This is a genomic window from Sporolactobacillus pectinivorans (genome assembly GCF_002802965.1).
In the GTDB taxonomy this organism is placed as follows: Bacteria; Bacillota; Bacilli; order Bacillales; family Sporolactobacillaceae; genus Sporolactobacillus; species Sporolactobacillus pectinivorans.
Genome location: NZ_NXGA01000001.1, coordinates 2,368,136 through 2,425,322 on the forward strand (window position 1 = coordinate 2,368,136; position 57,187 = coordinate 2,425,322).

At 43.8% G+C, this 57,187-nt stretch carries 62 protein-coding genes, 3 pseudogenes and 1 riboswitch (1 of these 66 only partly in view); of the genes and pseudogenes, 14 read left to right on the top strand and 51 right to left on the bottom strand.

Annotation, left to right across the window (positions count from 1 at the left end; translation table 11 throughout):
- Positions 1–628 carry the 5' end (the start) of a RecQ family ATP-dependent DNA helicase gene (locus COP04_RS11355; protein ID WP_100488127.1) on the bottom strand. 911 nt of this gene lie to the left of the window's left edge, so 628 of the gene's 1,539 nt are visible here — the first part of the coding sequence; the start codon lies at positions 626–628; its stop codon lies beyond the left edge, outside the window.
- On the bottom strand, positions 625–1,695 hold the full coding sequence (locus COP04_RS11360) for a YpbB family protein (RefSeq protein ID WP_157800267.1): 1,071 nt from the start codon (positions 1,693–1,695) through the stop codon (positions 625–627). Before COP04_RS11360 ends, COP04_RS11355 begins: the two co-directional genes overlap by 4 nt.
- Before the next feature lie 226 nt (positions 1,696–1,921).
- On the opposite strand from COP04_RS11360, the gene COP04_RS11365 reads away from it, so the two are divergent.
- A complete protein-coding gene (locus tag COP04_RS11365; protein ID WP_100488129.1) occupies positions 1,922–2,176 on the top strand; it encodes a ferredoxin in 255 nt (84 codons plus the stop codon).
- A gap of 45 nt (positions 2,177–2,221) precedes the next feature.
- On the opposite strand, the gene COP04_RS11370 is transcribed toward COP04_RS11365, so the two are convergent.
- From COP04_RS11370 to COP04_RS11455, 18 genes are all read right to left on the bottom strand, one after another.
- Positions 2,222–4,000: an ATP-binding protein gene (locus COP04_RS11370; RefSeq protein WP_100488130.1), complete on the bottom strand. Its 1,779-nt coding sequence runs from the start codon at positions 3,998–4,000 to the stop codon at positions 2,222–2,224.
- A complete protein-coding gene (locus COP04_RS11375) occupies positions 3,997–4,719 on the bottom strand; it encodes a response regulator transcription factor (protein WP_100488131.1) in 723 nt (240 codons plus the stop codon). Before COP04_RS11375 ends, COP04_RS11370 begins: the two co-directional genes overlap by 4 nt.
- Positions 4,720–4,939: 220 nt before the next feature.
- Positions 4,940–5,668: a pseudouridine synthase gene (locus tag COP04_RS11380; protein ID WP_100488132.1), complete on the bottom strand. Its 729-nt coding sequence runs from the start codon at positions 5,666–5,668 to the stop codon at positions 4,940–4,942.
- Between the two features lie 121 nt (positions 5,669–5,789).
- Complete coding sequence (locus COP04_RS11385) at positions 5,790–6,323, bottom strand: spore maturation protein (protein WP_100488133.1); 534 nt, start codon at positions 6,321–6,323, stop codon at positions 5,790–5,792.
- A 1-nt stretch (position 6,324) separates the two neighbouring features.
- The gene (locus COP04_RS11390) at positions 6,325–6,918 is read right to left on the bottom strand and encodes a nucleoside recognition domain-containing protein (protein ID WP_100488134.1); all 594 of its coding nucleotides are present in this window, start codon (positions 6,916–6,918) and stop codon (positions 6,325–6,327) included.
- Positions 6,915–8,066 carry a D-alanyl-D-alanine carboxypeptidase family protein gene (locus COP04_RS11395; RefSeq protein ID WP_100488135.1) on the bottom strand — a complete coding sequence of 384 codons (1,152 nt, stop codon included), beginning with the start codon at positions 8,064–8,066 and terminating at the stop codon, positions 6,915–6,917. The genes COP04_RS11390 and COP04_RS11395 overlap by 4 nt, the downstream gene beginning before the upstream one ends.
- Before the next feature lie 217 nt (positions 8,067–8,283).
- Entirely contained in the window at positions 8,284–8,880 is a 597-nt protein-coding gene (gene scpB, locus COP04_RS11400) for an SMC-Scp complex subunit ScpB (RefSeq protein WP_100488136.1), read from the bottom strand.
- A complete protein-coding gene (locus COP04_RS11405; RefSeq protein ID WP_100488137.1) occupies positions 8,849–9,637 on the bottom strand; it encodes a segregation/condensation protein A in 789 nt (262 codons plus the stop codon). The genes scpB and COP04_RS11405 overlap by 32 nt, the downstream gene beginning before the upstream one ends.
- A 117-nt stretch (positions 9,638–9,754) precedes the next feature.
- Positions 9,755–10,132 (bottom strand): GNAT family N-acetyltransferase, encoded by a 378-nt coding sequence (locus COP04_RS11410; protein WP_100488138.1) that lies wholly within the window; start codon positions 10,130–10,132, stop codon positions 9,755–9,757.
- Between the two features lie 146 nt (positions 10,133–10,278).
- A complete protein-coding gene (lysA, locus tag COP04_RS11415; RefSeq protein WP_100489650.1) occupies positions 10,279–11,652 on the bottom strand; it encodes a diaminopimelate decarboxylase in 1,374 nt (457 codons plus the stop codon).
- Between the two features lie 84 nt (positions 11,653–11,736).
- A riboswitch (Lysine riboswitch) is annotated at positions 11,737–11,914 on the bottom strand.
- A gap of 52 nt (positions 11,915–11,966) precedes the next feature.
- The gene (locus tag COP04_RS11420) at positions 11,967–13,457 is read right to left on the bottom strand and encodes a spore germination protein (RefSeq protein ID WP_100488139.1); all 1,491 of its coding nucleotides are present in this window, start codon (positions 13,455–13,457) and stop codon (positions 11,967–11,969) included.
- Between the two features lie 22 nt (positions 13,458–13,479).
- Positions 13,480–13,830, bottom strand: coding sequence for a stage V sporulation protein AE (gene spoVAE, locus COP04_RS11425; protein ID WP_100488140.1), 351 nt, complete (start codon positions 13,828–13,830; stop codon positions 13,480–13,482).
- Positions 13,827–14,822: a stage V sporulation protein AD gene (spoVAD, locus tag COP04_RS11430; RefSeq protein WP_100488141.1), complete on the bottom strand. Its 996-nt coding sequence runs from the start codon at positions 14,820–14,822 to the stop codon at positions 13,827–13,829. Before spoVAD ends, spoVAE begins: the two co-directional genes overlap by 4 nt.
- Positions 14,823–14,920: 98 nt before the next feature.
- Positions 14,921–15,370 carry a stage V sporulation protein AC gene (spoVAC, locus tag COP04_RS11435; RefSeq protein ID WP_100488142.1) on the bottom strand — a complete coding sequence of 150 codons (450 nt, stop codon included), beginning with the start codon at positions 15,368–15,370 and terminating at the stop codon, positions 14,921–14,923.
- A 187-nt stretch (positions 15,371–15,557) separates the two neighbouring features.
- Positions 15,558–16,316 carry an RNA polymerase sporulation sigma factor SigF gene (gene sigF / locus COP04_RS11440; RefSeq protein ID WP_100488143.1) on the bottom strand — a complete coding sequence of 253 codons (759 nt, stop codon included), beginning with the start codon at positions 16,314–16,316 and terminating at the stop codon, positions 15,558–15,560.
- A gap of 12 nt (positions 16,317–16,328) precedes the next feature.
- Positions 16,329–16,769 (bottom strand): anti-sigma F factor, encoded by a 441-nt coding sequence (gene spoIIAB / locus COP04_RS11445; RefSeq protein WP_100488144.1) that lies wholly within the window; start codon positions 16,767–16,769, stop codon positions 16,329–16,331.
- The gene (gene spoIIAA, locus COP04_RS11450) at positions 16,770–17,120 is read right to left on the bottom strand and encodes an anti-sigma F factor antagonist (protein WP_100488145.1); all 351 of its coding nucleotides are present in this window, start codon (positions 17,118–17,120) and stop codon (positions 16,770–16,772) included.
- A gap of 206 nt (positions 17,121–17,326) precedes the next feature.
- Positions 17,327–18,499, bottom strand: coding sequence for a D-alanyl-D-alanine carboxypeptidase family protein (locus COP04_RS11455; RefSeq protein WP_100488146.1), 1,173 nt, complete (start codon positions 18,497–18,499; stop codon positions 17,327–17,329).
- A gap of 376 nt (positions 18,500–18,875) precedes the next feature.
- On the opposite strand from COP04_RS11455, the gene COP04_RS11460 reads away from it, so the two are divergent.
- A complete protein-coding gene (locus COP04_RS11460; RefSeq protein WP_100488147.1) occupies positions 18,876–19,676 on the top strand; it encodes a Cof-type HAD-IIB family hydrolase in 801 nt (266 codons plus the stop codon).
- 81 nt (positions 19,677–19,757) lie between these two features.
- On the opposite strand, the gene COP04_RS11465 is transcribed toward COP04_RS11460, so the two are convergent.
- The 6 genes from COP04_RS11465 to COP04_RS11490 form a co-directional block, all read right to left on the bottom strand.
- Complete coding sequence (locus COP04_RS11465; protein ID WP_100488148.1) at positions 19,758–20,573, bottom strand: purine-nucleoside phosphorylase; 816 nt, start codon at positions 20,571–20,573, stop codon at positions 19,758–19,760.
- Positions 20,574–20,603: 30 nt separating this feature from the next.
- Positions 20,604–21,500, bottom strand: coding sequence for a tyrosine-type recombinase/integrase (locus tag COP04_RS11470; RefSeq protein ID WP_239984843.1), 897 nt, complete (start codon positions 21,498–21,500; stop codon positions 20,604–20,606).
- 5 nt (positions 21,501–21,505) lie between these two features.
- Complete coding sequence (locus COP04_RS11475) at positions 21,506–21,757, bottom strand: DUF4227 family protein (protein WP_100488150.1); 252 nt, start codon at positions 21,755–21,757, stop codon at positions 21,506–21,508.
- A 285-nt stretch (positions 21,758–22,042) separates the two neighbouring features.
- Positions 22,043–22,543: a ferric iron uptake transcriptional regulator gene (gene fur, locus COP04_RS11480; protein WP_100488151.1), complete on the bottom strand. Its 501-nt coding sequence runs from the start codon at positions 22,541–22,543 to the stop codon at positions 22,043–22,045.
- A 282-nt stretch (positions 22,544–22,825) separates the two neighbouring features.
- Positions 22,826–23,458: a stage II sporulation protein M gene (spoIIM, locus tag COP04_RS11485; RefSeq protein WP_100488152.1), complete on the bottom strand. Its 633-nt coding sequence runs from the start codon at positions 23,456–23,458 to the stop codon at positions 22,826–22,828.
- A 108-nt stretch (positions 23,459–23,566) separates the two neighbouring features.
- Positions 23,567–24,109, bottom strand: a complete 543-nt coding sequence (locus COP04_RS11490) for an NUDIX hydrolase (protein WP_100488153.1) — start codon at positions 24,107–24,109, stop codon at positions 23,567–23,569.
- 182 nt (positions 24,110–24,291) lie between these two features.
- On the opposite strand from COP04_RS11490, the gene COP04_RS11495 reads away from it, so the two are divergent.
- Complete coding sequence (locus tag COP04_RS11495) at positions 24,292–25,551, top strand: MFS transporter (protein WP_100488154.1); 1,260 nt, start codon at positions 24,292–24,294, stop codon at positions 25,549–25,551.
- Between the two features lie 20 nt (positions 25,552–25,571).
- On the opposite strand, the gene COP04_RS11500 is transcribed toward COP04_RS11495, so the two are convergent.
- From COP04_RS11500 to COP04_RS11510, 3 genes are all read right to left on the bottom strand, one after another.
- Positions 25,572–26,165 carry a DNA-3-methyladenine glycosylase I gene (locus COP04_RS11500; RefSeq protein WP_100488155.1) on the bottom strand — a complete coding sequence of 198 codons (594 nt, stop codon included), beginning with the start codon at positions 26,163–26,165 and terminating at the stop codon, positions 25,572–25,574.
- Between the two features lie 184 nt (positions 26,166–26,349).
- Complete coding sequence (locus tag COP04_RS11505; RefSeq protein WP_100489651.1) at positions 26,350–26,847, bottom strand: AAA family ATPase; 498 nt, start codon at positions 26,845–26,847, stop codon at positions 26,350–26,352.
- 218 nt (positions 26,848–27,065) lie between these two features.
- The gene (locus tag COP04_RS11510; RefSeq protein WP_100488156.1) at positions 27,066–27,608 is read right to left on the bottom strand and encodes a cysteine hydrolase family protein; all 543 of its coding nucleotides are present in this window, start codon (positions 27,606–27,608) and stop codon (positions 27,066–27,068) included.
- 171 nt (positions 27,609–27,779) lie between these two features.
- On the opposite strand from COP04_RS11510, the gene COP04_RS11515 reads away from it, so the two are divergent.
- Positions 27,780–28,094, top strand: a complete 315-nt coding sequence (locus tag COP04_RS11515; RefSeq protein WP_100488157.1) for a thioredoxin family protein — start codon at positions 27,780–27,782, stop codon at positions 28,092–28,094.
- A 63-nt stretch (positions 28,095–28,157) separates the two neighbouring features.
- Here the strand turns inward: COP04_RS11515 and COP04_RS11520 are convergent, their stop codons facing one another.
- Entirely contained in the window at positions 28,158–29,108 is a 951-nt protein-coding gene (locus COP04_RS11520) for a cation diffusion facilitator family transporter (protein ID WP_420852753.1), read from the bottom strand.
- A gap of 197 nt (positions 29,109–29,305) precedes the next feature.
- Between COP04_RS11520 and gloA2 the strand changes: the two genes are divergently transcribed.
- Positions 29,306–29,695 carry an SMU1112c/YaeR family gloxylase I-like metalloprotein gene (gloA2, locus tag COP04_RS11525; RefSeq protein WP_100488158.1) on the top strand — a complete coding sequence of 130 codons (390 nt, stop codon included), beginning with the start codon at positions 29,306–29,308 and terminating at the stop codon, positions 29,693–29,695.
- A gap of 82 nt (positions 29,696–29,777) precedes the next feature.
- Entirely contained in the window at positions 29,778–30,482 is a 705-nt protein-coding gene (deoD, locus tag COP04_RS11530) for a purine-nucleoside phosphorylase (RefSeq protein WP_100488159.1), read from the top strand.
- A gap of 61 nt (positions 30,483–30,543) precedes the next feature.
- Here the strand turns inward: deoD and COP04_RS11535 are convergent, their stop codons facing one another.
- The 6 genes from COP04_RS11535 to COP04_RS11560 all read right to left on the bottom strand — a co-directional run bounded on the left by COP04_RS11535 (position 30,544) and on the right by COP04_RS11560 (position 35,724).
- The gene (locus COP04_RS11535) at positions 30,544–31,011 is read right to left on the bottom strand and encodes an NUDIX hydrolase (protein WP_100488160.1); all 468 of its coding nucleotides are present in this window, start codon (positions 31,009–31,011) and stop codon (positions 30,544–30,546) included.
- A 75-nt stretch (positions 31,012–31,086) separates the two neighbouring features.
- Positions 31,087–31,980: an RnfABCDGE type electron transport complex subunit D gene (locus tag COP04_RS11540; RefSeq protein ID WP_100488161.1), complete on the bottom strand. Its 894-nt coding sequence runs from the start codon at positions 31,978–31,980 to the stop codon at positions 31,087–31,089.
- Positions 31,968–32,891 (bottom strand): FAD:protein FMN transferase, encoded by a 924-nt coding sequence (locus COP04_RS11545; protein ID WP_100488162.1) that lies wholly within the window; start codon positions 32,889–32,891, stop codon positions 31,968–31,970. The genes COP04_RS11540 and COP04_RS11545 overlap by 13 nt, the downstream gene beginning before the upstream one ends.
- Positions 32,892–32,936: 45 nt before the next feature.
- Positions 32,937–33,434 (bottom strand): FMN-binding protein, encoded by a 498-nt coding sequence (locus COP04_RS11550; protein WP_100488163.1) that lies wholly within the window; start codon positions 33,432–33,434, stop codon positions 32,937–32,939.
- Between the two features lie 139 nt (positions 33,435–33,573).
- On the bottom strand, positions 33,574–34,650 hold the full coding sequence (locus COP04_RS11555) for an AI-2E family transporter (RefSeq protein WP_100488164.1): 1,077 nt from the start codon (positions 34,648–34,650) through the stop codon (positions 33,574–33,576).
- A 291-nt stretch (positions 34,651–34,941) separates the two neighbouring features.
- Positions 34,942–35,724, bottom strand: coding sequence for an SDR family NAD(P)-dependent oxidoreductase (locus COP04_RS11560; protein WP_100488165.1), 783 nt, complete (start codon positions 35,722–35,724; stop codon positions 34,942–34,944).
- 244 nt (positions 35,725–35,968) lie between these two features.
- Between COP04_RS11560 and COP04_RS11565 the strand changes: the two genes are divergently transcribed.
- Positions 35,969–37,219, top strand: a complete 1,251-nt coding sequence (locus COP04_RS11565; RefSeq protein WP_100488166.1) for an ammonium transporter — start codon at positions 35,969–35,971, stop codon at positions 37,217–37,219.
- A gap of 57 nt (positions 37,220–37,276) precedes the next feature.
- Here the strand turns inward: COP04_RS11565 and rnz are convergent, their stop codons facing one another.
- The 3 genes from rnz to COP04_RS11580 are packed head-to-tail and all read right to left on the bottom strand — an operon-like array spanning position 37,277 to position 40,633.
- Positions 37,277–38,209, bottom strand: coding sequence for a ribonuclease Z (gene rnz, locus COP04_RS11570; RefSeq protein WP_100488167.1), 933 nt, complete (start codon positions 38,207–38,209; stop codon positions 37,277–37,279).
- Between the two features lie 38 nt (positions 38,210–38,247).
- The gene (locus COP04_RS11575; protein WP_100488168.1) at positions 38,248–39,477 is read right to left on the bottom strand and encodes a DNA polymerase IV; all 1,230 of its coding nucleotides are present in this window, start codon (positions 39,475–39,477) and stop codon (positions 38,248–38,250) included.
- A gap of 43 nt (positions 39,478–39,520) precedes the next feature.
- Positions 39,521–40,633 carry a M20/M25/M40 family metallo-hydrolase gene (locus tag COP04_RS11580; protein WP_100488169.1) on the bottom strand — a complete coding sequence of 371 codons (1,113 nt, stop codon included), beginning with the start codon at positions 40,631–40,633 and terminating at the stop codon, positions 39,521–39,523.
- A gap of 185 nt (positions 40,634–40,818) precedes the next feature.
- On the opposite strand from COP04_RS11580, the gene prli42 reads away from it, so the two are divergent.
- A complete protein-coding gene (prli42, locus tag COP04_RS19600) occupies positions 40,819–40,923 on the top strand; it encodes a stressosome-associated protein Prli42 (RefSeq protein WP_157800268.1) in 105 nt (34 codons plus the stop codon).
- Positions 40,924–40,976: 53 nt separating this feature from the next.
- Here the strand turns inward: prli42 and COP04_RS11585 are convergent, their stop codons facing one another.
- The 3 genes from COP04_RS11585 to COP04_RS11595 form a co-directional block, all read right to left on the bottom strand.
- The gene (locus COP04_RS11585) at positions 40,977–42,062 is read right to left on the bottom strand and encodes a sensor histidine kinase (protein ID WP_100488170.1); all 1,086 of its coding nucleotides are present in this window, start codon (positions 42,060–42,062) and stop codon (positions 40,977–40,979) included.
- On the bottom strand, positions 42,059–42,736 hold the full coding sequence (locus COP04_RS11590; RefSeq protein WP_100489653.1) for a response regulator transcription factor: 678 nt from the start codon (positions 42,734–42,736) through the stop codon (positions 42,059–42,061). The genes COP04_RS11585 and COP04_RS11590 overlap by 4 nt, the downstream gene beginning before the upstream one ends.
- 95 nt (positions 42,737–42,831) lie before the next feature.
- Entirely contained in the window at positions 42,832–45,039 is a 2,208-nt protein-coding gene (locus COP04_RS11595) for a glycosyltransferase family 39 protein (protein ID WP_162297093.1), read from the bottom strand.
- A gap of 244 nt (positions 45,040–45,283) precedes the next feature.
- On the opposite strand from COP04_RS11595, the gene COP04_RS11600 reads away from it, so the two are divergent.
- Both COP04_RS11600 and COP04_RS11605 read left to right on the top strand, forming a co-directional pair.
- Positions 45,284–46,009 (top strand): phosphatase PAP2 family protein, encoded by a 726-nt coding sequence (locus COP04_RS11600; protein ID WP_100488172.1) that lies wholly within the window; start codon positions 45,284–45,286, stop codon positions 46,007–46,009.
- A gap of 252 nt (positions 46,010–46,261) precedes the next feature.
- Positions 46,262–48,163 (top strand): ArnT family glycosyltransferase, encoded by a 1,902-nt coding sequence (locus tag COP04_RS11605; protein ID WP_157800270.1) that lies wholly within the window; start codon positions 46,262–46,264, stop codon positions 48,161–48,163.
- An 87-nt stretch (positions 48,164–48,250) separates the two neighbouring features.
- On the opposite strand, the pseudogene COP04_RS11610 reads toward COP04_RS11605, so the two are convergent.
- Positions 48,251–49,649: pseudogene (locus COP04_RS11610) on the bottom strand (methionine--tRNA ligase).
- Positions 49,650–50,284: 635 nt separating this feature from the next.
- Here COP04_RS11610 and COP04_RS11615 point away from each other — a divergent pair.
- Positions 50,285–50,971: a potassium channel family protein gene (locus tag COP04_RS11615; protein WP_100488174.1), complete on the top strand. Its 687-nt coding sequence runs from the start codon at positions 50,285–50,287 to the stop codon at positions 50,969–50,971.
- A gap of 700 nt (positions 50,972–51,671) precedes the next feature.
- Here the strand turns inward: COP04_RS11615 and COP04_RS11630 are convergent.
- On the bottom strand, positions 51,672–51,890 hold the full coding sequence (locus tag COP04_RS11630; protein WP_100488177.1) for a hypothetical protein: 219 nt from the start codon (positions 51,888–51,890) through the stop codon (positions 51,672–51,674).
- A 95-nt stretch (positions 51,891–51,985) separates the two neighbouring features.
- Entirely contained in the window at positions 51,986–52,162 is a 177-nt protein-coding gene (locus tag COP04_RS19605; RefSeq protein ID WP_157800272.1) for a sporulation protein Cse60, read from the bottom strand.
- Positions 52,163–52,990: 828 nt separating this feature from the next.
- On the opposite strand from COP04_RS19605, the gene COP04_RS11645 reads away from it, so the two are divergent.
- Positions 52,991–53,395, top strand: coding sequence for a DUF1259 domain-containing protein (locus COP04_RS11645; protein WP_100488180.1), 405 nt, complete (start codon positions 52,991–52,993; stop codon positions 53,393–53,395).
- A 297-nt stretch (positions 53,396–53,692) separates the two neighbouring features.
- Here COP04_RS11645 and COP04_RS11650 read toward each other — a convergent pair whose 3' ends face one another.
- On the bottom strand, positions 53,693–54,061 hold the full coding sequence (locus COP04_RS11650; protein WP_239984844.1) for a hypothetical protein: 369 nt from the start codon (positions 54,059–54,061) through the stop codon (positions 53,693–53,695).
- Positions 54,062–54,179: 118 nt separating this feature from the next.
- Between COP04_RS11650 and COP04_RS11655 the strand changes: the two genes are divergently transcribed.
- On the top strand, positions 54,180–54,398 hold the full coding sequence (locus tag COP04_RS11655) for a hypothetical protein (protein ID WP_100488181.1): 219 nt from the start codon (positions 54,180–54,182) through the stop codon (positions 54,396–54,398).
- 119 nt (positions 54,399–54,517) lie between these two features.
- Positions 54,518–54,640: a YjcZ family sporulation protein gene (locus COP04_RS11660; protein WP_100488182.1), complete on the top strand. Its 123-nt coding sequence runs from the start codon at positions 54,518–54,520 to the stop codon at positions 54,638–54,640.
- A gap of 77 nt (positions 54,641–54,717) precedes the next feature.
- On the opposite strand, the pseudogene COP04_RS11665 reads toward COP04_RS11660, so the two are convergent.
- The 5 genes and pseudogenes from COP04_RS11665 to COP04_RS19610 all read right to left on the bottom strand — a co-directional run bounded on the left by COP04_RS11665 (position 54,718) and on the right by COP04_RS19610 (position 56,857).
- A pseudogene (locus COP04_RS11665) lies at positions 54,718–55,515 on the bottom strand (DNA adenine methylase).
- A gap of 38 nt (positions 55,516–55,553) precedes the next feature.
- Positions 55,554–55,898 (bottom strand): hypothetical protein, encoded by a 345-nt coding sequence (locus COP04_RS11670; RefSeq protein WP_100488183.1) that lies wholly within the window; start codon positions 55,896–55,898, stop codon positions 55,554–55,556.
- Between the two features lie 91 nt (positions 55,899–55,989).
- Positions 55,990–56,166 (bottom strand): hypothetical protein, encoded by a 177-nt coding sequence (locus COP04_RS20065; RefSeq protein WP_193437413.1) that lies wholly within the window; start codon positions 56,164–56,166, stop codon positions 55,990–55,992.
- A 239-nt stretch (positions 56,167–56,405) separates the two neighbouring features.
- Positions 56,406–56,645 (bottom strand): annotated as a pseudogene (locus tag COP04_RS20785) (YopX family protein).
- A 62-nt stretch (positions 56,646–56,707) separates the two neighbouring features.
- Complete coding sequence (locus COP04_RS19610; protein WP_157800273.1) at positions 56,708–56,857, bottom strand: hypothetical protein; 150 nt, start codon at positions 56,855–56,857, stop codon at positions 56,708–56,710.
- Between the last annotated feature and the right edge of the window lie 330 nt (positions 56,858–57,187).

The window sequence follows — 57,187 nt, forward strand, 5'->3', positions numbered from 1 at the left end:
TATTTGGACGATCGACGCTCATCAGAAACTGCCTTGCCGATTCCAGATGTAAATAATGAATAATATCCTTTCTAACCCGCTTGTCTGCCGTTGCTGTCAATGCGAGACAAGGAGGCGACCCCACCCTTGACCTGATCTCTGCCAGGTGCAAATAATCCGGGCGGAATTCATGCCCCCATTGTGAAATACAATGGGCTTCATCGACTACAAATAATGATACTGGGACATGCTGAAGTGCCTCTGAAACACGTGGCTGTCTCAGCATTTCAGGGGAAATAAACAAAAAACGCAAACTCTTAAGCTGGTGCAGCACACGCTGTCTTTCGCCGGGATTGAGCATGCTGTTTAGGGTCCGCACTTTGCGCTCGCCCAGACGGCGAAGCGAGTCCGCCTGATCCTCCATAAGCGACAGAAGCGGCGAGACGACCAGCACCAATCCTTTAAGGACATAGCCGGGAACCTGGTAGCACAGTGATTTACCGCCTCCCGTCGGCATCATTGCGAAAACATCCCGACGGTCCAGCAATGCTCCGACAATTTCTTTCTGGCTGTTTCTAAATGCCTTGAAACCAAAAACACGGTGAAGCGTATCTTCAGCCTTGACCATAGGATCATTTGGTTCATTCATTGCCCGGCGCCCCGTTCCCGCATAGCGTCTCTTGCCAATGCCAGCCGAATCTGAAAATAATCCGCCTGATCATTAAGTACATTTTTAATTGGCTTGAGCTGTTTGGTCTGCAGCTGGGATGCCGTCCCGATAATGAGCCGGTTCATAGAATCCGTCAGGAAAAGAGAAACATTAAATTCAGGGATCTTAAGCGTCATTTCAATAATATGATCCTCAATGGTTCCCTTGGACAGCTGCCTCTTTACAGATAGTTCTTCAATCGTCAGCCCCTCTCTAAGACAACGATATGTTTCTTCTGCTGAGTGTGAGAGCCCATTTGGTTTTTTGTCCATCAAACATTCAAGGATTGGAAACAGTGAGGGTGAGAAACAGATCTGGTGCATCAGACAACGAAAAGCGGATTTTGAATCGATCATGAACTGATACCAATCCCTATTAAAAAGCACTGACAATTGAGTCAAAGTCAGTCCGGGCATGCTGTGCCCGCTTAGCTGGGCGCTTAAGAGAGTGGCATCGCTCTGCGGCATTTTTTCAAAAAGGCAATAAAGTTCCTGATGGAGGCCGGCTGCGAGAGTTTTCCGATTGGCATGAAACTCAAAAATAAATTTGCGAACTCCTTCTGTCACACTTGTCCTGCGTGTCACCGGCAAAAAAGAACGGCTTCCATGAAGCAGTTCAGAAAGGGTTTGGACCAGGAGCTGCAGCTTGAGCCAGAATTCAGTTTCGATCGTTATATTTTCTGTATAGCTTAATGCTTTCGGGAATGAATACTTCTGAGCTAACTGCGACAATGTACACTTGCCGGAAGGCGTAAGGATATACTTTTCCTGTTCGCCTTTTAATGCAATGATCCAGCCTCTGTCACGGCATTCATTTGCAAGATTTTCAAGCTGCTCGCGCGCTACAGTTTCCAGAACATGGTAAAGCGGTTCAATATGAAAGAGCGTGCAATCCTGAATAGTCTGTACCGACTGCCTCCCTTTTAGTATGTGGATTAAGCCCGAAAGCGTCCGCTCGCCTTTGATCCGGCCAATCACCTGCAGTATCAGAAAATAACGAAATGACACATGGATACCCCCACGCTGTACAGACATTTTTTAAATCTGAAACTATTCATAATCTTACAGTCATAGAAATAATTCGCTTTCTATTTTATCTGTTTTTCCGACAAGTTTCGATAATCTTTCACACATCGGACCTTGAGAACGTTGAAAATTAAGCTGGTGTTTTTTAAAATAAAAAGTGTAAACTTTGAAAGAACGAAGAACTGTTACGAAGGGAAGCTATTGGTCAGTGGAAAAATATACGATTGTCGATAAAGAAACCTGCATATCTTGCGGTGCCTGTGCCGCTTCTGCACCCGATTTGTTTGATTATGATGACAGCGGACTCGCTTTTGCCCTTCTTGACAGCAACAAGGGCGATGCTGCGGTGCCGGATGAACTTCTTGAAGACCTTGCAGATGCTTATGAGGGCTGTCCCACAGAATCGATCAGGGTCGCGGATCATCCCTTTCACGGTTCACCGGAAAAAATAGCCGAACACTGATTCAAATGGGACAAAAAAGCTTGCCGGGCGGCAGGCTTTTTTTATTTAGCTTTCTCGCGCTTGCTGAAGATTTTCTTCGGGCAAATTGAACTGAAAGGTTGTGCCGTGGCCCTTTCTGCTATTGACGCCGATTTCTCCACCATGTGCATCAATAATGTGCTTGGCAATAGCGAGTCCAAGCCCCGTACCTGATTTTCCCCTTGCCCTCGCCTTATCCGCCTTATAGAAGCGCTCAAATACAAAGGGCAGATCCTCCTCCGCTATGCCCACTCCTGAATCCTGAACCCGCACTAAGAGTTTCCCGGATTTCAGAACAACATTGACTAAAACCCATCCTTTTTCACGAGTATGGCGAATCGCATTATCGATGAGATTTGTCATCACTTGCTCTATTCTGTCAGGGTCAAGCGAAAAGCGGGCATCTTCTCCGAAAGAAGTTTCCAGCCTAAGGCTGATTCCTGCTGTTTCTGCCAAGTTGCTGAATTTATTCACTGTGTGGCTGAAAAAAGAAAACAGCGGAATTTCCCTTCTGTTCAGCTGGAAATGGCCCGCTTCCAACTTTGCGAGATCAAGCAGTTCATTGACCAGACGGCCCAGTCGTTTTGATTCATCCAGAATTATCTTTGCCATATCTACTTTTTCCTGATTAGTTTCCGCGATCCCGTCAATGATTGCTTCACTATAGCCCTGAATCATTGATACCGGCGTACGGAGTTCATGGCTGACATTTGCAACAAATCCCCTTTTCATTTGATCAATATGGCGTTCCTCCGTCATATCCCTGAGAACGGCTACAGCTCCTCTGATCTCTTTGCGGCTATAGAGCGGCGTCATAATCACAACCCAGAACCGTCCCTGTATACCCACTTCACGGATCTGCTGTTTGCGTTCTGATGCGACGCTTTTCAACAGTTCGTTCAGCAGATCCGGAGATGTTGCACCATCATGTTCAAAGGCCCATGAGCGGTTAAAACGGTCAGCCGGCGGATTTGTGGCGATAATCGATCCTTGCCGGTCAAGCAAGAGCACGCCATCAGCCATGTTATTAAGTATTCCGCCCAGCTGCTCCTTTTCGTGATTCAGGGCAGTTATATTCAGCTTTAAATCATTTCTCATTTTGTTGAACGCAACGGCCAGATCACCGACTTCATCCCGGGTCACAACCGGAACATTAATGTCAAAATTACCGCGTGCTACCTGGAGCACCGCTGTCCGCATCCTTCTAAGCGGCGCGCCGATTCGCGTCGATAGAAAAAAAGCGAAGAAAGTTGTAAGAATAATAGCTATTCCCGCACTGATATAGATCAATTTCTTTGATTGATTCATTGCGTTTTGAGCGATTTTCAAGGTTTGAAATACATAAATAGCACCAGTCTCACCGCTTTGGGTGTGAAAGGGAAGGCCTATAATGATCATTCTTTCCTGCGAGTTGCGCCCAGTGGCAAAAGAGCCTTGCTTTTCCACTTTTTTCCCTGAGACCAGCGCTTCACGAAGTAACGGATCTGATTCGAAGAACTTGCGGTTCAAATCCGGAAATCCGTGCAGTGGCTGAGAAAGCCAATAGCGTTTGCCTGAAACCAGCGCGCTGCCTGCCGAATAAACACTGGAAATGTCTGAAACCGAGACCAGTGCCGAACGGCTTCCGTTTTCATTTTCGATCAGCTGCACAGACTTGTCCCCTATTTTTCTCAACTGGAGCTCAGATTGCTGGATATTGCTGTTTTCAAAAAACTGCAGCAGCAAAATGGTCAGGAATACGAGTGCAATCGTAACAATTGCAATGATCGTTGCCCAGAGTTTTGTAATAATGCCATGCCAGATCATGCGTCACTCTCAGCTTCTATTTTATAGCCGACGCCCCATACAGTGACAATCATGTTTGCGGCTTCTTCTGATATACGATTCAATTTTTCACGCAACCGCTTAACATGTGTGTCAACCGTCCGAAGATCGCCGAAAAATTCATAATTCCATACATCTTTCAACAGCTGCTCCCGTGAAAACACCTTATCGGGATTTTGTGCAAGATAATAGAGTAACTCATATTCTTTAGGTGTCAGGTTGACTTCCTGATTCTCGACTTTGACACGGTGCGCATCGTGATCAATCATCAAGTGCGGGAAGACGATCACATTCTTGGCTGTTGTTTCCGTCTCCAGAAACTTGGTCTTTGAAGAACGACGAAGCAGCGCTTTCACCCTCAGAACAACTTCACGAGGACTGAAAGGTTTGACTATGTAATCATCCGTCCCCACTTCAAAGCCCTGGACACGGTTTGCCTCTTCTCCTTTTGCCGTCAGCATGATCACTGGTGTCGCTTTGAACTCACGCAATTTCTCGCAGACTTCAATTCCGTCCATTCCCGGAAGCATCAGGTCAAGAAGAATTAATTCATAATCTTTGTCAAGCGCTTTCTGGAGCGCGGTCTCACCATCGCCGGCCTCATCAATCTGATAACTTTCCCGTTCGAGGTACATCTTCAACAGCTTGCGAATCCTTTCTTCATCATCAACAACCAAAATCGCCGCTTTCTTCTCATCCATCCAATGATCCTCCCGTCAGCCCTATCTGCTTTCTCTCTTTTATCACTTTTTTCGAAGACTTACGTACGCAACCGGTCTGACCCAAATTGATATGATAATGTGTCAATCCTATGTCTTATTTTATACAATTTCTTTAAAAAAAACAGCTTTACTCACTTTTATCCCGGCTCCATTTATTTTTCCTGAACCAATCTGTGCATGAATAAACAGTATCACACAATTATGACTGATCGCGATTAGCCAGATGGTATAAAGTCCGAACTTCATGCGGTTTGAGAACTCGGCTGTCGCCGGGATGAAGCCCTTCCAGGCTGAGGAAGCCATAACGTTCGCGCTTTAACTTTCTGACGTGCAGATGAAGTGCTGAGAACATACGCCGAACCTGTCTGTTCCGGCCCTCATGAATCGTCAGCTGGACAGAAGCGATTCCTTTGCCGCTGTCGTTTGAAATAAGGCGGACTTTTGCTTCCGCTGTCATGCCATCCTCAAGCTTTATGCCTGAGGCAAGCTGCCTTAACTGCTCACTGGTCGGAATTGGATTGACCCTTGCTATGTATGTTTTATCAATTTTAAAACGGGGATGCATCAGGCGGTTGGCCAATTCTCCGTCATTCGTCATAAGAATCGCTCCGGATGTATCATAATCCAGCCGTCCGACCGGAAAAATCCGCTGAGGTACCTGTTTGAAAAAATCAACAACCGTTGTCCGGCTTCTATCATCTATTACCGATGAAATGACCCCCACAGGTTTATACAGCAAAAAATAAACAGGACATTCTTTACCAACCGGAATGCCATTAACAGAAATCTCGTCCCGCTCCGATACTTTTGTTCCAAGCTCAGTTACCGTCCGCCCGTTCACTTGAACTTGACCAGCCGTAATCAGCAGTTCGGCCTTTCTTCTTGAAGCAATGCCCGCCTGAGCAATCACTTTCTGTAATCTTTCCATCCTTTCACCTCAACGTAATCATAACGCGGTCATTCGCTTTTCTCAAGTTTCAATTTTTGTTCACTATTTTTGGAGATGTTTCCAGTTTGCCTTGCCTGCCCCTTATCTTGTTATGGCCACATTAAGTACCAAATATGAGCGTAACAATCCAAATCGAACAAACCACGCCAACGGCATCTGCCAGCAATCCGACCTTCAGCGCGTCGCCGATGCGGTGAATACCAACCGCTCCGAAATAAACAGTAACAACATAAAATGTTGTATCCGTGCTTCCCTGCATGACCGAGGCCAGCCGGCCGATGAATGAGTCCGGGCCGTAGACCTTGATCAGTTCAGACATCAGGCCGAGCGCCCCTGTCCCCGAGATGGGCCTCATCAGTGCAAGAGGAACGACTTCCGGCGGCATACCGATCACCGAAAGAAAAGGCTTGATCGCATGGATCAGCGCATCCATCGCTCCTGACGCGCGGAAAACGCCAATGGCCGTCAGCATACCGACAAGAAAAGGCATGATCGATACAGCAAGAGAAAAACCCTCCTTGCCTCCTTCAACGAAGATTTCATAGGTTGCCGTCTTCTTATAGGTTCCATAAAGAAGGACGGCAGAAATCAAGACAGGAATCAGCCAGATGGAAAGCGTTGTCACAAAGGCCATATTACTTCTTCTCCTTTCGCTTGCGCCGATGATAAAAATAGCGGTCAATAATCAGAGCTGACAATGTCGTGCACAGCGTTGCAATTAGTGTCGGTCCGACAATATCCGCTGGAGAGGATGAATGGTACTGCATTCTGATGGCAAGCACTGTTGCCGGAACAAGAGTCAGGCCGGAAGTATTCAGGGCAAGCAATGTAATCATGGATCTGCTGGGCCTGTTTACATTTCCGTTGAGTTTCTTCAACTCTTCCATTGCTTTGATGCCCATCGGAGTTGCGGCATTACCGAGACCGAATAAGTTGGCAATAATATTGGATAAAATATAGCCCATTGCCGGGTGATCGACAGGCACTTCCGGAAATATTCGGCGAACCACCGGTTTAAAGATAATAGAAAGTTTTTCAAGCAAGCCGGACTTTTCGGCAATTTTCATCAATCCAAGCCAGAAGATGAGGATGCTGGCTAGCCCGATGCAGAGTGCGACAGCATCGGAAGCTGATTTAAAAATGGCATCATTAACCTGATCCATTGTTCCATTGAAGGACGCATATATGATTCCGAAAAGAAAGAGGGCAACCCAGATTAAATTAATCATGATAATGGCTGCTCCCTTCCTGAAATAAATGCTTCAAGCAGGCTGAAGAAAATCTTCCAGAACGCTCTTTTTTCCTTACCCGCTGATTTGTAATAGACCGGAAGCGAATAAATCTGCCGCTGATCAAGCATGACCAGAAGACGGCCTGCCGGTGATGGTGGGGTCCAACTCTTATCCCCGGCCGGCGGTTTGATCAGGATCAGCTTTTTGGTTATGTCTTGCTGTTCATCTTTTGATAATGGGAGATAAATATCCCTTTGCACGTAAAGATGATTCTGATAAAATGGGTCGGTATTCGCCGCCAATTTTCCGCTTCTGACAACTAGAATAGGTTTATATGTCGAAAAACCCCATTCAAAAAGATTCTTGTGATCCAGCCAATCGTCCCCATCATTCAATGTGACCGCAATCAGCGACATATTCCCCTGACTGGCTGTTGAAATAAGTGTGCGCCCTGCCTTCTTGGTAAAACCTGTTTTACCTCCTGTCGCATACTGGTATAGACTGAGCATTTTATTTTTATTTTTCCAGACTCTGACACCTTCTTTATTTGTAGCTGCCGCACGGTATGATCGTGTACCTGCAATTTTGCGGAAATACTGATTTTCCATAGCATATCTGGTCAGTACAGCCATATCGCTGGCTGTTGAATAATGATCAGAATTCTCCAGCCCGTTCGGGTTTGTAAAATGTGTGTCCTGCATACCCAATTCCTGTGCCTTCTCATTCATCATAAACGCAAACCCCTGTTCACTACCGGCTACGGCCTCGGCAATCGCCAGAGAAGCATCGTTACCAGAACGCAGCATAAGTCCATATACTAAGTCTTTCAAATGCAAGCGTTCACCTGCCTTGAGATATAAGGACGAGCCTTCAGTCTTGATGGCCCGATCGCTGACGGTCACCATTTGATTCATTTTTCCTGATTCGATGGCCAGGATCGCAGTCATAACCTTTGTGATACTCGCAATCGGAAGTTTTTCATGACTGTTTTTTTCAAAAAGCTCCCGTCCCGAAGACTGGTCGATCAATACAGCTGACTGCGCAGAAACCGAGGGTCCTTCCCCCCAAGCCTGTCCGGGAAATAACGAAAGCCCTAAAGTAAGGCAAATAAATGCGATTAGTGAATTTTTTAATGCACTCTTCATGGGATATCCCCCTGTCCTGTCAATAATACAAGCATATGCTGGGACAAGGGGTTTATGAGCAAGCTTCATGCCGCACACCGCAATAATATGTTGGGCGACGAGTTATTAATAAAAAAAACTGCCCGATCCAAAGTGGCCGGGCAGGCGTTCTCAAGTTAACTTTTAAGAGCAGGAAGCATGGGAGAGCTATGAAGCTATCAACAGAGCAACTATCTTTTCATAAATTTTTTACAGTTTCCTTGTATTTGTCATAGAAGAGATCATAGGCATCCAACTGCTGGTTTGGCTGCTTCGCTACATCAAGCAGCGGAGGCATTTCATCAAGCGAATGGAGCCCGAAATAATCGAGAAAAGCAGAAGTGATGCCATACAGAATAGCTCGTCCTGTCCCTTCAGCCCGGCCAACCTCTTTAATCAGCCCTTTAACGGTCAGGGTCTGAAGCGCCCGCTCAGACTTAACTCCTCTTATTTCTTCAATGGTCAGCCTTGAAATGGGCTGTTTATACGCAATAATTGCTACAGTCTCCAGAGAAGCCTGCGAGAGCGGTGCCGATTTCGGAATCGCTGCAAACTTTTCGGCATATGCCGCCATAAAAGGTTTTGTTGTGAGCCGATACCCATTCGGAAGGTCAGCGATCATCAGCCCTCTGGACGAATTTTCCTCAAATTCTTTTTTCATTTTCTCAACTATATTGGTTATTTCCTGTAGCGAGCAATCAGGAAGCACTTTGCTGATCTGATCCAGCAGAAGCCCCTCTTCTCCGGTCAGATAGAGAAGCCCCTCAATAATTGAATGCATTTTCTCCGGTGTCAAGTACAGCGGCCTCCTTCCCCAGACTAATAAGAATATCCGCAAAGTTTGCGTCCTGCCTGCAGAAAACTGCATCTTTTTTCATTAATTCCAGCAGTGCAAGAAAAGTGACGATAATATGCAGACGATCTCTCCTTGTAAAAAGCGAATCAAAGTTAAGCGGGTGTCCCGCCCGTTTTAAGTCCCTGATAACGCTGCTCATTTGCTGGCCAATCGGGAGAACCTGACGATCAATTTTAGTATCAAGCGGTTTTTCAAGTTTTTTGCGGATCAGCATTCTTTGAAACGCACGCATCATATCATGGACAGTTGCCCGTTCAGACTTGGGAATGGCCGTCAGATCTTCACTCTCAAACTGGCTCAGATCTTCGGGCTGCTTCGAAAAAAGCAACAGCCTTTCCGACTCATTTGAGCGTAAGGACTGGGCAGCCTCCTTATATTGGCGGTACTCCAACAGCTGCTGCATCAGTACCTGACGGGTTTCCTCAGGATCTTCATACGCTTCTTCCGGAACTTCGTCATAGACCTCGGGTTTCGGAAGCAGCATCCTGCTTTTCATCGCGATCAGTGTTGCGGCCATAACGAGGTATTCACTCGCAACATTCAGCTCCAGTTTCTGCATATGGTGGATAAAATCAAGATATTGATCGGTAATTTCCGCGACCGGAATATCATAAATATCAATCTCAAGTGTTTTGATCAAATGCAGAAGCAAATCAAGAGGACCTTCGAAGGCATCAATTTTCACTTTATATTCCAAAAGCCATCCTCCTGAAATTCATACAATATGCCACTATCATAGCATAGAACACACATTCCGCGAAACTGTTTATGACAATAAACGCTATCAAAAAAAAGATCAAAAAAAAGAAACCGATTATTTACCGGTTTCCTTTATATTCGGTTCCTGAAAGCATTTATCAAAGTAAGCTTTTATCGCCGATGAAGGTTCAATAACCACATCGTTCCCCAGTATCTCCTTCAGGGCAACAATCATTTTTTTACCGATGCCTTCTGTACGATAGGATGGATTGACACTGATGTGTTCAATCACTGCATTCTCCTGATCCTCCATATGAACGCCGGCAACGCCAACAATATCCTCTCCGTCTTTCCACAGAAACAATTGCCAGCCCTCTTCATCCTCGTACTTTCTAATGGTTTGAAGCAGGGTTTTGATCTCTTTCTCTTTCGGGATATAAGATAAAAGCCCCATTGCTATTTTTTCATAATTTTTCTTGTAACGAATCAGCATTTTTGACCCCTCATTACCATGATATAACCAAATAAGAATGAATCACAGCTATGAAAAGCTTTCACGCTCTATATTATAACCAATCTTAAAGAAATGTGCACTTTAATACGTTGAAAACGTGTGCCACATTTAAATTTCACGATCGTTCAATGGGCAGAATACGTCTTTAGCGGAAGATCATTACTAATGAGATCATCATACGTTTCCCTGCGGACAACTAGATCCGCTTCACCATTTTCTACAAATACAACAGCAGGGTTTGGCAAACGGTTATAGTGGCTCGCCATGGAATAGCCATACGCTCCGGTACATAGAACCGCCAGAATGTCACCGCTCCGGCAAGATTCAGGAAGGCGCGACTCCTTAATCAACACGTCGCCGTTTTCACAACATTTTCCGGCGATCGTAACTGATTGATCAGCAACGTCCTTCGCCCTGTTAGCACAGATCGCTGCATAGTGTGCCTGGTAAAGTGCCGGCCGGATGTTATCGGCCATTCCCCCGTCAACTGCGACGTATTTCCGAATTCCCGGAATATTTTTTGAGGCTCCAACGGTATAAAGGGTCGTACCGGACTCACCGATGATCGACCTGCCGGGTTCAATCCAGATTGCAGGAATGCTAAGGGAACGCGCCCGGCTCTCCTCGCACACCGCAGCAACGATACTGTCAATATATTTGCTGAGCGGCAATGGGAGATCTTCTTCAGTATACTTGATGCCGAAGCCTCCTCCAACATTCAGAACGCGCATTGTAAAACCATATGCGTCTTTCCATTTCTCCGCATAGCTGAAAATGATCCTGATCGCGCGGACAAATCCTTCCGTTTCAAAAATTTGTGACCCAATATGGCAGTGCACGCCTTTAAGTATTAAATGCGGCGCTTTCAAAGCCAGGAGAACAGCACGATCTGCCATACCGTTATCCAGATTAAAACCGAATTTGGTATCATCATGCCCTGTCATAATAAACTCGTGCGTATGCGCCTCAACCCCCGGAGTGACTCTCAGAAGAATTTCCATCTTCTGATCCCTTGAAGCACACAGCTCTTCAAGCCGTTCTAATTCATAAAAATTATCTACGATGTCAATGCCGATTTTTGCATCAAGAGCGAGCACTAATTCATCGTCAGATTTATTGTTCCCATGAAAATGTATATTTTCCGCAGGGAAGCCAGCCTTAAGCGCAGTATACAATTCCCCTCCCGATACGACATCGAGAGAGAGTCCGAATTCGTTGACAAGCTGAATCATAGCAATTGTTGAAAACGCCTTGCTTGCGTACGCAACCTGCCACTCCAGCTCCTTATAAGCAGCAAAAGCCGTTTTAAACTGTCTGATCCGTTCCCTGATCAGCGCTGTGTCATACACATAAAGTGGGGTGCCGAACTCATGAGCAAGTTCAACGGCATCCACCCCCCCAATGACAAGGTGGCCTTCAGAGCTGACCGTCTGTGTTCCATGCAATAATAATCTCCCCTTCCCGATCCGTTCCCTCTCCGCCTTCTTATGAAAGTGCATAAAAAAATAAAATAGCAACTTGATTTCGTAATAAGACACAAAGAAGCCTGCACACAAAGTATACAGGCCGGAACGTACACCCAAAGCCCGAAAAGTGCTCCACCGCAAACCATGCAGTGACAGTCCGCAGCCTATTTAACTGCGACCCAGCGCGTCGCCTCCGGAAAAGGCGGGCACTTCGGCAAGTTGACCTTTCAGAAACGATCATGGCTTTTCCAGGCTCCCGTTCCTTACTCCTTCTCCTTGCTCCTCTTATCTGCTTGAAGGATAAAATTTAACTGTAGTTTAGCATGATTCATTTCTAAAGGCAAGTGTCATTTGGATTTACTTTTTGCCGGCTGGCGAGACTTATCCAGAGGGCGGACGATGCTTGGCCTGAGCACTGATGTCGGCAGTGCCCTTCGTATCAGTATATTGTAGAGCCCTATCGGATTGAAGGGAATAAATGGCCACAGATAAGGGGTGTTCAAATTCATGACATGGGATAAATAAATGATCAGTAAGGTAGTGGTCAGCATAAAGCCCGGGACATGAAAAAACCCGACTGCAAGAATCAGAACGATTCTCACAACTTTATTGGCTAGCTGCAAGTCATAGCTTGGCGTTGCAAATCCCCCAATCGCCGCAACAGACGTATAAAGAATAACCTCAGGAATAAATATGCCGGCTTCAATGGCTATCTGCCCGATCAGGACAGCGGCAATCAGGCCTAGCGCTGTCGAAAGCGATGTCGGTGTATGAATGGCTGCCATCCGCAATGCTTCAATTCCGACTTCGGCAATCAGTATCTGAACAAGCAGGGGTATATGATAATGGCTGCTATTCGGTCCAATAAAACTGAGCTGCGGCGGAAGCAGATGTTCCTGAACGAGCAAAAGCCAAAGCGGGACAAGGAAAACAGATCCAAGTACCGCAATAAAGCGCATCCATCTCTGCAAAGCTCCGGCCACTGTAATTTGGCGGTACTCTTCTGCGTGCTGGAGATGATGAAACAGCGTTGTCGGCAAAATCATCACGCTTGGTGAGGTGTCGGTGATCAGCACTACATGCCCTTCTATGATGTGTGCAGCGGCAACATCCGGGCGGCCGGTATAGCGGACCAGTGGAAAAGGGTTCCAAGCCTGTTTAAGAATGAATTCTTCAAGCGCATTATCTGCCATGGGGATACCGTCGACACAGATGGCCCGAAGCTCTTTTCTCAATGTCTCAAGCAGACCGGGATTCGCCACATCTTTCAAGTAGCAGAGACAAATGTCAGTTTTCGACCGTACCCCGATCTGCATCATTTCACAACGAAAATGGGGGTCACGGATCCGGCGGCGGATCAGTCCGGAATCTTCAATAATATTTTCTGTGAAACCGTCCTTTGAACCACGGACCACCTTTTCAACATCCGGCTCCGCGGGCTGCCTGCCGGGATAATGCCGCAAGTCAATATCGAAACCGGTCGTTTCACCATCAATCAGCAGCACAATCCGACCTGTGAGCATCTTGTCCACTGTATCATCGATCGTTGTGATTTCTTCAACCTGATAATGAACGAGATGCTGCTTGATTTCCTGGAAAACATTTTCCGCTTGCTCATTTTCATTGGAAAGACGCATGAACTCGCGCATCATCATAACGACAATGGTCGAATCTACGAGGCTGTTTGTATAATAAATCCTGCAGTCACGTCCCAGAATCATTATTTCACGCTCTCCGACATCGAAGTTTTTCGGACCAATGTCCAGAATTCCCTTCATTTTCCGCGCATTTTCCTCTATGCTGCGATCAAGCGGTTTTTTATCAGTTTGTTTCGGCATGATGATCCTCCCATTTTTCACGTTAGCCTCTTGGCCTGAAAAAGAGTGCAACCAGAAAACCAAACAGAATCGCCGAAGTGATGCCTGCGGATGTCAGCTTGAAAATGCCAATGGCAATGCCGAGATAGCCATGTTCATGCCCTTCTGCCATCGCCCCGTGAAGGATGGAGTGGCCAAAACTAGTGATCGGTACAGTAGCACCGGCGCCGGCAAAGTCAATCAGGCGGTCGTACAATCCAAAAACGTCAAATACCGCTCCCAGCACAACAAAAGACGCAACGACATGGGCGGGCGTCAGCTTGAAAACATCCATCAGCAGCTGTCCAACCACACAGATTCCTCCGCCCACGAGAAATGCATACAGGTAGATCATCTCCGTTCCTCCTTTGCCGACTCTAGGACAACGCCGTGAGCAATACAGGGTATCGTGTCCTTCTGTTTCGGCGTTGCACTGTTCAGTAAAGCTCCGGTAGCTACAACGAATACTCTTCTTAGTGAACCTTCTGCAAGCCTTTTAAAGAGATAGCCATATGTAACGACCGCCGAACAGGCGCAGCCGCTGCCCCCTGCATTGACCGGCTGCTCCGGGCTGTATATCATTAGGCCGCAATCCTGATGTTCTTTGCTGATATCAAGACCTTTCTCAAACAGCAACTGCTTAAGGATTGGAGAACCCACACTTGAAAGATCGCCAGTAACGATCAGGTCATAATCCTCCGGTTTGCGCCCGGTATCCTGAAAATGTGTCCAGATCGTATCGGCAGCAGCCGGAGCCATTGCCGACCCCATATTGTTTGCATCGCCAATACCCCAGTCGATCACCCGGCCAATCGTCGCTTCCTTCACCCTGACTTTTCCCGGTTCCTTTGTCACAATCGTCGCACCGGCACCCGTTACGGTAAATGTCTGAGTCTGGTTCATCGGTCCGCCATACTCGGTGGGATAGCGAAACTGCCGCTCCGCTGTTGCATTATGGCTGCTGACTGCACACAATACATTGTCCGCAAAGCCACTGTCCACCAGCTGTGCTCCAGCAGCCAGCGTTTCCATCGATGTCGAACAGGCACCGAACATGCCTAGAAAAGGGATACGGTTTTCTCTGGCAATAAAATTTGAGGTCACGGTCTGATCCATCAAGTCACCCGCCAGAAATAAATCCATGTCACCTTCTTTTTTTCCGGCTTTGGCCAGGCAAAAAGAAATGGCTCGTCTCATGAGCGCGCGCTCTGCTTCAACCCAGTTTTTCTCGCCACAGTCTAATGTGCTGTATTCTTTATCAAAGTTTCCCGACAGCGGTCCGCGGGATTCCAGCGGACCGACCGCTGTTCCCGTCGAGGCNATCAAAGCGACAGCGGTCCGCGGGATTCCAGCGGACCGACCGCTGTTCCCGTCGAGGCCAGATAAATCGGGCGATCAAACCGCCAGGTCTGTTTTCTTAATTTACTCAAAAAACACGCCTCCTGTCAGAATACCTGCTCGATGAAGAGCCGGACAACGCCAAGCACAGCTGCAGAGACAACGCCAAACACGATGACTTCCCCGGCCAGCGAGAACATGTTGGTGGCAATGCCCAGAACAACGCCTTCGCTTTTATGCTCCAGAGCAGCACTTGTAATCGAATTAGCAAACCCTGTGACTGGCACGATGGATCCGGCACCGGCGAAACGGGCGATTTTATCATAAACGCCAAATCCCGTCATCAAGGCTGAAAGGAGAATAAGCGTTGCCACTGTCGGATTGCCGGCTGACTGTTTGGTAAAATGGAAAAACGAGATATAAAAAGCCTGAATAAACTGGCCGGCCAGGCAAATCAGCCCGCCCGCAAGAAAGGCACGGACACAATTTGATATGTAGGGAACTTTGGGCTGAAAAGGTTTAATATTTTTACTGTAGTTTTTCGGATCATTAAGCATGTGATCTGCCTCCTCATTAATCTGCTGAAGGATAGTATCTGCCATTCCGCAAAAAAATATGAATCAGTAAAACTAAGGTGGACTGGATTCTAGTCAGCTTTAGACCGTTTTCCTTATTTTTAACAGCAAAAAAAAGAGACTGCCGGAGAGACAGTCCCAGTATAACCTGAGTTTTCCAAGGAATAACTTATTCAGCCATCTGGCTTTTGATTTCTTCAAGGATCTTCTTTTCCAGCCGCGAGACCTGAACTTGGGAAATACCCAGCCGGGCGGCAACTTCAGTTTGTGTCTGATCTTTGAAATACCGCAGATAAACGATCAGTTTTTCGCGGTCATCGAGTTGCTCCACAGCTTCGCGAATCACCATTTTATCAAACCAGTTTCCGCTTTCTCCATCAGAGATCTGATCGAGGATGGTGATCGGATCACCATCATTCTCAAAAACCGTTTCATGGATTGAGGAGGGCGCCCGGATAGCTTCCTGCGAAAGAACAATTTCTTCAGGTGAGAGTTCAAGAGCATCTGCCAGTTCATGGATTGTCGGATTCCTGCCAAGTTTTTTCGACAGTTCATCCCTCTTCTTCCTGACCTTGATTCCCGTTTCCTTCAATGAACGGCTGACTTTCACTGCACCGTCGTCACGGATAAACCGTTGAATCTCGCCGATGATCATCGGAACAGCATAAGTCGAAAACTTCACATCAAACTTCAGATCAAATTTATCAACAGATTTGAGCAGTCCGATACAGCCAATCTGGAACAAATCGTCCGGTTCATACCCCCGGTTGACGAAACGCTGGACGACAGACCATACAAGCCTCATGTTCTTCTGTACCAGGCGGTCCCGCGCATCGTGATCACCGGACTGGCTGCGCTTTATCAGCTGTTTTACCTCTTTGTCATCAAGCAACTGCTCTCTTGCTCCAATTTTATGATCAAGCTCCATATGCATGTCTCCCTACTTGCATGCCGCTCTGTTATGGCTGACTTCCTTTGTCATAAAGACGGTCGTCCCTTTGCCGACCTCCGTTTCAATGGTTACATGATCCATGAAATTTTCCATAATTGTAAAACCCATACCGGATCTTTCCAGTTCAGGTTTTGTCGTAAATAGCGGCTGTTTTGCCTGTTCAACATCTTTGATCCCGATGCCATCATCATGTATGCTCAGGCTGACTGTACCATCTTCCAATTTCACACTGATTTCCACTTTGCCTTTCCCGCTGTTCTCATAACCATGGATGATGCAGTTGGTGACCGCCTCAGATACAACCGTTTTAATCTCGGTCAGCTCGTCCAACGTTGGATCCAGCTGGGCAGCGAAGGCAGCCACGGCCACGCGTGCAAAAGATTCATTTTCACCAAGAGCAGAAAATGACAGTGACATTTCGTTCGTCAATCAAGCCACCCCCAGTGTGTGAAGCGCATATTTTTCATCCGTCTCAAGCCGTATAATTTTGAACATTCCGCTGAGTTCAAATAGTCTGCGCACTGCCGGGGAAATGGAGCAGACAACCATTTCCCCTCCAAGACCCGAGATTTTTTTATAGCGCCCAAGAATAACACCGAGGCCTGAACTATCCATGAATGTCAGATTTCCGAGATTCAGCAAAATATGCTGGACCATCTCTTCATCCATCAAAGCATTGACTCTTGCCCGCAGATCATCTGCCGTGTGATGGTCCAGCTCGCCTTCAAGCCTGATGCAGAGTACTCCGTTTTTAACTTCCAGATCCGTTTTCAAACTCATTCCTGATCTCTCCTCCCCTTAAAGGGACATCTGTCTTTGCAAATCTACGAAACTTCACTCATACAACCTTTGGCTATTCACCAAAATCAACGGCTTCGTCTTTCAAATTTCTCCGCCGCTCTTTCAGTCTCCTGCATGCCGCCAAAACTAGTGCTGATTCGGCAAAATAAATGAAATGAACATCCTTCATGTATAGAGAAACAACATTATTTTGTTAGAATCGTTCCTGACACCCTCTTGAACAGCTGCCACCAGGATGCCCGTTTAACAGTTTCCTTAACGATCAGTGGTGTTTCCGAAATCAACTGGCCTTTTTGGGTAATTTTATAATAACCGACAACGGTACCAGCTTTAATCGGTGCCTGAAGTGTGCCATTTAGTTCCGCTTTTTTCTCGAGGCCTTGTGCATGATCACCTTTTTTCAAGAGCAGGACAGCCGGTTTTTCAGTGACAACCGGAACCTTGCCATGATCACCTTTATTGACATTAGCAATCGCTACCGTTTTGTTTTTATCCAGTAATTTCTTTGTCGTATAGGTTGCAAAAGCTTGGTCCATTAACCCTGCAACTTCTTTATTGCGCTCCTTAGGTGTCTCGGCGCCCATCACGACAGCAATCACACGCATACCGTTTCGCTTTGCTGTTGCAGTCAGGCAATATTTTGCCTCATTCGTAAATCCCGTCTTCATGCCATCCGCTCCGGGATAGGTCTTAATTAATTTGTTTGTATTAACCAGCCAGAATTTCTGATCCGTATTCTCACGGAGGTAATCTTCATACTTTGAAGTATAGCCGAACACTTTCTCATAGCCTGCAAGAGCACGTGCCATAATCGCCATATCATGGGCCGTTGTGTAATGATTTTTTACTGGAAGGCCGGTCGGGTTCTCAAAATGTGTATGTGTGAGGCCGAGCTGCTTCGCCTCCTGATTCATTTGTCCGACAAATGCTTTTTCCGATCCGGCGATGAACTCTGCCATCGCCACGGATGCATCATTTCCGGAGGCGATAGCGATGGCTTTCAGCATCTCGTTGACAGTCATTGTTTCACCTGGTTCCAGAAACACCTGTGATCCGCCCATCGATGCTGCATGCTCGCTGACACTGACCTTGTCGTTCAACGAAATCTGATGGCTACTCAGTGCTTTGAATATCAGCAATAGTGTCATAACTTTGGTCATGCTGGCCGGCGGCAGTTCCTTATCCGCATTTCTTTGGTAGAGGATATCCCCTGTCTCCTGTTCGATGACAATCGCCGACCTGGCGCTGCTCTTATTGTCATCGTTTGCTTTGTTCGTTTCAGCAGAAGCAATGCCGGCTGGGCCCATTATTGCGAACAGGAGAACCGTACATATAAACCATGTATAAAATGCCTTCATGAATCTACCTCCTTACGATTATCCTTACCATTCTTTCCATTATCGGTGCTTTTATACCGGGAAATACGAGAAAGAAAACGAGACAAAATGCATTTTTTCTCCCCTAGTTCCTAGAGAAAATACGGCACGTTCAAATGATCCTTGACAGTCTGCAAACCTCTTTCTATAATCTAAATAATTTGATGAGCGGATTCTGCCGGCGCGAAGTGGATCAACATGAATGAATTAAATACAAGAAATTCATCCCCGCTCGTTCTTAAGGCAGTTGAATGGTTAAAAGATGGGCCGATTACTACCTATACGACAAAATACAAATCATGGAAAGTTCTCTGATACGGAAATTCATAATAACACAATAAAAAGAGATGAAAATCCAATGGACGCTGTAGTTTTCGACTTAGACGGGACATTGTTAAACTCAGACAAGAAAGTCAGTGAAAGAAATTTACGGGCCATCAGAGCGATTAATATAAGGCGAATTCCAATCATTATAGCGACTGCGCGCCCCCCCAGATCTGTAAAGCAAATTCTCCCAGAAGAAATTCAGTCATCAGCAATCATGGTTTATTATAATGGCGCAATGATTGTCAGTAAGTCATTAAAAATTCACGATCATTTCCCCATCGACTCAAAGATCAGTGCGGCTATCATTGAGTATTTGATGAAAACAGAGCCTGAGCATGCTTTGTCTGTTGAAGTGGAAGATCGCTGGTACAGTTATCAGAATCTGGATTATAGAGCCGAGATGAATATAGCGAACAATCCTGAACAAATCGATTTAGAAACACTAAAAAAAATCAGCCCGACAAAAATTCTGGCGTCACACTTGAACTCACCTTTGTCATTCGGCAACAAATTCGCAGGTCAGGTCAATATCATCAATACGGATTCAAACCAATTGACACAAATCATGAAGCTTAATATTTCCAAGGAGCATGCCCTTTCACTTCTGTCCAGGAAACTTCGTCTATCCCTCGATAAAGTTGTTGCCTTCGGCGATGATTTTAACGATATGGGATTATTTAAACGGTGCGGTTATCCTGTCGCAATGGGGAATGCCATACACGAATTAAAATGTCTTGCAGCGGAAGTTACTGATTCCAACGATCACGATGGAGTGGCTAAAACACTTGAAAAATTAATGGGCAAAAATCCCAGCATTAATTCTCGATCATAACTAGTAATAAACTGTTGAAATCGAAAAGGCCGGAATGAGCGTCCCTCTCATCCGGCCTTTTAAATTTTCTAGAAATAAAAATTATATGTTTTTCACAATGCCCTTTACTAAACGGGTAAAGTTTTCCTTGACACGGTCCGCAGTCTCCATGACCTCTGTGTGGGACAGCGGCTGATCCAGAATTCCACTGGCCATATTCGTAATACAGGAAATGCCGAGAACTTGTAACCTGCCATGGCGGGCGGCAATGACTTCCGGAACAGTCGACATACCTACCGCGTCGGCTCCCATGACCCGCATCATACGGATTTCTGCCGGTGTTTCATACTGCGGGCCGGGCGTTGCCAGATACACGCCCTCTCTGATCTTGACACTAAGTTGATCTGCTTCTTTTTTTGCCAGATCAATCAAAGACGGATCGTAGGAAGCAGACATATCCGGAAAGCGGGGTCCGATCAGGTCATCATTCGGACCGATCAGCGGGCTGCCGCCCAGCATGTTGATGTGATCATGAATCAGCATCAGATCTCCTGGTGAGTAGTTCAGATTAATCCCGCCTGCTGCATTTGTCACAATCAACGTCCGAATGCCGAGTCCCTTCATCACTTCAACAGGAAACGCTACTTGTTTTAAAGAATAACCTTCATAATGGTGGTAGCGCCCCTGCATCGCGATGACTGATTTGCCCTCAAGCCCGCCGATCACGAATTGACCTTTGTGTCCCTTGACCGTTGGCTCAGGGAAGTAAGGTAATGATTGATATGGAACGCGGTCGGCAGAAGTAATTTCCTCCGCCAGATCACCCAGTCCCGATCCGAGAATCAGCCCGATCTCAGGAATCTGCTTCGTTTTCCTGCCTATTGCTTCTAAAACTTCTTCAATGTGACTCATTTCCATCTCTCCACTCGCTGATCATTATCCAAGCTCTTACATCGTCGCCCGCGGATGAAAACGGGAATAAATATCTCTTAACGGACGCTTCGCCCTGCCGGGGAACCTGCGGGCGGCCAGTGTTTTTTCCCTGCCCATCAATTCCTCCACTGATTCCAGATCAGCGCCTCTTTCAAGAAGATGGGCGGCCAGCGTCTGCCTGAGTGTCTCGGGTGAAAGTGGGGTCCTAATGCCGCCAAGTGTTGCATTTTGCTTTAAAATCTTCCAGACACCCTGCCTAGTCAGCCGCTTTTTCTGCCTGTTAAAAAAGAGGGGCTGTTCTCCGCTGTCGATCTGCTGTTTGTTTCTTACTGCCGTTATGTAGATTGCTAATGCCTTCTGTGAGGGCACGCCTATTGGGATAATTCTTTCCTTCCCGCGGGTACCTTTACAGCTGACAAAACCAAGATTCAGATTCAAATCATGGATATCCAGCCGAATCAGTTCAGATACCCGCATGCCTGTCGCATATAGAAGTTCAAGCATCGCCCTGTCGCGTTTTCCGGTATCCGATTTCTGATCCGCAGCATTAAGGAGCGTCTTCACTTCCTCAATCGTCAAAACTTTAGGAGGCTGTATCTTTATTTTAGGCACTTCCATCGTGATGGTCGGATCAGTATCGGCAAAATGATTGCGGCACAAAAAATGATGAAAATTACGGATGGATGCTGCTTTTCTGGCAATCGTGGCAGAAGAATTTCCGATATCTTTCAACCAATAAAGATAATTGGCAGCCACAATTTCTGTCACTTTCGCCCAGACTGTAAAACCTGCTTTTTCATCCAGAAAGTAGGCATATTGTTTCAGATCGCTCCGATAAGCGTCCAGCGTATTCGCCGAAAGCCTGTGTTCATTGCTTAATTCCGTCAGAAAATCATCGATTTGCTCCTGCATGACTCTCATTCTCCATCTCTTAAAAATTCCAGCACTCTCTGAGAAATTGAATCAAAACCCGTTCCCATATCTCCCGTATGAACATTCCCATAATATCGGGTCACTTTGATAGCGCCGTTCCCGGGATTTTCATACCGATGAACGTGGACTAAATGCTGATCAATCCAATTCATCCCCAGATAGAAAACCGCCGTCAAAAAAATAAAGACCAAAAACATTTTTGAGATATTCGCAGCTTTCCTCAAAGATTCCTTCATAATATGATCGCCCCAGTCTGCGCGGCCCGTATATTCTGCCTAATCATAGAATATGCATGGACCTGGGACAATCATGCGGATTGAATAAATCACGGCCACAAAATATTCAGCTGAAAACTGCCTTCCTGACGTTTGACTGAAACACACTAAATTTTAAAAATCTCAATGAGCGCCATGTGAAAAGTTTCTTAATTGTTACTATTCCATTGTAGCTTTTCTGCTTCAAGTAGAAAAGTAAAAAAGCAGCCTCAATCAGGCCGCTTCTTGAAAACAATACTCTGTGTATTATACTTTTTCAACTTCAGGTTCTGCATTCGGATTCTGCCCTGAGAGACTTTCCTCTTTGTGCTTTTCAAGGCAACGATGGCAGATACCATGAAAAGTCAGCCGATGATCCTTGACTTTGAAGTGCCACCTTCGTTCGACAACCTTTTCAACTTCACCCAGGAGATCTTCCTGAATCTCATCGACCGCTCCACATTCGATGCAGACAAGGTGATGATGAAAGTGATTGGCACCTTCACGGCGAAGATCGTATCGCGAAACCCCATCGCCAAAGTTGATTTTATCCACGACTTTCAGTTCAGTCAATAATTCCAATGTTCTGTACACCGTTGCCAGACCAATCTCAGGCGCCTTTTCCTTAACCAGAAGATATACATCTTCCGCACTCAGATGATCCTGTTCGTTCTCAAGCAGCACTCTGACTGTTGCTTCCCGCTGAGGTGTCAGTTTGTATTTTTGCGCATGCAGCTGTTTCTTGATTCGATTGATTCTGCCTTCCATACAAACCACCCCCCAAAACAAACTTATCCGAAACATGATCATATACATTATTCAACAATCAGCCAAGGAATTGACTGACAAAACTTCATTTAGCCATAGGAAAAATTCATTGATTATAAAAAAATTATAATCCCTGCCACAGTATGTGTCAATGATAAATAAAATGATTATAAAATTATAATAAATTTATTTTGAGAATGAAGAATAAGCCTATCCTGTTAAGTCTTAATCAAATTTCATTATCAATTAAATACAACTGCCATCTGTATCGATGATTAGAAATCAGGACATAAACAGGCGGATCAATGCAGGAGAAATGTATGCTTCATAACTGCTGGCAGCAGCAACAATACAGCCGGCAAAAAATAATAAAATCGCATAGCCTGTAATCTGTGGAAGCAAAGGTTCTCTGCGCGTTTTTATTAATAGCTGTCTGATAATTTTAAGCGAACAGACAACTGCAATCACTGAAATAAACAGGTCGCAGGGTATCAGAAGCAGATTTTGCGGGAAAACACTGACTAGCGCAGTCAGAAAACCATTTAGCCCCATCTGGCTGACAAGAAAACCAACAGTGAATCCAAGCACCATTCCCTTAACAAAAATCAGTATAAAAATAATCGGAAGTCCAATAACGGACAGGCCAAGTATCCAGATAAGGACAACATATTGCAGATCATTGAAGAAACTCTCTCGAAACAAAAGATAGGGATCAGCAATTTGCCCGTGGGAAAGTTCACCAAAAAATTGTTGCAGATAGTGAAAAAGATCATTTCTTGTCTCATAAGGCAGACTGTTGACAACAACCGCCCCAAAAATAATCCCCATTAAAAATAGTGCAATGACAAAAGTATAAAGTGATCTGCAATCTTTCAGATGGTCTGTTAAAATTTTGGTGAATCTATTTCTGGACATAAGCAAATCCCCCTGCCGCTTTCGGATAAAATCTATTATCCAGTCTATGAAAGACTTCGGAAAGCTATAACAGGGGGATGGCAATTATGAAAGATTTGAATAAACTTTTTATTTTTGTAAAGCGCGAAGTTGCATATATTGAACAGCGTATACAGTCTTAGCATCGGCAATTTGATGGTCCTCGACCATGCGTGCAGCTTCTTCCAGCGTAACGGCATAAACTTCCAAAAACTCGTCTTCGTCCAAATGCTGTCTACCCGGAATCAAAGAATCGGTAAAATAAACATGCATCAATTCATCTGAAAAACCCGGAGACGAATAAAATGTAGACACTTTTTTCATTTTTTTGCACTGGTGACCCGTCTCTTCCTCCAGTTCACGCCGGGCCGCAATATCAGGATCTTCATCCGGTTCCAGTTTTCCGGCTGGAATTTCATAAATAATCTTACTCATCGGATATCGGAACTGCCTGACCAGAAGAAGTTTGCCCTCTTCGTCCGCAGCAATAATCGCAACGGCTCCCGGATGCTTCACCACTTCCCGGGTTGCGCTGCGGCCGTCGGGAAGGATGACCTTATCCAAAAAAAGATGCACTATTTTTCCATTGAATATTTCTTTAGATTCTATTTGTTTTTCCGTCAATCCATCCATAAGTCAGATGCGCCTCACTTTTTATACTGTTCCACTTCTACAATATCCGGATTCTTTTTTTAAGGCAAACATTAATTATTTTTCTTTACCGCTTTTTCCGTGACTGATCCATGCATTTGATTTATAATTTTGTTTAGTGCTGCCTAAAAAAATATAAAATCAATCAGCAAGAGGGTTGCATCATGCCTGGAATAAATCAAGAAATAGATAAAAAAAGTTATCCGCCGATATTGGAGCCACTGATCATTTCAAAGCCCTTCCGCGCTCTATGGATTGGCAACTCTCTCTCTGTTTTCGGTTCCTCAATCTCAGGCGTCATCATACCGCTTTTAGTGTATTCATTAAGCCACTCAACCGTCGCAATGGGGTTGATTATGACTGTTTACATGCTGCCGAATGTTATTATTTTGCCTTTTGCAGGCATTTTTGTCGATAGATTCAATCGGGCCAAGATGATGAGATCTGCCGACATGATTCGCTGCCTGCTTGCCTTCACAGTGATGGTATTAGGACTTCGCGGACTGCTCACGATCCAAATGCTGACCGTGATTATGGCATTTCTCGGGCTTATGGATGGCCTTTTTCAGCCCGCTTTTTCGGCTTTACGTGCCACTGTATTTACACCCGAGATCAGGAATTCAGCCAATGCTTTGAATCAGCTCAGCGTACAGGGCATGCGTTTGTTCGGGCCGGCAATGGGCGGCCTGATTGTCGGTTTTCTTTCTGCACCCGTTGGATTTGGTGTAGACTCCGTAACCTTTCTTATTTCCTTTGTTTGCCTGCTTTTTCTGACCAAAGAAGGTCAGATTGTAAACAACGGGGGACCCGCGGAAAAAATCTCTTTTTTTCGTGAGTGTTTTGCAGGCATTCAGGTCATTATGAAAAAAACCTGGCTTTGGGTCACCATACTCGCTTTCAGTTTTCTCAACATATGCACGGCCGGGGTTATCGTGATCCTCGTTCCCTGGCTGATTAACGTCCACGAACATTTTCCAGCCTACGTTTACGGACTGGTCATGTCAGGGGAAGCGGTCGGCGCCGCTCTGGCTGCCTTTATTTTTGGCATGCGAAAGGTCTGGCATTTTCGCGGATTCATCGCATACGGTGGCATCTGCATTGTCGGCCTGTCACTTTTCTTCATGCCTGTGATTCATTCAATCCCGCTGATTATCGCCCTAATGACCGCCGAAGGTATGGGAATGATGGCTTTCGGTCTCGTCTGGGAAACAAGCTTGCAAGAGCTTGTCGCCCCTGAGGCCTTTGGCAGGGTTGCCAGTCTTGATATGCTCGGATCCTTCGCCCTGCTGCCGGCAGGCTATCTCTTTACCGGCTGGTTCGCTAAAATCATCGGAGGCACTCTGGCCATGATGATCATGGGAACATTTGTTGTCATTTCAACAATGCTGATTTTATGTATCCCCGGCATACGAAATTTCGATTGATTGCCACTCTCAATGACGTTTTAAATCATTTTGGAAATCGGTTCATAGCAAAAACAGCTGGTCTCATGATCATTAACTATCCCGACAGCCTGCATAAAAGCGTAGCAAATTGTTTCGCCGACGAATTTAAAGCCGCGCTTTTTTAAGTCTTTGCTCATAGTTTTAGATTCGTCAGTAAACGCGGGAATTTTATCGTGTGAGCTGTAATGGTGCATCATCGGCTGGCCGCCTGTAAAGGACCAGATATAGTCACTGAACGGCTTCTCCTTCTCGACTTCAAGATACGCTCTGGCATTCACCACAATGGCTTGAATTTTACGACGATTGCGAATGATACCGGCATTATTCATTAACTGCTCCTGCTGTTCCTCGGAAAAAAGAGCTATTTTTTCCGGATTGAATCCGGCAAAAGCTTTCCGGTAATTTTCTCGCCGTTTCAAAATGGTAATCCAGCTCAAACCCGCCTGCATCCCTTCGAGGCAGAGCATCTCAAAGAGGGTCTTGGAATCACGCTGAGGCCTTCCCCACTCTGTGTCATGATAAGCAAGATAGACCGGATCTGTTGTATTCCAGTTGCATCTTCTCAAATTGATGTTTTCGTTAGATTTATCCATTGGGCCACCTTCTAATTTCAATCCAGTTTTTCTAACACTTTACTACTGACAAAGCTGTTTAACTTTGCGGTTGTGATGCTGTAGATACATACTTTGAAAAAAGTACATCCATTTTCATCACACTACATGTGACAAGGAAACAACAGTTTGTTAATTCTTATAATTTTGTTTTCGACAACTCTGCTTATCTAACACGATCAATGATCTGATCAGCAGCCTGAGAAGCCGTCATGTTGCTGACGTCAATCTTTGTTGTATTCATTTTCTGATACAGATTCAACCTTGCAGCGCTGGCTTCCACTTGATCGATGGTTCTGATCCCCTTCTTCACATCATTCATGATATGTGATCTAAGAGCATCTTCGGAGCAAATGAGAGAAATTTTATAAAGATCGTATTCTTTTTTCAGTCGGGACAATATTTGTTCAAAAATGCACTCCTGGTGAATTACCCAGCAAAAAATAATATAGTGAAAGCCCGAATTATTTAAGTAGGCATTTAACAGGTGTGTAATGTTATCAATGACCATTTTCTTATTCTCTTCCGTAATGATCCACGGATTCATCTTCCAGCACCAATCTCCATCTAAAAAAACACTCGGTTTTAATTTATCAGACACGATTTCAGATACAGTGGTTTTCCCCACTCCCATCGTGCCGTTAATGATAATCAATTTTTTCATTGGACTTTCCATGTTATTTTTTTGTTCCATATTTTTGTTATTTCACCTTCCTACTTGACAGAGACCTTTCACGCATTGAGCTGTTCTTTTACTTTTAATGCACAAAGTCCAACTGTTTCTTTATCTTCTGGCCAAGCGAAAAGATTTTACGTATTTTCCGCCATAAAGCCATTCAATTTTTTTTTACTTTTTACATACCTATGTCGTTCCCATATGCATCAGCCAACAATTTCTGTTTTAAAAATCGCCTTCATCTGATTCAGAAAAATCTCATGGTGGCCGGTAAAGGTTGCCATTCCCCGGTTATGGGCGATCGTTCTATAGCCCCGAGAATAGGCTCCGTAGGCTGTCAGAAAATCACAGATGTCTGTACAGACACCGGTCAGATGTACGGTGTCAATATGACGAGCTTTCAAAATCTGATCGAGATTGGTACCAATGAAGGCGTCATACTCCGGCTTCGGCACAAAGATTACGTTTGCTTCCTCATTGTACGCTTCGTACCATTCACCCAGTTTTCCATAGAGCTGCGCTCCCCAGCTGCCCTTCACATTATGCGGTGGCCAAAGCTGAAAATGCGGGTCATTTTTTTCATGAGCATCCATACAGAAAATCACAAGATCTCCATTCCGATGAAATTGTTCCGCAAGATCAGTGATATATGGAACAATTCCCTGAGCCGGCTTTCCTGCAGTCAAACCGCCTTTGTCGTCCACAAAGTCATTGCTCATGTCAATAACCAGAAGTGCTTCTTTCGCCATGCTCTTACACCCCTTCATTTATTTTCTGACCTTACTTTAGCAGTTTTCTCTACCAATAAGAAGTGATTTACAATAAAGAGTTATTTAATTTTGCCGTTAAAATGATTGCACTCCTGTAGAAATTTGATAGAATAAAGCCATTAGAATGATTTGAAAGAGGGAAGTCTCATCATGAAATCAATAGAATCTGTTGAAGAATTTCAGAAGCTGATCAACGGTCCAAAAACAGTCATCGTTAAATTCGAAACAACTTGGTGTCCGGACTGTAAACGGCTGAATATGTATGTTGATGATATCGTCAAGGACTTTAATTTCGAATGGTTCTCAGCCGATCGCGACAAATTCCCTGACCTCGGAAAAGACTATCAGGTGCTGGGAATCCCCAGCCTCCTGGCATTTAAGAACGGCGAGAAGACAGCACACTTGCGCGCGGATGACAAATCGCCGGAAGAAATCCGTGACTACCTGAAAACAGTAGAAGTATAAAAATTAATGGAACGTTCATCGAAAAGAATCAAAGGGCCGTTCAGCAAATGCTGGGCAGCCCTTTTAATTATTTTTTATATGATGCGCACAATCAGAGTGACAGTCTGCATAATTAATTCCTTCAATCTGAATGGTTGAATGTTCCAGATTGTAGTTTCCGAGAATCCGTTCCACGTTTCGCAGCACTTCATCTCGATCCGCTCCTTCGGTAACCTTCAGATGGCAGCTTAGAGAGAGGAAGCCTGAAGTGATCGTCCATACATGAAGATCATGCAGACTGGCCACCCCATCAATACCGCTGACTGCAAGACGGATTTCATCAAGATTAAGATTATCCGGTTTACTTTCCATCAGAATATTGACGGATTCTCTGGCAACCTGCCAGCCGCTTTTTAAAATGATCAGCGAGACAATGATACTCGCAATCGGATCGGCCAGCTGCCAGCCCGTCAAAGCAATAACTACTGCCGCAGCAATTGCTCCCACAGACCCGAGCAGATCACCAATCACGTGAATAAAAGCACTGTGCACGTTAAGGTTTTCCTTTGCTTCACCCTTCATTAGGATTCCGGCAACGGCCAGGTTGACAAACAACCCAATGACGGCAATGATCAGCATCTCGGTACTTGCCACCTCAACAGGCCGTGAAAAACGAAGAACAGCTTCAACAACGATCCACGAGGATATTGCCAAAAGCAGAACACCATTAAACAGCGCGGACAGGATTTCAAATCTGCGATAGCCAAACGTCTTCTTATTATTTGCGGCGACTTTTGCTCCAACCAGAAGTGCTGTAAAGCTCAGGCCAAGCGAAATTGAGTCACTGAGCATATGGCCTGCATCGGAGAGCAACGCAAGGCTGTGGCTGAAAAGACCCCCGATGAATTCCACAACCATAAAACCCGTGATCATGAGAAAACTGACAAGAAGTGCATTCCGATTTGCTGAATGACCATGCGCATGATCATCTTTTTTTAAAGATTTTATACTCTTTGAAAAATCTGTTGATTCCACGTTTCAATCACCCGAATTCTAGCCTTTACCAATCTGACCCGGTTCAATCACGAGTTCACGGCACTAACATATGAACATCTACTCATATGTTCAATATGTATCTTTTAAGGACAAATGTCAAGGAAAAATTAGTCTGCCAGATATCCTCAGGCTTTGCTATAATTTATTCATATTCCATGCAGAAAGGAAGTTGCGGCATGCTTTTCTCCGGTATCAGCCATTGCGCCATCATTTGCTCTGATTACAGGAAGTCCAGGCATTTCTATGTGGACCTGCTTGGATTGGCTGTTATACGTGAAACTTACAGGGAGGAACGAAAATCATTCAAGCTTGATCTTAAAGTTGGCAGCTCATCTGGGCAAATCGAGCTATTTTCATTTCCTGATTCCCCGAAAAGATTATCATATCCCGAAGCATGCGGCCTCAGGCACCTCGCTTTTAATGTGGCCGATATTGAATTTGTGAGGGATTCATTGAATCGGAAAGGAATCTTGACAGAACCGATAAGAACAGATACGTTGACCGGAAAAAAATTCACTTTTTTCAGAGATCCGGATGATCTACCCATTGAATTGTATGAAGCATAGCTAAAAATCGTACCTCAACTATCTGGTTTATCTCAGTCCATGATAAAATATAAAAATAATCATTTATATTGGGAGGCTCACAATGAGTGTACATATTGAAGCAAGACCGGGAGAAATTGCCGATAGCATTTTGCTGCCGGGTGACCCGCTGAGAGCAAAGTATATTGCAGAGACCTATCTTGAACATCCGGTCCAGTATAATCAGGTACGCGGCATGTTGGGCTATACAGGATTGTTCCGCGGACAGCGAATTTCTGTACAGGGAACTGGGATGGGTATTCCTTCAATTTCTATTTACGTTAATGAATTAATACGCGACTATGGTGTGAAAAATCTTATCCGCGTCGGCACCTGCGGAGGAATCCAGAAAGACATTCATGTCCGCGATGTCATACTGGCGATGTCTGCGGCAACGGATTCAGCGGTCAACCATTCCGTATTCCCGACTATGGATTTTGCTCCGACAGCAGATTTTAATTTATTGAAAAAGGCTTATGATCTTGGAACGAAACTGGGCGTTTCTTTGCAGGCAGGGAGCGTTCTATCGGCTGATGTTTTCTACAGGGACAACATGGATATCTTGAAGAAACTGGCCGGCTATGGCGTTCTAGCCGTAGAAATGGAGACGAGCGCCCTTTACACGCTTGCCGCAAAGTACGGTGCTCATGCCTTGACGATTCTCACAGTCAGCGATCATGTGTTTACCGGCGACGATACAACGGCTCAGGAGCGCCAGACAACTTTCAATGATATGATCAAGATTGCATTGCAAACAGCTGTAAATTAATTGAATATTTTTTTGTTAATGTGCAGGGAGGACCGGCAATCAGCGCCGGCCCTCCTTATTGTCAGTCTTTAATTTTTGAAAAATAGTCTTGAAGGATCAGCTGAGAACTTTTTAAAAGATGTTCAGGTAAATCGGCCGGGTCACGGAATTCAAATTTTATAGATTCGGAGGGATCCACGATTAACATTCCTCTGAATGTCCGTGTATAATAAGCGATCGTAACTGCACAATACTGATCGCCATTCTGGGCAATAGAATATCCACGTGATCCCGTCGATCCTGTATAAACGCCAAGCAACCGGAGTTGGTCAATCTCCAGGCCGCTTTCTTCCCGAACTTCACGTTTTGCTGTTTCTTCCGTTGTTTCACCTAATTCCATTAATCCACCGGGAATGCCCCAGAAGTTTTCAGGAAACCGGCGTTCCTGCAGCAGTATCCTGCCCCTGTCATCAGAAATGACTGCAGCTGCTCCAACGAGTATCAGCGGCCTGTGTCCGACCAGCTTTCGAATGTCCTCAATGTATCCCATTTCCCCCACCTCGCAGAAGCAAGTATATCACAGAATTCATGGGGATATCACAATCAGCGCGGGAAAAAGCGCCTTTCAAGCGGTCGCTCTGCGCGGACTTCTGCTTCGCGCCTGCAAAGCCTTCAAGGCATTAGCTGCCAGCAATCCAATCAGCAGAAAAGTTACCTTGCTCAAGTATAAATACGCAGCGCCGCTGATTAGTGCCACCAGTATGCCGAACACAATTTGTTCGTGATCCTTGGCCGGTGAAGTTGGGGGATCGGTCAGCATGAAAAAGGCAAGAAACAAAGCCGCGTTGATATAGGGCATACGAAGCGCGTAGCCGGCATCCGTAACACCGACCAGACCCGCAATCATGAAGAAAAAGATGTACGTGGCAAGAAAAGCGAAAACAAGTGGAAATTTGTTGATTCGGTTTACAACATAAAATCCGCCGGCAATCAGGATAACGACTGTCCAGGCGGGTAGCATCGACAAACCGCTCCACCAGCTTTCTCCAGTTGAAAAAAGGGTTGAACTGGCAAGCAGCCCAATCGCCGCAGGATTAAAAACCGGTTTCCTTTTATCTTTGAAGAGATGCTTGAAAGCAAGGGCAACCAGCGTCACAAACATAACCAAATACCATGGCACAGCCGGCCCGAGTATTCCCCCGATAATCAATCCTGTAACAAGTGCTCCATCAGAAAAATATTTTGGACGATAGGTCACATACGCAACGACAAAGTCCGTGAACACACCCGTCGCAATGGCGAGCAAAATATTCTTTAGTCCTCCAGAACTTTGAGGGTATGCCAGGCCGATCAGGGAGAGCATCAGTATGATCGAAAAAACAATACCCTTCGGTGATTTAATAAATTTACTGAAACTGAAGCTGTGCTTCTTACTTTTTGATGACTTTTGTCTTATTGCAGTCCTTGTTTCAGGGTGATAGGTTCGTGCGCTTTTCACGTTCGTATCTAATCGTGCCATGAACATTTCTCCTTAAAATTATTTGTTGAAACGTGTGTCATTGACCGGGTAAACATCAGGCAATCCAAATCCATTTCCTCCATTTTTTTAATCCCGGATTCGGGGCCCATTACAAAGGAAGCCGTTGAGAATGTATCTGCAAGCATCGCAAACGGAGCAATAACCGTGCAGCTTACAAGAGAATCAGGCGATTTACCATTAAATGGATCCAGAAGATGGTTCTCATTGGGTAATACTGGACTTGGTCGTTCATAATCACCGGAAGTACAAATTGCCGCATCAGTCAGCTGAACCGTCCCAACCAGTTCATTGCGGCGCATGGGGTGCCTGATTCCAATCGTCCAGTCCTTACCATTTTCATCATGACCGGAGGCATAAAGGTCTCCTCCCGCATTGATCAAAAAATCTGAATAGCCGATTGTACGAATCTCTTCGGCCGCCAGATCAATTGCCAGACCCTTTGCTACCCCGCCAAGGTCAATGATCATCGGTTTTTTTAGCAAAATCGAGTGATTCCGATCATCAAGAATAATATCCCGATAACCGGCGTGATCGTCTTCAATAAAATCGGATGAAACAATATGCCCTGACAAGTAATTTTTATTGAAGCCCCTTCGCTCAAGTTTTCTGCCGATTGAAGGATCGAATGCACCACCGGTTTCACGAGCGGTTTCAACAGCAAATTTAACAGCAGAGTATAAAATGGGAGAGACAGCAACTGATCTCCCTGTTTGGCTTGAAAGCTTCATCAGCTCAGTTTCAGGATCGAATCTGGAACAGATGCGCTCTACTTTATAAAATAAAGCGACCCCGCGATCAATTGAGTCATCTGTCTTACTTTGGTTTTCGCCGGAAATAATTTTTATTGTTACAAAGGTATCCATACAGATAAAACGTTTATAACTGCTCATAACTCTTTTGAAGATACCTCCCGGTCACAGCGGACCTTCACGAATTCAGGCCTTTGCCTGACTCAATGCCTGAGTGACAGCCGTGATAAAATTATCGGTGCTTTCAGTTGCTCCCGACACGTTATCAACATTTGCATTTTGCCTGGAAACCACTTCAGATGGCAGCGGATCAATTAAGCTTTGTGGATACGAAGTCGTGCAATCTGTAATTTGTACATTAGCTATTTTCCCCTGCTTGATTGTTACACTGACGGATACTGAACCGATTCTGTTCATGCCCTGACCGGAAAAAGTACCGTCTTTATATCCGGATTTGCTCTGAGGTGCTGTGCTGTTTTGTGCCGTGCTTTGCGTGCCTGACGCTTTATTATTTGTACTGCCCTGGCTTGAGCCATTTGACTGCTGTTGATTTGACTGAACGGCGGTTTGAATAGCTGGTGAAACTGCCACTGCCTTTGGTTCAGTCACAACATATCCTGCAGAATAGGCAAGTCCGATTGTTGCCGTGCAAAGGGCAATCCACTTCGGGCTAAGCTTTGCCATAAAACAGACCTCCTGTTAATTTGACTTCCAACTCTACATGAAACAGTTTATCGATTGAATCTGAAAATTTGCTGAAAAAAAGTTCCCTCATATTGAGAAAACTTTTTTAATCAAAACATTTGTCTAGCGTCCGAAAGAATTACTTCCTGCGAAGCTGAATCAGCTGATAGACGCGCGTCACGATCACTTTGCAGACCGCATAAACGGGGATGGCCAGAAGCATGCCGATAATTCCCGCCAGGTTGCCAGCCACGAGCAGAAGGCAAATAATGGTTAACGGATGAACATCCAGCTTTCTCCCCATGACTAAAGGTGAGATCACGTTTCCCTCAATCTGTTGAACAACCGTGACACCTACAATGACATAAACCGCAAGAATAGGATTTTGTATAAAAGCCACAATAACCGCCGGAACAGTTGCAATAAAGGAACCGATAAACGGAATAACATTGGTAAAAAGAATGACCAATGCCAGGACAAGCGAATAATTCAGTCCGATAATCAGATACCAGATATAGATGAAAACAAAGTCAAATAAAAGGACAATCATCTGACCCTGGATATAACCGCTCAGCGCCTGATCCATGTCGGTCAGAATTTCTCTGGCTTTCTCCCTGTGTTCAGCGGGAATCAGTTTTATGATCCCATGTGACATCCGCTCCCCATCTTTTAATAGATAAAAAAGGATAAACGGAACGGTAACGATAATTAACACCGTACCTGTCACGGACTGAATGATGTTCAGAACATTGTTTCCAACTGAAGTAACCATTGAAGACAAATTTTTTGAAAACCTGCTTGTAAAGTCCATATACGAAATGCCGTTTAGATTTAACTTTGTGAATAGTTCACTGTTCTGAAAATTATTCAGCTGGTAACTAAGCTGATTGATCAGTCCGGGCATACTGTTAACCAGCGATAAAAACTGGCTGTAGAGCATCGGCCCGAACCAAAAAGCAAGAAATACAAAAAAACCGATGGCAAACAGATAAATGATAAGGATTGCAATAACCTTTGGTATTTTAAACCTGACAAGCCCCCTGACCAGGGGACGCAAAAGATAATACAGCAGCCCGGAAATAATCAGTGGAGCTGCAAGCGAAGTAAAAAGGACGCCAATTGGACTAAGTATAAAAGTCAGTTTTGAAGCGACCAACAAGATGACAAAAACTATAAGAAGCCAAACGGCAAAACGAAAATATCTTGATTTCGGCATAACAATTCCCCTTAATGACGGATACAAAATCTAAATCTGCTTAACAAATTTTGTATTATATAGTACCCTACCAATTATCTTACAACATTGTAACCTATTTTCCTTAAATTAATCCAAAAAAGAAAATAGTGACTTTCTAAAAAATGATAGATAAAGTTCGATATTTTGCGCCACACCATTATCTAGCGACAGTGCTCCAGGATCAATACTCTTAAAGCCCTCTCTGGCGGGTTGATCGGCCGTTTTTTAAAAGTTGTCCCTCTTGCCTGTCACTCAACTTTTCTGCTGCCATTATTTTAGATTCATCCAATGCTCTGTTAGTTTTTCTACAGCGCGCGGCCACAGTTGATAAAGCCGGGCACCCGTGCCCATGTACCACGGCAAATTGACTTCTCTCTTTTTTTTCTTGACCGCTTTAATGATGCAACGGGCTACAAAACTTGAGTCAAGCATGAAGCGTGCTACATTTGCAGAATAGTTCCCGTCCGGATCCGCAATCTGAAAGAAAGGCGTACGGATCGGTCCGGGATTAATAACCGTGACAAAAATGCCATGTTTCTTTGTTTCAAGTCTTAATCCATTCGAGAACCCGATCACCGCATGTTTTGTCGCGGAATAAACGGCGGATTTCGGTGTAGATATTTTCCCGGCAATTGATGCTACGTTAACGATATGACCACCCTTCTGACTGATCATCTGCGGAAGAACCGCCTGAACACATGCAATAAGCCCGACAACATTCACGTCGAACATGCCCTTTATGTCACCGATCTTCGTTGACGCGGCATATTCAAATTTACCAAATCCCGCGCAGTTGATCAGCAGGTCAATCTTTCCGAACCGGGTTATTATTCTCTCGAATGTATCGGCAATCTGATCGGTGTTGCTGACATCGAGAACATAATAATCGGCCTGTCGATTCCGTTTTTCAATCTCCGCCTTAAGCGCTGCAAGTTTTTCACGGCTTCTCGCCAGCAAAATCGTTCTGGCTCCTTCCTCCGCAAACAATAATGCCGTTTCCCATCCAACGCCGCTCGATGCCCCGGTGATGACGGCAACTCTATCTTTAAACATCTTTCCATACCCCTTCTCTGTTATTTTGTCCAATTCTATAAGAAAGCACTGCTAAAATGATGTCACAGGCCATTTTAAATGACTAATAAATTTCTTTTTAAAAAATTTGTTAAAAATTGTACAAAATATTACTATCTGGAAAGGCTTTCAAAAATAAAAGAATATTTTTAATATTATGTTGTAACTTTTACTAACATGTTATGTTATAATTACTCCATACTAAATGAGGGGAGCATTGGTAAACATGAAAGTCGTTGTCAATCCTTATGAATTATGGGTCTTTATTGCAGCAATCTTAGTTATTTTAATGCAGTCCGGTTTTGCTTTTCTGGAAGCCGGATCGCTGCGCAGCAAGAATGCAGGCCATATAACTGGAAAGCAAATTATTACTCTGGCTATTGCGTCTCTCGCTTACTGGGCATTCGGATACGGAATAGCTTTTGGTAACGGAAATCCTTTTATTGGTTTCTCGGATTTTTTCCTGAGCGGTGTACCAACCGGTACCGATTCCGTTTCCTTTATGTTCCAGCTCGCTTTTGCGGCAGTTTCACTTGCCATTGCCTGGGGTGGTTTTGCAGAACGCGGTAAGTTGCCTGTTTACTTCATCTTTGGTGTTATTTTCGTCGCATTTATCTATCCGGTCGTTGGCCACTGGGTATGGAACGCCGGGGGCTGGCTTGCAAAATTGGGCATGCAGGATTTTGCAGGTTCAACAGTCGTCCACTTGCAAGGTGCGACAGCAGCACTGGTGGGCACTCTCCTTCTCGGACCAAGAATTGGAAAATTCACGAACAAAAAACCGAATGCCATTCCCGCACACAGTATTCCTTACGTTTATCTTGGCACTTTTATTCTTTGGATCGGCTGGTTCGGTTTTAACGCCGGAAGTATTGCTTCCACAGTCGGGCAACCTGAATTTTATGGCTATGTTGCTTTGACAACGAATCTCGCCGCAGCAGCCGGTGCGCTGGGCGCACTCTTTACTGCCATGATTCTCTCGAAAAAGGCAGATGTCGGCGCAATGTGCAATGGTGTTCTGGCAGCTCTTGTTGCCATCACGGCCTCCTGTGCTTTCGTCGAACCATGGGGTGCAATTGTCATTGGTGCCGTAGCCGGATCCTTTACTTACTGGACTTCGATCTTCTTTGAAAATAAGGGGCTTGATGATCCAATCTACGCTTTCTCAGTACATGGTATTTCAGGTATGATCGGAACACTTTCAACCGGCTTTCTCGCTGCGCCAGCACTTGTTAAGATTGTTGGTGTCGGCCAACCGGGGCTGTTCTACGGCGGCGGTTTCCATCAATTAGGCGTGCAGGCTTTGGGCGTTGTTTCAGCATTCGTATTCGTTGCTGTCACTTCGTTGATTGTTCTCGGAATTATTAAAGCAACAATCGGTCTTCGCATTACTCCAGAAGAAGAGAAGGCAGGTCTGGATATTAGCGAACACGGAGCTTATGGTTACGGTGAAACTTCCGGTGAAACCGTAAAATAAGACTTGCATTTCAAAAAAGATTCCTCATTTCGGGGAATCTTTTTTGTTTGGATTTTTTCACCGATGCGGCCGCATTAAATGATAGATAGAGAAATCGCTCGCCAGATAGCTTGCCGGAAAAACTTTCCTGGCCTCCGTAAGCAATGCCTGCTGATCCGTCCTCTGGTATCTTGAACTGAGGTGGGTCAGAATCAGTTTTTGGGCGTGTGCCTTTTTTGCTACGGTTGCAGCCTGAGCAGAAGTCGAATGATGATAGGCATTTGCCAAAGTTGCGGCATCACTGCGAAAAGTCGATTCATGAACAAGGAAATCCGCATGATCGGCGAGTCTCACTGCTGCAGCGCAGGGACGTGTATCACCGATAATGGCAATTCTTCTCCCCTTCTTTTTTTCGCTTAAAAAATCTGCACTCTCAAGTTGCCGTCCATCGGGAAGATTTACAAATTCTTTTAATTTGAAATCGCCATAAATCGGTCCCGGCTCTACACCATTGTTCCGAAGTTTATCGACAAGCAATTCACCTGGAAGATCTCTTTCGGTAATCCTGTAACCAAAACTCTGTATTCCATGATCCAGCTCATCTGCTTCGACCTGAAAATGATCATTTTCATAGACAAGGCCGGGCTGCCCGATTTCCTTCACGGCTATCGGATAGTGAAGATGTGTCCCGGACAGGCGCAGCGAAGTCTCTACGTACTCCTTAAGGCCGACCGGTCCGATGAGCGTCAGCAGATTTTCAGCTCCCTGAAATGAGCGGCTGCCTAATATACCAGGCAGCCCGAAAAGATGATCTCCATGAAGATGTGTAACGAAGATCACCGTTAGCTTTGTCAGTCTGACCGCTGTATATAATATTTGCCGCTGTGTACCTTCTCCGCAGTCAAACAGCCACAAATCGCCATCGTATTCCGGAAAACCGATTGCAAGCGATGTGACATTTCTTTCTTTTGCAGGCATCCCTGCACCCGTCCCGAGAAAAGTAAAATCCATACTCAATCCACCCTTTACTAAACCATAGCGTTGTTGTTCTATTTTTTTCTTTTATTTTCTGATGACTTGATACGTCTGTCTTCAAACAAGATAGCCGCAGGTTTCAAAGCCCCATCTCCAAATTTTTCATTAACCTGATCGACAAGTTTAATCAGTGATTCTTTCGCTGCGTCCTGTTCATAAGAAAACAGATCCAGTTGTTTGGTTGAAGCACCGACAGGCTGAAATGCAGACAGAGTAATGCCTAGCAAGCGCACTGCTTTTCCGCTCCACTGTTTTCGGAAAACGTTCAACGCGTAACTCTTAATTTCTTCTTTTCTGCAAAATGGCTGAACCGTTGATAAACGGCGTGTCACTGTTTCCCAGTTCTGATAACGGATCATCACTGTCAATTCATAGCTGACGACGTGTTCCCTTCTGATCTTTTGAGCAAGTTTCTCTGATAAGCTGTCAAGAGTACTGGAAATGACAGCTATAGACTTGGAGTCTCTTGACAGTGTCACCGAATGCCCGATACTTTTATAACTTTCCCATGCATCCGGATCCACCGGACGGTCATCAATTCCATTAGCATGCTGATACAATCTCTGTCCGGAAATACCGAAACGTGCTGCAATCCTCTTTGAATCATATTGAGCCAGATCACCAATCGTCGCTATTCCCAATGCTTTCATCTGTTCTTCCGTTTTCGGGCCGATGCCATGCATGCGGCCGATCGGCATCGGCCACATTATCTCGGGCAGCTCGCGTTTCCTGAGTATTGTAATTCCGAGCGGCTTTTTCATATTGGAAGCCATTTTTGCCAGAAACTTATTTGGAGCAATGCCGACACTGCAGGGCAGCCGAAAATGCTGCATGATTTGTTCCTGAACGTCTTTGGCAAGTTCCGCTGCCGGTATTCCATTCATTTCATCAGTCATGTCCAAATACCCTTCATCAATCGAGGCTTTTTCAACAAGCGGTGTATATTGGCCAAGTAATTGAAAAAGCCTTTCGGATATGGCGCGATACTGTACAAAATCAGGATGCTTGACAATCAGTTGTGGGCATTTTTTCTTTGCTTCCTGCACAGTCATCGTCGTCCGCACGCCCATTTTTCTCGCTTCGTAGCTGCTTGTCACAACAATGCCGTGCCGTTCTTCGGGCTTTCCAGCAATGGCAAGCGGTTTCCCCCTCCATTCCGGATGCAAAGCAATCTCAACGGAAGCATAGAAGCTATTCATATCGATATGAAAAATGATACGCGGCTTTTTATGTGTTTCTTCCATCGCTGTCACCTTGTCCTAAATAAATTCCGTTCATTTCCCGTCATCATTTTGCCTGATTAATCAGAGAAAGCACAAGTTCACTTGTCTTTATAAGCTCTTCAACAGCTATTCTTTCCTTAGTCGTATGTATTTTCTCATATCCGACACCAAGGTTTATAACCTGGATGCCCTTCCCATTGATCACATTTGCATCGCTTCCACCGCCGCTGCTCAGCAGCTTTGGTGTTCTACCGACAGCTTCCACGGCTGACATTGCCAGTTGAACGATCCGATCTTCCGGATTGAATCGATAACCGGGATACATAAATTTCAGTTCGACATCCGCATGTCCGCCCATTTCTGAAGCAGTCTGTTCAAAAGCTTCTTTCATCAGCCTTGTCTGCCGGTCTATTTTTGACTTAACCAGTGATCGTGCTTCGGCCAAAATACGGACATTATCGCAAACAATATTTGTTGCTTTCCCGCCTTCAAAACGGCCAATGTTCGCCGTTGTGTCTTCATCAATTCTTCCAAGAGGCATCCGGGCGATAGCTTTAGCTGCCATCGTGATTGCGGATATCCCTTTCTCCGGTGCAATGCCGGCATGGGCGGTTTTGCCGAACAAATCAATCTTGAGTTTAGTCTGATAGGGAGCAGCAATGATAATGTCCCCGACAGGGCCATCACTGTCCAGTTCAAACCCATAATCTGCTTTAATCAAACGGGTATCCAGAGCTTTTGCTCCTAACAGTCCCGATTCTTCACCTACCGTAACGATAACCTGCAAATCAGCATGTTGCCTATGTTCTTCTTTAATAACGCTGAATGCTTCAATCAGGGCAGAAAGGCCGGCCTTATCATCAGATCCGAGGATCGTCGAACCGTCTGAAACGATGCATCCGTCTTTCAGGGATGGATGAATATTCTTTCCGGGAAAAACGGTATCCATATGAGAACCGAAAAAAATCGGTGTGCCTTCAGCATTTCCTGGCAGCGTGCATACAAGATTATTTGCTCCGTGCCCTGTTTTGATTTTTGCCTCGTCTTCCTTAACTTCAAAGCCGAGTTCCGTGAATTTTTTTTTCAAGACTTCTGAAATGCCGCCCTCATCCCCGGTTTCAGAATCTACCTTCACTAATTTAAAGAGTGTGTCTACGAGCCTGTCGTTATTAAGCAATCCCGTCCACCTGTTTCTAAGCAAAATAAATGCCTATCATTTTAAACTTTATTCATACTTATTTTATCATAATGCTCCGCGATATTCAGTGGTTGAAAAGAGCTCAAAGGAACGTATATAATTTATAAAAGTAGTCATTGAAAAGTCAAACAAGCAATATGATGCGGAAGGAGATTCGTTCTGCCTTGCCAAAGAAACTGTTCAAAATCGTTATTTATTTGATGATTGCTGCGCTTGTCCTCTCCACGGTTGGCGGCTTAATTGCAGCTGCAGTCGGAGCCGCTGGCTAAGAAAAGCCGCAATTTTACTTGAAATAAACGAAAAAAGCCATGGATTCAACTGATCATGGCTTTATGTCGTCTGGTTTATTATCCTCATTGCTAGCTAAAATGACTGTTATTGCCGTTCCCTTCCCTTTTTCACCGTCAACCTGAATCTGCCCATGGTGCACATCCACAATTTTCTTAACAATCGAAAGGCCGAGCCCATTGCCTCCCTCGGTTCTGACTCGTGAGCGGTCCGCTTTATAAAACCGCTCAAAAAGGTGAATCCGATCTTCCGGACGAATCCCGATTCCGCTGTCAGACACTTCAAAAATGGTACTGCCCCTTCGCTGTTTCAAAGTAACAGTCACATTCCCCTTTTCCGGAGTGAATTTGATACTGTTCTGAATCAAATTCATCCACACCTGATTCATCAATTCCTGATCAGCTGATAACAAAGCCGGCTCCAGCTTGATGACCATATCAAGCTTCTTCCGGCTCCACTGAGGTTCAAGTGCCAGAAGAACCTGCCTGATCTGCCGGTCAGCTCTGTACAGCTCAATATGCAAGGGATGGCGGTTATTTTCAAGCACGGTCAATTTTAAAAGATTGTCGCTGAGCTTCGACAAGCGATCACTTTCTGACTGGATAATCTGCAAATAATGCCGGTGTTTTTCATCAGGGAGATCCGGGCTTTCAAGAGCACGGGCAAACCCTTTTATCGATGTCAAAGGAGACTGGATTTCATGTGAAACATTTGATATGAATTCCTGACGGACACGCTCCAGTTGCCCAAGCTCCTTTGCCATGTAGTGCACACTTTCCACCAGCTGATTAAATGGGTTGTTCTTTACATCCGGTCCCGGTGGAGAGAGAGGCAGATCGAGTTCAATTTCAAAATTCCCTTTTGCCATCTGCCGTAGAGCCTGGGTGATTGCCTGAAAATAGCTCAATCGCCTCGGTTTGTATAAGTGCCCAATCATATTGCTGATCACACCAAACAGAAGTACGCCAAGTATCGAACTGACGATGTGCCGAATGAACGGATTGAGGGGTAATTGGTAATAGTGGGCGATAAACCCGATCAGAAAATAGAAAAAAGTCCATAAAATACCAAGAGTCGAAAAAACTGAAACAATAAAGAATACTATCTTAAGCTGTTTCATAGGCATTCATCCAGTCTGTAACCTAAACCGCGGACAGTGTGGATTTTAAAACCGCACTTTTCATCTGAAAAGTGTTCACGTAACCTCTTAATGTGAACATCCACCGTCCGCTCATCGCCATCATAATCATAGCCCCAAATATTTTCAATCAGGTCATCCCGCGTGAAGGTTCTCCCGGGCATTCCGGCAAGCATAAAAAGAAGTTCGAATTCCTTCAGCGGGAGTGTTATTTGTTCCGAACCAAAACTTATTTCATATGATTTCCGATTGAGCAGAAGTTTTCCAATACGGAGGGTTTGAGAAGCAGATATTTGATAGCGTTTCAGCAAAGCCTTCACGCGCATGACCAGCTCAATCGGTTCAAACGGTTTCACCAGATAATCGTCTGCCCCTAATTCAAAACCATGAACCTTCTGCATTGTTGCACCTTTTGCCGTCAACATTAGTATCGGAATCTGACCATAAGAATCCCGAACCTTTTGGCAAAAAGTCCACCCATCCATATTCGGCATCATAATATCAAGCACAATAAGAGCGATCTGTTCCTTTTCAAGCCTGTCCAATGCCTGGACACCGTCTGCAGCCTCAATGCACAAAAATCCCTCTTTTTGTAAAAAAACAGTGACAAGTTCCCGGATATTCGGGTCATCATCAACAATAAGAATACTGTTCACGGTACTCATCTTCCTTTTCGAATAACTGGTATCATTATACCCGCTATATGTGAACAGATCATGAATTAAAGAAGCTGTCCAGTCGAAGAGAAAATTCATTCCTTGTCCGTAACAAGTTTTGTTCGCCTTTCCGCGTTCCACAAAATCCTTATCACTCCATAAATACTTATCATCAGCGTTGCCAGAGGCAAAGTAAACAGAACGCCATATAACGCGCTATTCATATAAGTATGCCTGATCAAACGATAAACCTGGAACTGAAGATCAATTCCATGCACACTTCGCCCGTTTACATAAAGCGCTCCTTCCGGGTAAATATCCCTTTGTTCATAAATCCCTTTTCCATACATTCCAAGGAACAGTTGTGAACCACGCGAACCGGAGATACGCCTAATAATCAGGGTGTAATCGTGCATACCGGGCCGATCAGGTTGATTTCTGATTTTGATCGCTTCAAGGCCTCTTTTTTTCATTCTTGAACTGCTGAGAATTTTTTGCCCGTATCGTTGCTTCCGCCCTTTTTCCATGATTGTGATCTGATAAACTGCCCGGCCTCTATGCCCGATTACACCAATGCTGACTCGATTAAAGGGTTCCGCTGTTCTGAATGTCTGTTCGATCTGATGCGTCGCATTAACCACCGCAAATTTATTCCCCTTGCTGACATGCTGATCTACACTGAAAAGTTCCTGCCATCGTACAGTTTGTGAATAGGGTACATAGTTTTCGACAGCAACGCAGACCGTCAAAACGGACAGACATAGAAGAATGAGCAGAGCAGAGACAAAATAAGAACGTCTCTCTCTCACCTTCTCCATATAAGCGACAGACAGGGCATGTAATTCGATGAGGCCATATGATGCTCCAATCAGCTCCAGCAATGTAAACAGCAATGCATAACGCGGTTCTGCTTCCCAGACGAAGACATAAAATAAGATGCTGCCGAACATGCAAATCTGGATCAGCAGGTTTTCGTCGATTTTTCTTTTTCTCAAAGATCGAACAACTGAAAAGGCAAGCAGAATCAGAACAGCGATGTGAAAAACCTGAATAATAAAAATCACCAGCTGTTTCTGATGTCCAAAAATATAATTATAGGGCACAGAATAATGGGTCGTCGTATTGGTCTGCCAAAAGTATGCCAAGCTTCCGTCACCAAACGTGCGGGCTGCTTTTACCGCCCACGTTATGGAGAGACCGGTCACGCCGCGATCTGCAATTCTTTGCTTGATCGCCTTGAAATTCACATCTTTTTTCTGCTTCTGGGTGGGCTGACTCATCGCCAGCATATAATCTTTATTATTATATCGACCGTTACTGGAAAGCCCCATCAGCAGCCAGCTTATCGTCGGCATTTCCAATGCCTGATTTTTTGTAAAGCCAAGATGATTTTCATACTTTTGAGCTGCAAATCCGACTCCAACGATCAAAGCAGCAGAAATCAGCAAACAGATTAATGTTTTTTTAAAATTTTTGATCAGAAATATATAGAGAATCAAAGCTGGGAGCATCAGTATCATATTTTCTCTGATCTGAAAACTGATTGCAAGAAACAGACCAAGCAAAATGATGTACCGGATTTTATCCGTATGAGCATATCTATAGGTCAGATATAACAGGAGCGGCGGAAACATCAGGGTCATTGAATCTGTATAAAAATAAACGATATAGAAGAAAAGCGGGAAACAGGTCAGTACCATGATTAAAAAAAGAATTGCCGTTTTTTGGTTCAACGCTGATAAAATGAATTTCCATGAGAAATAAATTCCGATATTAAGTGATACGGCACAGGCAATTTGATCAGCGGGAATGAAGAAAGCAGGATTACCGAAGCAGAAGAAACGGTAGATCCAATATCTGACTACAGTAATAGCAATATTATTGGGATAGATCTGAAAATACTGCAAATTATCCGCCCGATATTTATGTTCAAGCAGGTTTATTGCCTGAAAGAAAGTATGCCCACCGTCAAAATCCGGAGGCTGTATGCCGTGAAAGAAGAAAATGATCAGCGTTTCAACTGTCAGAACCATTGCCCAGAGAACGCCCGCAGTCAGCCGGAGCTGACGCTCACCCATGTGTGAGAACAAATACACCAAAAGGACGAAAAAAAGCACGGCAATCACAGAAAGTAAGAAGAGCGCTGCCGGCACATCAAAGTAATGGAATCGATTCCCTACAAAGAATCCTCTGACTGGCCAGTCATAGTCCGGAAATAGGAGACTTGCTATAAGGATTAGCAGAATTGCAATAACAAAAACAATTGAAAAAATGCTAACAACTTTATTCACCGCGGTTTTCAACATAATCACCTGCAAAAATGATTAGATATTTCTCCGTATTAAAAAATTTTTCGCATACACCACTTGTGATTTTATATGTTGTTTCGGAATATTACAATATAACAATTGTAAAAAAAATAAAATATGAGAATTCTCTCATCGTTTATTAATGGACCGCTCACAGAAGTCCAATGACAAATGGTGTAGAAAGAATGTAGACTTAAAAAGATATTGAAAGATGCCAGATTGAACGGGAAGTGGAAATATGATCAGAATCAGTCAGTTTAAGATTAATGTGTTCCTTATTATTGGTAGTATTGCCCTGCTTTTATTCACCTTAGAAAGCGTCACAATTGCACAAAATATACACAGAGTCGGTAATTTTGACTTTTATACGATACAAACCATCCAGAATCATATATCTCCTTTCAACACCAGCCTGATGATCTCGGCAACCCAGCTTGGCAGCCCTGTCATTATGGTACTGTTCTCCGTTCTTCTTCAGTTGCTGCTGTTAAAAAATAAAAAATACGAATTGGCCATCTGGTCTCTCGCTACATTTGTCATTGGAGCAGTTATCATTAATCCTTTCCTGAAAATTTTAATTGCGCGTCCGCGCCCAATGTTTCACCGGATCGTTCATGAATCCGGATTCAGTTATCCAAGTGGACACGTGATTGCAGCCACACTGTTTTATGGCATGCTGGCAATCATGGCTATTTTTTATTTTAAAAAAATCTATACGCAGATAACAGTGATTTTTATCGCGGGTATTCTCGTTACCTTAGTTATGGTCTCAAGGATATACCTGGGGGTACATTATCCAAGTGATGTTATTGCGGGTGTCCTTCTGGGCACCGCAATAGACTTTTTCTCCGCTGGTATATTTGCTGTTAACAGCGCTGCGCTTCATCGTTTCTTTCAACGATATACAGACAGCAAGAATGGAGATCAGGAACATCAGGAAAGTCACCATCATTTAAATACCTGATCTCGAAATACGTGAGATAAACAGCCCTATTTTTTTCATTCAAAGGCTCACTTTATAACGCGGGAGCCTTATATTTCATTACAATTACAATGTTTGATTATTTCAGTTAGCTTTCATTTTTATGTGGTAAACTTAGACAGTCTGGAAATGAGCGGTATGTAAAGATATTTTCACCAAATAGTGAAATTGCAAGTCTGGCACGGCTCGTTTCATTTACCAGATAATAAATTATTTTCGGAACGAGGAATTATTTTGAAAAGGCTGACAAACAGTATAGATCTCTGTTTGGTTGTGATCGTGTGCCTGTCTCTGGCACTTAATCTATGGGGCACTTGGAGAATAGATATTCCCAATTCTTACTACATGGCTGCCACAGTCAGTATGGTACAGAATTTTCACAATTTCTTTTTTGCTTCATTTGATCCTGCGGGTTTTGTCTCTATTGATAAACCACCGCTCGATTTCTGGATTCAGGCCGTTTCGGCACTGATTTTCGGAATACATGGCTGGAGTGTTATTCTTCCTCAGGCACTGGCGGAGACAGGCTCTGTTTTTGTCATTTATTATTTGGTCAGGCCTTCTTTTGGTGTGGTGAGTGCGCGCATCGCATCACTATTGATGGCCATAACTCCTGTTGCTGTCGCTGTTTCAAGGACAAACAATGTGGATTCACTCCTCGTTTTAGTGTTACTGATTGGTACCTTGTTTCTTTTCAAATCGGTTGGTGACGGCAAAAAGAAAAATCTATTTCTAATGCTTGCATTTGTGTTCATCGGCCTCGGTTTTAATATTAAAATGCTGGAAGCTTATATGATAGTGCCTGCTTTTATCATTTTTTATCTAATCGCTTCGAATGAAAAATGGAGAACAAAATTCAGCAAGCTGTTTCTGGCTATCTGCATCATGACTGTTGTTTCTCTTGCGTGGGCATTGACCGTAGATTCCACCGCTAAAGAAGCCCGTCCCTATGTCGGGAGCAGCATGAGTAATTCCGTGACAGATCTGGCATTCGGTTATAACGGAACTCAGAGGCTGATGGGGCAATCCACCGGTCTCTCGGGCAGCGGAAGTGTGGACAGCGTTCAGTCACCGAAACTGTCAGCCGGCCTTACCCGGCTGTTTCGGGTTGGCTATGGAACCCAGATCAGCTGGTTTCTCCCTTTCGCCCTGTTCAGCATTCCGGCAGTCTTGCTCTTTTTAGGAAAAAAGAAGCCGAAAAACTGGTACAAAGAAAAAAAGGGCAGAGAAACACTTTTTTGGATTACTTTTTTTATCCCGGTATTTTTTGTTTTCAGTTTTGCCGGTTTTTTTCATCGTTATTATTTTATTATGCTGGCGCCCTCAATTGCTGTATTGTGCGGGATCGGCTGGTCTGTCATGTATCAGAGCTACAAGAATCATGAAGGGCTGAGACCTTATGTCTTTCCTTTTTCCCTTTTAGCGACTCTGGCCCTCCAAGTCATCTATGTTGGCTATTACAATCTTGTGGCAGGGCTGGTTCTGGCCCTCGGCGGATTGCTTGTTTTCAGTTATTTTGGTTTCAGGCACATGGGTATGCCTCCCCGCCATCTGAAATTAAGAAATCGCTTTCTTGTGCGTGCTTCTCTCTTGATTATACTAAGTATTTCACCTTTTTACTGGTCACTGACCCCAGTTTTATTTGGTGGAAACTATGCTTTGCCGGAAGCGGGTCCACAATTGGAAAACCCGATACAAGCCTTGGAAGCACCAAGCGTACAGACTGACAGGCATCTTATCCATTATTTGTCGATACATCAATCATCAGACACTTTCCTTTTTGGAACGATCGATGCCCCCAGCGCCGCACCCTATATTATTAAAACAGGAAAACCGGTCATGGCAATCGGCGGATTTAATGGAACAGATCCGATTATAGGTCCGAAACAGTTAGAACAACTAGTCCAGAAGGGAAGAATTCACTACTTTTACCTACCGGCAACGAACCCTTCCAATCATCTCTGGATCACCAGCTGGCTCAGGACTCACGGGAGGCTGATTGAAACCAACCAGTGGGAAGGTTCTTCTGCCGCAACAAACAAGAGCACAGGTCAGTACGCTTTGCAAAGGAATAACATCGGTCAACTCTATGAGTTGAATACGCGTTATTTCTCACAGAATATGAACGGCAACTGACCACCCTTTTCAATTATATGTTATTGAAAAGTATTCCATGCATGACTCATCTCCGCAGTCTAGTTTTCGATTGTGCCAAGAGAACAGTCACGCCTTCTCCTGATCATGCAGTTTTTGCACTTCTTCATCAATCCTGGAAAGGTCAATTCTCGCAAAGAGCGGCTGAATGTTCTGAGGTTTCGCTAATGCATAGTCGATCGGTTTCCATGTGAAAGGCCGCAGCTGCAGCATGGTCCGTATTTTTTGGCTCGAAAAAGGAACAAATGGCGACAACAGCTGGGCAAGATTGGCGATCATATTCAAGCAGTTATTGAGCGTTTTCCGGCAAGCATTTCTGTCATGATTATACAGCTGCCACGGCTGCTGCTCATCAAAATATTTATTGCCATGACGTATAAAAGAAAAGATTGTTACCAGTGCCGATCTTGTGCTCAGCGCTTTAATCTGTCTGCCTGCAACCTTGTAGACCGTCCCAATTTCGTTTAGGATTTTTTGATCGAGATCGTCTTGTCTCACTTCAAAGTCTTCAATTTTATTAATAAACTTCAAGGTGCGATTGACAAAATTACCATAAGCCCCCAGAAGTTCGCTGTTGTGACTGTAGATAAACTCCCGCCATGAAAAATCGCTGTCATGGTTTTCCGGAGCATTCACTGTCAGAAAATAACGGATGGAATCCGGATCATAGCGTTCAATGATCTCCGGTGCCCAAACTGCCCAGTTGCGACTTGTTGAAAGCTTTTTCTTTTCAAGAGTCAAATATTCATTGGAAAGAACATGGGTAGGCAGTGCAGGAATATCGATGCCAAGCAGCACGGCAGGCCAGACAATTGTATGAAAAGGAATATTATCTTTCCCCTGAACATAATAGGAAACTGCATCTTCATTCCAACAGGCGGAAGCATCACCGCCTGTTTCCTTCTCCCATTGCTTGCTGGCAGAATAGTAACCCGAAACTGCCTCAATCCAGACATATATTTTTTTATTCTCAAATCCTTTGACCGGAACGGATACCCCGACTGGTAAATCCCGGGTCACCGCGCGCATCCGCTCCGCAGTGCGGACATTTTCCTTCCACATAACGGTCCGGCAAAAACTGCCTGCAATGGTCACAATAGGTTTGCTTAACCGTCTGATGATAGATTAAATGTTTCTCATACAGTGTTCGGACAACCTTCCGGACAACCTCATGATGCAACGGATTGTCCGTTCTTGTATAACAATCATAGGTAAATCCCAATTTGTCAAAACATTCTTTGAATGAACGATGGTAACGGTCCGCAATTACTTCAGGTGAAACACTCTCCTGTCTCGCACGGATCGAAATCGGTGTCCCGTTGCAGTCGCTTCCGGAAACATAAAGTACTTTTTCTCCCTTCTGCCTGAAATAACGGGCCAGAATATCCCCGGGCAATAAACTCGACAAATGACCAAGATGTAATTCTCCATTGGCATAGGGCCAGGCACCAGCAATTAATACAGCCATAATTCACCACTCCTCTTTTAATAAACTATAAAAATAAACCCCCGTTCTTATGCAGAAGCATAAGGACGAGGGTTGAATTCCACGTGATACCACCTTTATTTACCGATCATTCACACGACCGGCCTCAGAAAGTACAGAGCACAACAGAACATGCCCGATACCCTGGTTTTTGTAACAAGAACCGAACTTGTCATAGCCTAGGCCTATCCGGAAAGGATGTTGCGTTTAAGACATGCTCATCCAGTCGAAGTCAGCTCGGTATGCCGCTCTGAGACCATATTCATCAGCCACTCTTTGCTTCTCTCTCACCGTGATGAAGCTCTCTGCGAAAAGGTCGGCTGCCTACTCTTTCCCTTCATAGCGTTTCTGTTATTTACTTGAGCACTATTTTAGTCGTTTCTCAATGAAAAATCAATATATCGGCGTAATCTTGAGGTTGAAAAATCATGTTATTAGATGTTAAGTCATGGATATGTTTTATATTTTATTGAGCATAAAACAAGAACACTCATTCCCGTAGATAATGAGTAAAAAATAATTTTGAGGTCAAAATGTGGTCACGAGGTCAGCAGGTATACCGATTTAAAATCGGTTGCAGGATTTTTTGTATAATTAATGGAAAAAGGACTTATAGCATGAAAAAATATTATGAAGCGTTCATGTTTGTTCTGGTTGTAATTTCACTTATTACCATTTCTTTTGAAAATGATTTTGTGAACATATTAGATTGGATTATTTGGGGAATATTTGTGATTGATTATTTCTATTTTCTGTTCAGGTCGAAGAACAAAAAACAATATTTCAAAACCCATCTGATTGAACTTGTCGCCATAGTCCCCTTTAGTTCTGGATTTCGCCTAGCCCGAGGCCTTCGCTTAATCCGTCTTCTCAGGTTAACGGCCATTGGTAGCCGATATGTCGGCCCAGTTTATGCTTTTCTTAAAGAACGCGGGCTACATAAAATATTTATCGCTCTTTTCATCATTATCTTAGTCACGCCTATTCCTGTTTCTATGATCGAGCCACACATGCATGACTATTTTGATGCGCTGTGGTGGACAATCGTTACGACTACGACCGTTGGCTACAGCGACATATCTCCCGTGACACCGGTAGGCCGAGTCATTGCAGTCGTACTAATGATATTCGGAATAGGATTGATCGGAATCGTGACCAGCTCTATTACGTCCATCCTGATTGAGGACAGCAATAAAAAAGACAAGTTAACAAATATCATCAACGATATAAGGGAACTAAGCGACGAGGATAAAGAAATTTTACGACAATACGTAAATAGAGCAACAGATAAAATAGAGAATTAAAAATTAGGCAAATACATTAATTTCCCCTACGCTACGATAGGCCACTGAAAAACTGTCGATTCTCAAAAAAAAGTACTTATTTGGGAGGCAAAAATGTCTCCCCATATTAGAAAACGCCGCTTAGAAGCGAATCTAAGGGCTTGTTTTTCATCTGCAAATTTTTGATTTTTAAATTTTGGACTTTTTCAGTGGTCTCATGGGGGCCAAACAAATTATCATTTATGAATCAAATATTTACGTAAATCAATAATCAGATTGTAAAAAGTCATGTGGTTATTTTCACTTGTATCTTCGAAATTATCGAACTCAGATTTCGAACCATCTTTAAAATAAATATTAAGCTTAATTTCCTCGATATCATAGTTAGGAACAATTAGTTCGATCTGTGAAATTTCATAATTTATGGCAACAATTTTTCTATTTTTTTTCATCCTCTTTATCGACGGAGATAATGAATATCTTCGAATCAGTAAATAGGAATATCTCATCATTTACTTTTTCATCAAAAATATTCTTGGGATAAAATATATTAAATTCATATGATTTATTTGGTTTATCTCCGGTAGAGAAAGATTCCTTCAGATTCTGATAATTAAATTCTTTGCTCAACACTGTCATCTCTACCTTTGAAATAGTGTTTATTTCATCAAATGGAGACATTTTCCTGCATGGTTCTAAAATAATAGCGACACAATTGGCACTATAGTTGTTTTCTTATTAATTTCTCGACTTCAAGTAATACAGCAGCAGATTCTTTTTCTTCTTTCTCCAAATTGGCAATAATGTTTCTTAATTCATCATTTCCTAGATCATTTTCTAATTCGCTTTTAAGCATTACCTTTATTTTGTTGATCATTTTTAACACATTATTTATTCTTTTAATTGTTTTGATCAGCGTATCACTTTCATCAGGGTGCATTAATTTTCCTCCGCCATGTGTCATAACATCTTACATTATATAAAATTGAAATTTGTTACACATGAGCCGATAGAAATAAGCACCCTGACAGGCGCTTAGGCGTTGCTTGTTTTCTCTTTATAAATAACTAATGCTGAATAGTGTTGTTCTCTTTCATTCCTCGGAGAGCTAAATTCAATATCTACAAGGTCATCGTCAATTCTTTCTAATAATATATTCATGTCTTTTTCAAATTCCATTGGATTTGTTCGAGTGATGAGTTTCGCTTTCATAGTTTTTGCCCTCCTTTTGGAATATATTTATACATTCATATCTATATTCGACATAAAGGGACAAATTTCCTACTTGAAAACGTTTTAATAGCGTTTTTATAGTCCCAACTAGACGCCGTGTCTTCGGTTCTAGCCGGAAGGTCATTCCTATCCGACCATCAGATATCTGCTAGCAAATCTGTCTTGTTAATCAGTAAATTTTGCAATGCCCTATGACACCTACCTCCAAATGGACATTTCAAATTTTTCTTTTAGATAGTCCCGAAATTGTTCTAAAGAAACAATTATCGGAAATGACGCGAAAAAAAGGAGACTAGAGAACCTATAAATGTAAAAAGTTGCTCCCATAAAAATTAACCATCCACCGAAATAAAATCCGTGCTCACCTTGATAGCTCATTTTAAAATTTTCAAGTACTGGTATCCCTCCATATGTGGTAAAATTAGCCTATTGAGATTTCTCGGAGGGATCCGAGCTTTTTTTAATAAGAGGCGATCTTAATTGAAATATAGAACATATTTCTTGCTATATTTTCCATGCTTCCTTGCTGTAGTTGTAATTGATTTTCTCCTTCCATACAGACTACATTTTTGGACAATTGTCCCTTTTTCGATCATTGTAGCCATTTGGATAACCGATCTCATTCTGAAGTGGAAGAAAGGAAAAGTAAACAAACGCTTAAAGTAGTTATTTCCGTTACTCCTTCGCCTGTGTCTTTCGTTTGTTCACTAATCATGGCAGCATCTATCATAATGGCTCGGAGGGATATCGATTTTTTTATTTATTTTTCTGCTCATCTCGCATATGTATTTATGTGAGGTGAGCCGCATGGCTGAAATGGAAAATACTTGTCAGCAATTTGCAGATATTCTTCATGGAAAATCTAAGTTTGAAAATGGCGTTTGTTCTATTACATTGCGCAGAACTTTTAATGTAATTATTCAAGGAAAGACAAGTGTCGATGTCGCTGACGTTGAAGTCTTATTTGAATCACTTGACTCATCAGGAAACGCACTTAATTTAGCTGAAATAGCTGTCCTTCAAGAAGAAGTTCCTCCATTCGTTTGGTCAGTCTCTCAACAGGGAATCATCGTAAGTGCTCTTCACAATCATTGGATATTTACACAGCCAACTATTTTATATATACACCTACAATCTGTTGAACCACCTCTGATATTTGCTAAGAAACTTGCAAATTCTTTTTTGTATTTGAACAGTAAACCTGTTTCTTAATTTAAATGTCGTACTGCAAATTAGTCTGTTACCAAATAAACTTCTTCTGCCGCACTTGTATCTTTCAGATAATTGATATAGTTGAAATAATGATTTCCTTGCAACCGACAAATAATTTCTTGACAGCGATGTTTGTTTTCATAAATGTTGTAGAACATTATTTTCTTAGTTTTCGGGTGATGTGTGACCCAGTTGTCCCACCATTTAACTAAAATAGCATCTAACTAAAATAGCATCGCCTTTTTTCAAAGAATTGAATTGTTCAATCTTCGTGAGTTTCTTGATCTCCACTCCTATTCACTCCTTCAGAAATCCAAATTGAGCAGCCACTTTTCTTATGGCAATCATGTCCTCTTCCGGATAGCCCCAATGCTTGCAATAAAGACCACCATACCCATGTACTCCATTTGTGTTTTCTCCTGTCAGGATAAATTCGCTGAAATCATGAATGAGTCCCCAAAGCGTTCCACCATCTGAAAAATGCCAATCCTTCTGATACTTTGATGGATAAGGGTTTACGTCCCCACCTCTCTTATCCCAATACCATAGACGCTTCCGTTTTTCACCTTTGAAATGGAAATAAGAAGTTAATCCCGTGTCTTTGTTAAGAAAGAATTTTCGACCTCTTTTAGCAATCTCTTTTATAATCAAATTAATTGCTTCCACACGTTGTTCCCTTGCGTCCATAATTGCATCTCCTTTCCTTCTCATTAGCTGTCAACCGTACAACACAATTTCGCCAATTTCATTTCTCCGAAGTATAATAATCACAGGAGTGATAACCATGAATAATTTTCTTGCTGACTTGAAAAAACGATTCACAGGAAAACGGCTTGTTTTTTTGACAATACCCTATACTGCGGTCTGCCTTGCATTCTTTTTTCTTCCTCACTTTGAAACCTATGAATCAATGATTATACTTGCTGTTGTTATTTCCTACTTAGCTGCAAATTGGATATGGGACATAGTGGATAGGAAACATAATCAAAATAGCGATTCCTGATAAAATCCCATTTATGAGACATCTCCTTAAAGCAGGCCCTTTCATTCCTTCACTTGTACCCTTCGCTCACTTCCCGAGTTCATATAATGTAGTATCAAGTGATAAGGAGGTGTTCGACTATGGGTTATGATGGAGGATATAGTGATGGTTGTGGTTGCCACATACACCACCACAATAACTTTGCTCTGATCGTTGTTCTATTCATTCTGCTGATTATTGTCGGCGCAACTTTCATGTATTAAGTTGATTTAGCCGTTGACTCCATGCAGCATCTCCTTCGATTGAGGGCACCTGGCCCGGGTGCCCTTTTTGATTTACTTCAAAACAGCGATTCCTGATAAAAATCCGTTTGCGCGGCTACCGAGTTGATCCACAAAACTTCTGTCCGTTTAGCTCCGGCTTCTGCATTAGCCTGAAACTCTTCCGCCTTCCAATCAGGAAGCAGCTGGTCATACAGCGGATGATGATAACCGCTTACCGGTCCCGGATGTTTAATCAGACATTTCAGCAATTCCACGTGGTCGTCTATCGTCATCTCACATGCATAATGCCGCTTCGTCCGTGTCTCGATGATATACGGAGGATCCGCATAGATCAGCACATCTTTCCCTCGATATCTTTCAATCAACTTCACAGCCGGTTGGTTCTCAATCTGAGCGTTTTTCAATCTGCCAGCAACTTTGAGTAGCTTACTCGGCAGCTTTTCCCACTCTTGCGCCGTCTTAGGGCCATTAGAACTGATATAAGCTGCGCCATCCGGTTCGGTCGCTTGTCTTTGCTCCAATTGCCTGCCAACAGCAGACAAGGAACCGGCGCGCATCTTCTAATGATTCTCCGGTTGTCTCGTATGATTCGTAATATTCCTGACGGCTCAACGGCGTGAAATAATCATTCTAGCCAGTTCGTTCGCATGGATACGGATCTCCCGGAACAAGTTGACGACCTGTTCATCGAGATCATTGATCGTCTCAATGTTCGAGGGCTGCTTATTAAAGAACACCGCGCCTGATCCAAAGAACGGTTCCAAGTACATACTGTGTTGTGGCATGTTACTGATAATCCAGTCTGCCATGCTCCACTTACTTCCGGGATAGTGTAATATTCGGGGTATCGTCACTGCAATCACCCTCCTTCGTTTTAGCTGTCAGCCGCGCATCAGGAAAAGATCTTGTCGGCTATTTTCTTGTACCTTCCGCTTGTTCTTCTGAGGCATAAGTCATAAATTTTCTTTTCAATCAGCGTATTACCAAGTATTTCATGACTGTCAATCGTAAAGCAGTCTATTCCGTATAAAGGCATCATTCGATTGATCATTGGTTCCAGCATCGGATAATTTTTCACAACTAGTTCAAACGATTGTTTTTTGAGACACTCAAAATCTTCAGTCCGGGATATGATCCTTCCGGTCGATACCTCGAAAGACACAAATCCGTCTTGTTTATCGTTTTCACGAATGCACACAGCTGTCAACTGCGCTACATCTGCCGATAAAACAGGCATTTTTATTCCTTCACTTGTACCCTTTACTCACTTTCCAAGTTCATATAATGCAGTATCACGTGATGAAAGGAGATAATTACTATGTGCAACACTACTTACCCAACCACTGGCTTTCCTTCTTTCCACGTCTATTACGTTTATGAGACTGATTGCTAGATTTCTGGCAATCCTCACACAACCGCGGATAGCCCGTTTCTTCCCCATCAATCAGGCAACCACATTGCTCACACAAGATGCCTTCCAAAATCATTTCCGCCGCTTCACCCATTTTCCTCGATCCCCTCAACGTTCTCCGTATTGTCATTTCACCCTACGTTTGTTTTTAAAATCGATAAATACGATTTTGGCCGTATTTTCCAACGATTCACGTCGCCAAACTATCCAGCTAATCAGAGCCGACCAGACAAGGAACACTAAACTCAGAATCAGAATGATGCTCATGAATTTCTGCCTTCAATCATCTTGTTTTTTCATTCAGGCTTCCCAAAAATGACCTTGTTCATGCTCTCACCCTTCTTTCAGCAGTTCCGGATTCTCATAGATGTTGCCGATGACTTCTGCTGAAATTACTTTTCCGTCTTGATGCCAAATTACACATCATCCGAACGGATCCCAGCAAGCTAATTTTTAGTTATAAGAAACAGCTACATTTTTTTCGGTTCTGCTGAATCCACTACTATAGCCGCTTTGAACAACTGCTTTAACAATGTCCCCTTCGTAAATATCATTATCATTCTTATCTTTCAGTCCGGTGTACTCAGAAGACGGTAAGTTTCTTTCCTATGTGTCGTCAACTGGTTTAAATATCCTTAACTCAACGGTTCCAGCATCGCACCGGTTAAGACACCATCTATGAACGCCGTCTGAAAGGTTTCTTTTCCGATCTCTTCACCTTCCTGACAGCCCTGCCAAAATCGTTTATTTACTTTGTCCCAGAATCGCACCTTAATATCCCACATCTTTTTTCACCTCAATTCAAACTGAAGACCACATATCCGGGCTTCTGCTCAAAATTCGTTACGAACAGAGCATGTATGAATCAAAAAAGTTTGGCTTGGAAACAGCAGCTGTTCTGTTAGTTATGTTTTGTTTGTTACAATCTGTTAAGAGAGAGTCGGATTTTCCGGCTAATCTTTGGCCATTTGCGCCATCATTAGAGCCGTGATTAGTGTTAGGATTAGCGCCAGAATTAGGCGGATTATCCGAACAATCCTCTTTTGATGGATTAATAGGTTTATCTTTAATCGGAATACACGACCAATCTGATGACGGTTCATTTTGAAAAAAAT

Coding starts and splice junctions, on each gene's coding strand:
- COP04_RS11370 (WP_100488130.1), bottom strand. CDS start 4,000: ATGATCTGGCATGGCATTATTACAAAACTCTGGGCAACGATCATTGCA.
- COP04_RS11375 (WP_100488131.1), bottom strand. CDS start 4,719: ATGGATGAGAAGAAAGCGGCGATTTTGGTTGTTGATGATGAAGAAAGG.
- COP04_RS11380 (WP_100488132.1), bottom strand. CDS start 5,668: ATGGAAAGATTACAGAAAGTGATTGCTCAGGCGGGCATTGCTTCAAGA.
- COP04_RS11385 (WP_100488133.1), bottom strand. CDS start 6,323: ATGGCCTTTGTGACAACGCTTTCCATCTGGCTGATTCCTGTCTTGATT.
- COP04_RS11390 (WP_100488134.1), bottom strand. CDS start 6,918: ATGATTAATTTAATCTGGGTTGCCCTCTTTCTTTTCGGAATCATATAT.
- COP04_RS11395 (WP_100488135.1), bottom strand. CDS start 8,066: ATGAAGAGTGCATTAAAAAATTCACTAATCGCATTTATTTGCCTTACT.
- COP04_RS11410 (WP_100488138.1), bottom strand. CDS start 10,132: ATGCTGATTCGTTACAAGAAAAATTATGAAAAAATAGCAATGGGGCTT.
- lysA (WP_100489650.1), bottom strand. CDS start 11,652: ATGCACTTTCATAAGAAGGCGGAGAGGGAACGGATCGGGAAGGGGAGA.
- COP04_RS11420 (WP_100488139.1), bottom strand. CDS start 13,457: ATGCCGAAACAAACTGATAAAAAACCGCTTGATCGCAGCATAGAGGAA.
- spoVAE (WP_100488140.1), bottom strand. CDS start 13,830: ATGATCTACCTGTATGCATTTCTCGTGGGCGGAGGAATCTGTGTGGTT.
- spoVAC (WP_100488142.1), bottom strand. CDS start 15,370: ATGCTTAATGATCCGAAAAACTACAGTAAAAATATTAAACCTTTTCAG.
- sigF (WP_100488143.1), bottom strand. CDS start 16,316: ATGGAGCTTGATCATAAAATTGGAGCAAGAGAGCAGTTGCTTGATGAC.
- spoIIAA (WP_100488145.1), bottom strand. CDS start 17,120: ATGAGTTTGAAAACGGATCTGGAAGTTAAAAACGGAGTACTCTGCATC.
- COP04_RS11455 (WP_100488146.1), bottom strand. CDS start 18,499: ATGAAGGCATTTTATACATGGTTTATATGTACGGTTCTCCTGTTCGCA.
- COP04_RS11460 (WP_100488147.1), top strand. CDS start 18,876: ATGGACGCTGTAGTTTTCGACTTAGACGGGACATTGTTAAACTCAGAC.
- COP04_RS11465 (WP_100488148.1), bottom strand. CDS start 20,573: ATGGAAATGAGTCACATTGAAGAAGTTTTAGAAGCAATAGGCAGGAAA.
- COP04_RS11470 (WP_239984843.1), bottom strand. CDS start 21,500: ATGCAGGAGCAAATCGATGATTTTCTGACGGAATTAAGCAATGAACAC.
- COP04_RS11475 (WP_100488150.1), bottom strand. CDS start 21,757: ATGAAGGAATCTTTGAGGAAAGCTGCGAATATCTCAAAAATGTTTTTG.
- fur (WP_100488151.1), bottom strand. CDS start 22,543: ATGGAAGGCAGAATCAATCGAATCAAGAAACAGCTGCATGCGCAAAAA.
- spoIIM (WP_100488152.1), bottom strand. CDS start 23,458: ATGTCCAGAAATAGATTCACCAAAATTTTAACAGACCATCTGAAAGAT.
- COP04_RS11490 (WP_100488153.1), bottom strand. CDS start 24,109: ATGGATGGATTGACGGAAAAACAAATAGAATCTAAAGAAATATTCAAT.
- COP04_RS11495 (WP_100488154.1), top strand. CDS start 24,292: ATGCCTGGAATAAATCAAGAAATAGATAAAAAAAGTTATCCGCCGATA.
- COP04_RS11500 (WP_100488155.1), bottom strand. CDS start 26,165: ATGGATAAATCTAACGAAAACATCAATTTGAGAAGATGCAACTGGAAT.
- COP04_RS11505 (WP_100489651.1), bottom strand. CDS start 26,847: ATGAAAAAATTGATTATCATTAACGGCACGATGGGAGTGGGGAAAACC.
- COP04_RS11510 (WP_100488156.1), bottom strand. CDS start 27,608: ATGGCGAAAGAAGCACTTCTGGTTATTGACATGAGCAATGACTTTGTG.
- COP04_RS11515 (WP_100488157.1), top strand. CDS start 27,780: ATGAAATCAATAGAATCTGTTGAAGAATTTCAGAAGCTGATCAACGGT.
- gloA2 (WP_100488158.1), top strand. CDS start 29,306: ATGCTTTTCTCCGGTATCAGCCATTGCGCCATCATTTGCTCTGATTAC.
- deoD (WP_100488159.1), top strand. CDS start 29,778: ATGAGTGTACATATTGAAGCAAGACCGGGAGAAATTGCCGATAGCATT.
- COP04_RS11535 (WP_100488160.1), bottom strand. CDS start 31,011: ATGGGATACATTGAGGACATTCGAAAGCTGGTCGGACACAGGCCGCTG.
- COP04_RS11540 (WP_100488161.1), bottom strand. CDS start 31,980: ATGGCACGATTAGATACGAACGTGAAAAGCGCACGAACCTATCACCCT.
- COP04_RS11545 (WP_100488162.1), bottom strand. CDS start 32,891: ATGAGCAGTTATAAACGTTTTATCTGTATGGATACCTTTGTAACAATA.
- COP04_RS11550 (WP_100488163.1), bottom strand. CDS start 33,434: ATGGCAAAGCTTAGCCCGAAGTGGATTGCCCTTTGCACGGCAACAATC.
- COP04_RS11555 (WP_100488164.1), bottom strand. CDS start 34,650: ATGCCGAAATCAAGATATTTTCGTTTTGCCGTTTGGCTTCTTATAGTT.
- COP04_RS11560 (WP_100488165.1), bottom strand. CDS start 35,724: ATGTTTAAAGATAGAGTTGCCGTCATCACCGGGGCATCGAGCGGCGTT.
- COP04_RS11565 (WP_100488166.1), top strand. CDS start 35,969: ATGAAAGTCGTTGTCAATCCTTATGAATTATGGGTCTTTATTGCAGCA.
- rnz (WP_100488167.1), bottom strand. CDS start 38,209: ATGGATTTTACTTTTCTCGGGACGGGTGCAGGGATGCCTGCAAAAGAA.
- COP04_RS11575 (WP_100488168.1), bottom strand. CDS start 39,477: ATGGAAGAAACACATAAAAAGCCGCGTATCATTTTTCATATCGATATG.
- COP04_RS11585 (WP_100488170.1), bottom strand. CDS start 42,062: ATGAAACAGCTTAAGATAGTATTCTTTATTGTTTCAGTTTTTTCGACT.
- COP04_RS11600 (WP_100488172.1), top strand. CDS start 45,284: ATGATCAGAATCAGTCAGTTTAAGATTAATGTGTTCCTTATTATTGGT.
- COP04_RS11615 (WP_100488174.1), top strand. CDS start 50,285: ATGAAAAAATATTATGAAGCGTTCATGTTTGTTCTGGTTGTAATTTCA.
- COP04_RS11630 (WP_100488177.1), bottom strand. CDS start 51,890: ATGCACCCTGATGAAAGTGATACGCTGATCAAAACAATTAAAAGAATA.
- COP04_RS19605 (WP_157800272.1), bottom strand. CDS start 52,162: ATGAAAGCGAAACTCATCACTCGAACAAATCCAATGGAATTTGAAAAA.
- COP04_RS11645 (WP_100488180.1), top strand. CDS start 52,991: ATGGCTGAAATGGAAAATACTTGTCAGCAATTTGCAGATATTCTTCAT.
- COP04_RS11655 (WP_100488181.1), top strand. CDS start 54,180: ATGAATAATTTTCTTGCTGACTTGAAAAAACGATTCACAGGAAAACGG.
- COP04_RS11660 (WP_100488182.1), top strand. CDS start 54,518: ATGGGTTATGATGGAGGATATAGTGATGGTTGTGGTTGCCACATACAC.
- COP04_RS11670 (WP_100488183.1), bottom strand. CDS start 55,898: ATGCCTGTTTTATCGGCAGATGTAGCGCAGTTGACAGCTGTGTGCATT.
- COP04_RS20065 (WP_193437413.1), bottom strand. CDS start 56,166: ATGGGTGAAGCGGCGGAAATGATTTTGGAAGGCATCTTGTGTGAGCAA.
- COP04_RS19610 (WP_157800273.1), bottom strand. CDS start 56,857: ATGTGGGATATTAAGGTGCGATTCTGGGACAAAGTAAATAAACGATTT.